The sequence below is a fragment of the Paraburkholderia sp. BR10923 genome (assembly GCF_040948765.1).
In the GTDB taxonomy this organism is placed as follows: domain Bacteria; phylum Pseudomonadota; class Gammaproteobacteria; order Burkholderiales; family Burkholderiaceae; genus Paraburkholderia; species Paraburkholderia youngii.
This window is the reverse complement of record NZ_JBFPKO010000017.1, coordinates 113863-169492: the sequence shown is the minus strand read 5'-3', so window position 1 is coordinate 169492 and position 55630 is coordinate 113863. Positions and strand designations below refer to the sequence as shown.

At 63.3% G+C, this 55630-nt stretch carries 51 protein-coding genes, 2 tRNA genes and 4 pseudogenes (2 of these 57 running past the window's edge); 32 read left to right on the top strand and 25 right to left on the bottom strand.

Annotated features, from left to right (window positions below):
- A protein-coding gene (locus AB3X94_RS27615) for a pseudouridine synthase (protein WP_368613244.1) crosses the window boundary here: on the bottom strand, nt 1–601 show its 5' portion. Its footprint begins 113 nt before the window's first position; only the first 601 of its 714 coding nucleotides appear in the window; it begins with the start codon at nt 599–601; its stop codon lies off the left edge, out of view.
- Between the two features lie 94 nt (nt 602–695).
- Here AB3X94_RS27615 and AB3X94_RS27610 point away from each other — a divergent pair, with 94 nt between their 5' ends.
- From AB3X94_RS27610 to AB3X94_RS27570, 9 genes are all read left to right on the top strand, one after another.
- Nucleotides 696–1961: an MFS transporter gene (locus tag AB3X94_RS27610; RefSeq protein WP_368613243.1), complete on the top strand. Its 1266-nt coding sequence runs from the start codon at nt 696–698 to the stop codon at nt 1959–1961.
- A 215-nt stretch (nt 1962–2176) separates the two neighbouring features.
- The gene (locus AB3X94_RS27605; protein ID WP_368613242.1) at nt 2177–3235 is read left to right on the top strand and encodes a MurR/RpiR family transcriptional regulator; all 1059 of its coding nucleotides are present in this window, start codon (nt 2177–2179) and stop codon (nt 3233–3235) included.
- On the top strand, nt 3232–4221 hold the full coding sequence (locus AB3X94_RS27600) for an isoaspartyl peptidase/L-asparaginase family protein (RefSeq protein ID WP_368613241.1): 990 nt from the start codon (nt 3232–3234) through the stop codon (nt 4219–4221). Before AB3X94_RS27605 ends, AB3X94_RS27600 begins: the two co-directional genes overlap by 4 nt.
- 31 nt (nt 4222–4252) lie before the next feature.
- Nucleotides 4253–6175, top strand: coding sequence for a dipeptide ABC transporter ATP-binding protein (locus tag AB3X94_RS27595; RefSeq protein WP_368613240.1), 1923 nt, complete (start codon nt 4253–4255; stop codon nt 6173–6175).
- A 137-nt stretch (nt 6176–6312) separates the two neighbouring features.
- The gene (gene gsiB / locus AB3X94_RS27590; RefSeq protein WP_368613239.1) at nt 6313–7875 is read left to right on the top strand and encodes a glutathione ABC transporter substrate-binding protein GsiB; all 1563 of its coding nucleotides are present in this window, start codon (nt 6313–6315) and stop codon (nt 7873–7875) included.
- Between the two features lie 81 nt (nt 7876–7956).
- Nucleotides 7957–8877: a glutathione ABC transporter permease GsiC gene (gene gsiC / locus AB3X94_RS27585; RefSeq protein WP_368613238.1), complete on the top strand. Its 921-nt coding sequence runs from the start codon at nt 7957–7959 to the stop codon at nt 8875–8877.
- A 7-nt stretch (nt 8878–8884) separates the two neighbouring features.
- Nucleotides 8885–9790, top strand: a complete 906-nt coding sequence (gene gsiD / locus AB3X94_RS27580) for a glutathione ABC transporter permease GsiD (RefSeq protein ID WP_176105269.1) — start codon at nt 8885–8887, stop codon at nt 9788–9790.
- Complete coding sequence (locus AB3X94_RS27575) at nt 9787–10902, top strand: P1 family peptidase (RefSeq protein WP_368613237.1); 1116 nt, start codon at nt 9787–9789, stop codon at nt 10900–10902. The genes gsiD and AB3X94_RS27575 overlap by 4 nt, the downstream gene beginning before the upstream one ends.
- The gene (locus tag AB3X94_RS27570) at nt 10899–11732 is read left to right on the top strand and encodes a M55 family metallopeptidase (RefSeq protein ID WP_368613236.1); all 834 of its coding nucleotides are present in this window, start codon (nt 10899–10901) and stop codon (nt 11730–11732) included. Before AB3X94_RS27575 ends, AB3X94_RS27570 begins: the two co-directional genes overlap by 4 nt.
- Before the next feature lie 40 nt (nt 11733–11772).
- Here AB3X94_RS27570 and AB3X94_RS27565 read toward each other — a convergent pair whose 3' ends face one another.
- Complete coding sequence (locus AB3X94_RS27565) at nt 11773–12606, bottom strand: alpha/beta fold hydrolase (protein ID WP_368613235.1); 834 nt, start codon at nt 12604–12606, stop codon at nt 11773–11775.
- A gap of 262 nt (nt 12607–12868) precedes the next feature.
- Between AB3X94_RS27565 and AB3X94_RS27560 the strand changes: the two genes are divergently transcribed.
- The 4 genes from AB3X94_RS27560 (at nt 12869) to AB3X94_RS27545 (ending at nt 18044) form a co-directional block, all read left to right on the top strand.
- The gene (locus AB3X94_RS27560) at nt 12869–14251 is read left to right on the top strand and encodes an amino acid permease (protein WP_368613234.1); all 1383 of its coding nucleotides are present in this window, start codon (nt 12869–12871) and stop codon (nt 14249–14251) included.
- Between the two features lie 121 nt (nt 14252–14372).
- Nucleotides 14373–15638 (top strand): glycosyltransferase family 87 protein, encoded by a 1266-nt coding sequence (locus AB3X94_RS27555; protein WP_368613233.1) that lies wholly within the window; start codon nt 14373–14375, stop codon nt 15636–15638.
- A gap of 259 nt (nt 15639–15897) precedes the next feature.
- On the top strand, nt 15898–17214 hold the full coding sequence (locus tag AB3X94_RS27550) for a hypothetical protein (RefSeq protein ID WP_368613232.1): 1317 nt from the start codon (nt 15898–15900) through the stop codon (nt 17212–17214).
- 14 nt (nt 17215–17228) lie between these two features.
- A complete protein-coding gene (locus AB3X94_RS27545; RefSeq protein WP_368613231.1) occupies nt 17229–18044 on the top strand; it encodes an ankyrin repeat domain-containing protein in 816 nt (271 codons plus the stop codon).
- A gap of 17 nt (nt 18045–18061) precedes the next feature.
- Here AB3X94_RS27545 and AB3X94_RS27540 read toward each other — a convergent pair.
- Nucleotides 18062–18217: pseudogene (locus AB3X94_RS27540) on the bottom strand (integrase); the annotation flags it as partial.
- A gap of 1118 nt (nt 18218–19335) precedes the next feature.
- On the opposite strand from AB3X94_RS27540, the gene AB3X94_RS27535 reads away from it, so the two are divergent.
- Nucleotides 19336–20037: a response regulator transcription factor gene (locus AB3X94_RS27535; protein WP_176105277.1), complete on the top strand. Its 702-nt coding sequence runs from the start codon at nt 19336–19338 to the stop codon at nt 20035–20037.
- Between the two features lie 21 nt (nt 20038–20058).
- Here AB3X94_RS27535 and AB3X94_RS27530 read toward each other — a convergent pair whose 3' ends face one another.
- Nucleotides 20059–24000, bottom strand: a complete 3942-nt coding sequence (locus AB3X94_RS27530) for an ATP-binding protein (protein ID WP_368613230.1) — start codon at nt 23998–24000, stop codon at nt 20059–20061.
- Between the two features lie 598 nt (nt 24001–24598).
- Between AB3X94_RS27530 and AB3X94_RS27525 the strand changes: the two genes are divergently transcribed.
- The 5 genes from AB3X94_RS27525 (at nt 24599) to AB3X94_RS27505 (ending at nt 27485) form a co-directional block, all read left to right on the top strand.
- Nucleotides 24599–24910, top strand: a complete 312-nt coding sequence (locus tag AB3X94_RS27525; RefSeq protein WP_176105279.1) for a DUF4148 domain-containing protein — start codon at nt 24599–24601, stop codon at nt 24908–24910.
- 559 nt (nt 24911–25469) lie between these two features.
- Nucleotides 25470–25676, top strand: coding sequence for a hypothetical protein (locus AB3X94_RS27520; RefSeq protein WP_176105280.1), 207 nt, complete (start codon nt 25470–25472; stop codon nt 25674–25676).
- Between the two features lie 21 nt (nt 25677–25697).
- Complete coding sequence (locus AB3X94_RS27515; RefSeq protein WP_176105281.1) at nt 25698–26108, top strand: DUF4148 domain-containing protein; 411 nt, start codon at nt 25698–25700, stop codon at nt 26106–26108.
- A 137-nt stretch (nt 26109–26245) separates the two neighbouring features.
- Nucleotides 26246–26716 (top strand): CidA/LrgA family protein, encoded by a 471-nt coding sequence (locus tag AB3X94_RS27510; RefSeq protein ID WP_246391776.1) that lies wholly within the window; start codon nt 26246–26248, stop codon nt 26714–26716.
- Nucleotides 26717–26747: 31 nt separating this feature from the next.
- Complete coding sequence (locus AB3X94_RS27505) at nt 26748–27485, top strand: LrgB family protein (RefSeq protein WP_176105283.1); 738 nt, start codon at nt 26748–26750, stop codon at nt 27483–27485.
- A gap of 93 nt (nt 27486–27578) precedes the next feature.
- Here AB3X94_RS27505 and AB3X94_RS27500 read toward each other — a convergent pair whose 3' ends face one another.
- From AB3X94_RS27500 to AB3X94_RS27490, 3 genes and pseudogenes are all read right to left on the bottom strand, one after another.
- Complete coding sequence (locus tag AB3X94_RS27500) at nt 27579–27794, bottom strand: hypothetical protein (RefSeq protein WP_008919201.1); 216 nt, start codon at nt 27792–27794, stop codon at nt 27579–27581.
- A 62-nt stretch (nt 27795–27856) separates the two neighbouring features.
- Nucleotides 27857–28183: a hypothetical protein gene (locus AB3X94_RS27495; protein WP_368613229.1), complete on the bottom strand. Its 327-nt coding sequence runs from the start codon at nt 28181–28183 to the stop codon at nt 27857–27859.
- Between the two features lie 902 nt (nt 28184–29085).
- Nucleotides 29086–29377: pseudogene (locus AB3X94_RS27490) on the bottom strand (hypothetical protein).
- Between the two features lie 596 nt (nt 29378–29973).
- Here AB3X94_RS27490 and AB3X94_RS27485 point away from each other — a divergent pair.
- On the top strand, nt 29974–30258 hold the full coding sequence (locus AB3X94_RS27485) for a hypothetical protein (RefSeq protein ID WP_176105284.1): 285 nt from the start codon (nt 29974–29976) through the stop codon (nt 30256–30258).
- 180 nt (nt 30259–30438) lie between these two features.
- On the opposite strand, the gene rpsU is transcribed toward AB3X94_RS27485, so the two are convergent.
- The 4 genes from rpsU to AB3X94_RS27465 all read right to left on the bottom strand — a co-directional run bounded on the left by rpsU (nt 30439) and on the right by AB3X94_RS27465 (nt 32250).
- Complete coding sequence (gene rpsU, locus AB3X94_RS27480; RefSeq protein WP_013090247.1) at nt 30439–30651, bottom strand: 30S ribosomal protein S21; 213 nt, start codon at nt 30649–30651, stop codon at nt 30439–30441.
- Nucleotides 30652–30760: 109 nt separating this feature from the next.
- Complete coding sequence (infA, locus tag AB3X94_RS27475) at nt 30761–31027, bottom strand: translation initiation factor IF-1 (RefSeq protein ID WP_368613228.1); 267 nt, start codon at nt 31025–31027, stop codon at nt 30761–30763.
- 514 nt (nt 31028–31541) lie between these two features.
- A complete protein-coding gene (locus tag AB3X94_RS27470; RefSeq protein WP_152853742.1) occupies nt 31542–31766 on the bottom strand; it encodes a hypothetical protein in 225 nt (74 codons plus the stop codon).
- Between the two features lie 280 nt (nt 31767–32046).
- The gene (locus AB3X94_RS27465) at nt 32047–32250 is read right to left on the bottom strand and encodes a cold-shock protein (protein WP_008919208.1); all 204 of its coding nucleotides are present in this window, start codon (nt 32248–32250) and stop codon (nt 32047–32049) included.
- Nucleotides 32251–32479: 229 nt separating this feature from the next.
- Between AB3X94_RS27465 and AB3X94_RS27460 the strand changes: the two are divergent.
- Nucleotides 32480–32692: pseudogene (locus AB3X94_RS27460) on the top strand (hypothetical protein); the annotation flags it as partial.
- A 575-nt stretch (nt 32693–33267) separates the two neighbouring features.
- Here AB3X94_RS27460 and AB3X94_RS27455 read toward each other — a convergent pair.
- The 3 genes and pseudogenes from AB3X94_RS27455 to hemN all read right to left on the bottom strand — a co-directional run bounded on the left by AB3X94_RS27455 (nt 33268) and on the right by hemN (nt 35721).
- Nucleotides 33268–33955: pseudogene (locus AB3X94_RS27455) on the bottom strand (tyrosine-type recombinase/integrase).
- 174 nt (nt 33956–34129) lie between these two features.
- Nucleotides 34130–34214, bottom strand: a tRNA-Leu gene (locus AB3X94_RS27450).
- A gap of 121 nt (nt 34215–34335) precedes the next feature.
- The gene (gene hemN / locus AB3X94_RS27445) at nt 34336–35721 is read right to left on the bottom strand and encodes an oxygen-independent coproporphyrinogen III oxidase (protein WP_368613227.1); all 1386 of its coding nucleotides are present in this window, start codon (nt 35719–35721) and stop codon (nt 34336–34338) included.
- Nucleotides 35722–35900: 179 nt separating this feature from the next.
- Between hemN and AB3X94_RS27440 the strand changes: the two genes are divergently transcribed.
- The 3 genes from AB3X94_RS27440 to AB3X94_RS27430 all read left to right on the top strand — a co-directional run bounded on the left by AB3X94_RS27440 (nt 35901) and on the right by AB3X94_RS27430 (nt 37807).
- A complete protein-coding gene (locus tag AB3X94_RS27440; RefSeq protein WP_368613226.1) occupies nt 35901–36203 on the top strand; it encodes a YkgJ family cysteine cluster protein in 303 nt (100 codons plus the stop codon).
- An 83-nt stretch (nt 36204–36286) separates the two neighbouring features.
- Nucleotides 36287–36880 carry a DUF1439 domain-containing protein gene (locus AB3X94_RS27435; protein ID WP_176105287.1) on the top strand — a complete coding sequence of 198 codons (594 nt, stop codon included), beginning with the start codon at nt 36287–36289 and terminating at the stop codon, nt 36878–36880.
- Nucleotides 36881–36970: 90 nt separating this feature from the next.
- Nucleotides 36971–37807 carry an undecaprenyl-diphosphate phosphatase gene (locus AB3X94_RS27430; protein WP_368613225.1) on the top strand — a complete coding sequence of 279 codons (837 nt, stop codon included), beginning with the start codon at nt 36971–36973 and terminating at the stop codon, nt 37805–37807.
- Between the two features lie 69 nt (nt 37808–37876).
- Here AB3X94_RS27430 and trmB read toward each other — a convergent pair whose 3' ends face one another.
- Together trmB and AB3X94_RS27420 are read right to left on the bottom strand one after the other, a co-directional pair.
- Complete coding sequence (gene trmB / locus AB3X94_RS27425; protein WP_176105289.1) at nt 37877–38683, bottom strand: tRNA (guanosine(46)-N7)-methyltransferase TrmB; 807 nt, start codon at nt 38681–38683, stop codon at nt 37877–37879.
- A 126-nt stretch (nt 38684–38809) separates the two neighbouring features.
- A tRNA-Gly gene (locus AB3X94_RS27420) sits at nt 38810–38883 on the bottom strand.
- Nucleotides 38884–39107: 224 nt separating this feature from the next.
- Here AB3X94_RS27420 and AB3X94_RS27415 point away from each other — a divergent pair.
- Nucleotides 39108–40832 carry a methyl-accepting chemotaxis protein gene (locus tag AB3X94_RS27415; protein ID WP_368613224.1) on the top strand — a complete coding sequence of 575 codons (1725 nt, stop codon included), beginning with the start codon at nt 39108–39110 and terminating at the stop codon, nt 40830–40832.
- Nucleotides 40833–40965: 133 nt separating this feature from the next.
- Here AB3X94_RS27415 and AB3X94_RS27410 read toward each other — a convergent pair whose 3' ends face one another.
- The 3 genes from AB3X94_RS27410 to AB3X94_RS27400 all read right to left on the bottom strand — a co-directional run bounded on the left by AB3X94_RS27410 (nt 40966) and on the right by AB3X94_RS27400 (nt 43039).
- Nucleotides 40966–41529 (bottom strand): YggT family protein, encoded by a 564-nt coding sequence (locus tag AB3X94_RS27410; RefSeq protein WP_176105291.1) that lies wholly within the window; start codon nt 41527–41529, stop codon nt 40966–40968.
- 157 nt (nt 41530–41686) lie between these two features.
- Entirely contained in the window at nt 41687–42007 is a 321-nt protein-coding gene (locus tag AB3X94_RS27405) for an EthD family reductase (RefSeq protein ID WP_176105292.1), read from the bottom strand.
- Nucleotides 42008–42103: 96 nt separating this feature from the next.
- Nucleotides 42104–43039, bottom strand: coding sequence for a Rossmann-like and DUF2520 domain-containing protein (locus AB3X94_RS27400; RefSeq protein ID WP_176105293.1), 936 nt, complete (start codon nt 43037–43039; stop codon nt 42104–42106).
- Between the two features lie 275 nt (nt 43040–43314).
- Between AB3X94_RS27400 and AB3X94_RS27395 the strand changes: the two genes are divergently transcribed.
- The 3 genes from AB3X94_RS27395 (at nt 43315) to AB3X94_RS27385 (ending at nt 45351) form a co-directional block, all read left to right on the top strand.
- Nucleotides 43315–43476, top strand: a complete 162-nt coding sequence (locus tag AB3X94_RS27395) for a hypothetical protein (RefSeq protein WP_013090236.1) — start codon at nt 43315–43317, stop codon at nt 43474–43476.
- Between the two features lie 388 nt (nt 43477–43864).
- The gene (locus AB3X94_RS27390; protein WP_176105294.1) at nt 43865–44179 is read left to right on the top strand and encodes a hypothetical protein; all 315 of its coding nucleotides are present in this window, start codon (nt 43865–43867) and stop codon (nt 44177–44179) included.
- Between the two features lie 206 nt (nt 44180–44385).
- Nucleotides 44386–45351, top strand: coding sequence for a threo-3-hydroxy-L-aspartate ammonia-lyase (locus AB3X94_RS27385; protein ID WP_176105295.1), 966 nt, complete (start codon nt 44386–44388; stop codon nt 45349–45351).
- A gap of 69 nt (nt 45352–45420) precedes the next feature.
- On the opposite strand, the gene AB3X94_RS27380 is transcribed toward AB3X94_RS27385, so the two are convergent.
- Nucleotides 45421–46098 (bottom strand): LysE family translocator, encoded by a 678-nt coding sequence (locus AB3X94_RS27380; protein WP_368613223.1) that lies wholly within the window; start codon nt 46096–46098, stop codon nt 45421–45423.
- A gap of 47 nt (nt 46099–46145) precedes the next feature.
- Nucleotides 46146–47720, bottom strand: a complete 1575-nt coding sequence (locus AB3X94_RS27375; RefSeq protein WP_368613222.1) for a UbiD family decarboxylase — start codon at nt 47718–47720, stop codon at nt 46146–46148.
- Between the two features lie 616 nt (nt 47721–48336).
- On the opposite strand from AB3X94_RS27375, the gene AB3X94_RS27370 reads away from it, so the two are divergent.
- On the top strand, nt 48337–49554 hold the full coding sequence (locus AB3X94_RS27370; protein WP_368613221.1) for a transglycosylase SLT domain-containing protein: 1218 nt from the start codon (nt 48337–48339) through the stop codon (nt 49552–49554).
- A 95-nt stretch (nt 49555–49649) separates the two neighbouring features.
- Here the strand turns inward: AB3X94_RS27370 and AB3X94_RS27365 are convergent, their stop codons facing one another.
- The 4 genes from AB3X94_RS27365 to ribBA form a co-directional block, all read right to left on the bottom strand.
- Nucleotides 49650–50846 carry a pyridoxal phosphate-dependent aminotransferase gene (locus AB3X94_RS27365; protein WP_176105299.1) on the bottom strand — a complete coding sequence of 399 codons (1197 nt, stop codon included), beginning with the start codon at nt 50844–50846 and terminating at the stop codon, nt 49650–49652.
- 133 nt (nt 50847–50979) lie between these two features.
- The gene (nusB, locus tag AB3X94_RS27360) at nt 50980–51414 is read right to left on the bottom strand and encodes a transcription antitermination factor NusB (RefSeq protein ID WP_176105300.1); all 435 of its coding nucleotides are present in this window, start codon (nt 51412–51414) and stop codon (nt 50980–50982) included.
- Nucleotides 51411–51923 carry a 6,7-dimethyl-8-ribityllumazine synthase gene (gene ribH / locus AB3X94_RS27355; protein WP_013090228.1) on the bottom strand — a complete coding sequence of 171 codons (513 nt, stop codon included), beginning with the start codon at nt 51921–51923 and terminating at the stop codon, nt 51411–51413. The genes nusB and ribH overlap by 4 nt, the downstream gene beginning before the upstream one ends.
- Nucleotides 51924–51971: 48 nt before the next feature.
- A complete protein-coding gene (gene ribBA / locus AB3X94_RS27350) occupies nt 51972–53105 on the bottom strand; it encodes a bifunctional 3,4-dihydroxy-2-butanone-4-phosphate synthase/GTP cyclohydrolase II (RefSeq protein ID WP_368590429.1) in 1134 nt (377 codons plus the stop codon).
- Nucleotides 53106–53372: 267 nt separating this feature from the next.
- On the opposite strand from ribBA, the gene AB3X94_RS27345 reads away from it, so the two are divergent.
- The 3 genes in view from AB3X94_RS27345 to AB3X94_RS27335 are tightly spaced (at most 28 nt apart) and all read left to right on the top strand, a layout consistent with a single transcriptional unit that may run on beyond the window.
- On the top strand, nt 53373–54494 hold the full coding sequence (locus AB3X94_RS27345) for an enolase C-terminal domain-like protein (RefSeq protein WP_368613220.1): 1122 nt from the start codon (nt 53373–53375) through the stop codon (nt 54492–54494).
- A gap of 28 nt (nt 54495–54522) precedes the next feature.
- Nucleotides 54523–55527 carry a hypothetical protein gene (locus AB3X94_RS27340; RefSeq protein ID WP_368613219.1) on the top strand — a complete coding sequence of 335 codons (1005 nt, stop codon included), beginning with the start codon at nt 54523–54525 and terminating at the stop codon, nt 55525–55527.
- Nucleotides 55524–55630, top strand: the 5' portion of a protein-coding gene (locus tag AB3X94_RS27335) for a gluconate 2-dehydrogenase subunit 3 family protein (protein ID WP_368613218.1). The gene runs 559 nt beyond the window's last position; 107 of the gene's 666 nt are visible here — the first part of the coding sequence; the start codon lies at nt 55524–55526; its stop codon lies off the right edge, out of view. The genes AB3X94_RS27340 and AB3X94_RS27335 overlap by 4 nt, the downstream gene beginning before the upstream one ends.

The window sequence follows — 55630 nt, the reverse complement described above, 5'->3', positions numbered from 1 at the left end:
AGCGGTTGCCCGAGGCCGCGATCATCCGCTTGACCTGGTGGTATTTGCCTTCGAGCACGGTGAGCGCGAGCGTGTGGGCGTCGCGCGCCTGTGCGTCGAGCGCGGCGCTCGGTTTGGTCTCGCCGTGCAGCAGTACGCCGTCGCGCAGCGCGGCGAGTTGCGCGTCGTCGAGCGGATGGCGCGTGGTCGCGACGTAGAGCTTCGGCACCTTGCGTTTCGGCGACGTGAACTGATGCACGAACTTGCCGTCGTCGGAGAGCAGCAGCAGGCCCGTGGTGTCCTGATCGAGGCGGCCGACGCACTGCACGCCGCGCTCCGAGAACTGCGGCGGCAGCAGGCTGAACACGCTCAGATGATGCTGCGGATCGCGCGAGCATTCGTAGCCGACCGGCTTGTTCAGCAGCAGATACGCGTGCTCGCGATACGGCCACTCGACGCCGTCGACGCTAAAGCGCAACGCGCCGCCGCTATCAACGGCGAAATCGGCGTCGGCATCGGTGCAGATGGCGCCGTCGATGCCGACGCGGCCGTCGCCGATCAGCGCGCGGCACTGGCGGCGCGAACCGAAACCTTGAGTAAAGAGGATGCTTTCGAGATTCATGGCGAGCGAAGAATAACACCGCAAGAACCGGAGCGCCCCGCAGGCCCCAAGCGCCGACGATGAATGCCTCACGTCACATCTCGGGAGTGCATCGATGTCCGCCACCACGTCTTCGTCGTCTTCGCCGTCCAACGCGCAACGGCTGCCCCGCGTCTTCCAGCGCCTCGCCTGGTCGAACCTGTGCGCGCAATCGGCCGAGCAGATCAGCCTCGCCGCCGCGCCGCTCGTCGCGGTGTTCGCGCTCGGCGCGAACGCGCGCGATACCGGTCTGCTGCAAACCGCGCAGACGCTGCCCTTCCTGTTGCTGTCGATGCCGCTCGGCGTCTGGGCCGACCGCCGCTCGCGCCGCGTGCTGATGACGCTCGCCGAGAGCGTGCGGGTCTGCGCGATGCTGTGCGTGCTGCTGCTGGTGCTCACACATGCGCTGAACCTGCCGCTGCTCGCCGCGCTCGGCTTCGTCGCGGCGACGGGCACGGTTGCCTACAACGTCGCGGCGCCTTCGCTGGTGCCGTCGATCGTGCCGCGCGAAGCCTATGCGAGCGCGAACGGCCGGCTCGAACTCGCGCGCAGCGTCGCGTACTCGGCGGGGCCGGCACTCGGCGGTGTGCTGGTCGGCTGGATCGGCGCGGGCTGGGCGTATGGCGCCGCGGCGGGATCGTCGGCGCTCGCGGTCGCGTTGCTGGCGGGATTGCGCGAGCCGCCGCGCGCGGCCGCGCCGCGGCGGCACTTCATGCTGGAGTTGCGCGACGGCACCCGCTTCGTGCTGCGAGATCCGCTGCTGCTGCCGATCCTGCTGACCGCCGTGTTCTTCAACCTCGGCTTCTTCATCCTGCAGGCGGTCTATGTGCCGTACGCGGTGCATCGGCTCGGGCTCGACGCGTCGGCGGTCGGCGTGACGCTCGGCGCGTACGGCGTCGGCATGGTGTGCGGTGCGCTCGCGGCGCCCGCGGTCGCGCGGCGTGTGGCGTTCGGCCGTCTGCTGATCATCGGGCCGTCGTGCGGGCTGCTCGCGTCGCTCGCGATGGTCGCGACGCTCGTCGCGCCATCCTTTTGGCTCGCTCTCGCGAGTTTCTTCCTGCTCGGCGTGGGACCGATTCTGTGGGTCGTCGCCTCGACCACGCTGCGACAGGCGATCACGCCCGAACGAATGATCGGCCGCGTGTCCGCGCTGATCAGCACGGCGACCTATGGCGCGCGGCCGGTGGGCGCGCTGCTGGGCGCTGCGCTCAGCGCGCGCTGGAGCATCGACGTGTGTCTGGTTGCGGCGGCGTTTGCGTTTCTCGTGCAGGCGTTGATCATCGTGATGTCGCCGGTGGCGCGGCTGACCGACATTCCCGAGCAGAGCGCGGCGGCGTGCTGAGCGCGGCGCCAAGCGCGCGCTGAAGCCTTCCAGGCGCCCCGATGAAAATTCATTTTCATCGGGGCGCAGCATATCGGGGATGCTGGATACCCTTGTCCGAAGGGCTTTGGTCGGTGAAAACCCTCAAAGTATGAAAATGAATTTTTTTCGGCGCGGGTTTCATGTAAATATGTTTTCATCGAATCCACCTAGCCCAACCGCGCCTGTCCGCTCGCATGATCCATCACCCGTCCGCTGTGTCGAACCCCGCCGAGCAGGCGATTGCCGCGCGCATCAGCGCCGCGATGCCGACGCTCACGCCGATCCATCAGCGCATGGGCGAGTACGTGCTCGCCAATCTGTTCCGCGCGGCGACGATGCGCATCGACGAACTCGCGAGCGTGGTCGGCGCGTCGGTGGCGAGCGCGAATCGTTTTGCGCGCGCGCTCGGCTTCGACGGTTATCCGCAGTTTCGCGAGGCGCTCGTGCGTGGCTTCGAGGCGACGCTCGCGCCGGTCGAGCGGTTGCGCAGCGCGCAGGAAACGCTCGCGGCCGGTGACGACCTGATCGACGCGTCGCTCGAGCAGGCCGCCGACAATCTGCACGCAACGCGTACCTCGATCGATCGCGCGACCGCCGATGCCGCCGTCGATGCGATCATCGCCGCGCGCCGCGTATTCGTGATCGGCTTCGGCGCCAGCGCGTTTCTCGCGAGCCTGATGGAGCACGGCCTGCTGCCGTATCACGAGAACGTGTATTCGCTTGCGCTGAGCGGCGGGCCGTCGCATGCGGCGCGGCACCTCGTGCGTTCCGGTGCAGGCGATCTCGTGATCGGCATCGCGTTTCCGCGCTATGTCGAAGACACGATCGAGCTTGCGCGCCGCGCGTCCGAACGCGGTGCGCGCGTGCTTGCGCTCACCGACGGTCCGCGCTCGCCGCTCGTGCGGTTCGCGGACCTGGCGCTGTATGTCCGCACCGACCGGCGTCTCGCGTCGAATGCCGATTCGGCCGTGCTCGCGGTCATCGAGGCGTTGTGCGACGCGGTCGCGTATCGCGCGCAACGCTCGGTCAAGGCGGCCGCCGAGGTCAGCGAGTTCGTGCTGCCGTGGCTGTTCGATCCGCAGTCCGGCGCGGCCGGCGCCGCGCCGGAACCGGCGCGCGCCGCGAGCAAAGCCGCGCGCGCAAAGGCCGACGACAGCCAGTCCAAGGGCATCGAAGCAACGGATACCGAAGCAAAAGCCATCCCGGCGGTCCGCACTCCCCGAACCAACCGCACTCCACAATCCAAACGATGAACTCCAACGCAGTCATTGCCATTCACGGCGGGGCAGGGACGATCCTGCGCACGTCGATGTCGGCCAGCGCCGAAACCGAATATCACGCGGCGCTCAACGCGGTGCTGAGCGCCGGCCAGCGCGTGCTCGCCGACGGCGGAAGCGCGCTCGACGCGGTCAGTGAAGCGGTGCGGCTGCTTGAAGACTGCGCGCTTTTCAACGCGGGTCACGGCGCGGTCTACACGGCGGCCGGCACGCACGAGCTCGACGCCGCGATCATGGACGGCCGCACGCTCGACGCGGGCGCGATCTGCTGCGTGAAGCGCGTGCGCAATCCGGTTCTCGCCGCGCGCCGCGTGCTCGAGCGCAGCGACCACGTGCTGTTCACCGGCGAAGGCGCGGAAGCGTTCGCGGCCGCGCAGGGGCTCGAGTTCGTCGATAACAGCTACTTCAATACCGACGCGCGCTATCGCCAATGGCAGCTCGCGCGCGAGCAGCAGCGTCCGATGCTCGATCACGACGCCGCGACGCTCGCGTCCGCGGCTTCGGGCAACGGCGACCCGATGCCGCACGAGCCGATCGATCCGAACCGCAAGTTCGGCACCGTCGGCGCGGTCGCGCTCGACCGTCACGGGCATCTCGCCGCCGCGACCTCGACGGGCGGCGTGACCAACAAGCAGGTGGGCCGTGTCGGCGACACGCCGCTGATCGGCGCCGGCTGCTACGCCGACGACGCGACCTGCGCGGTATCGACCACCGGCTCCGGCGAAATGTTCATGCGCATGGTCGCCGCCTACGACGTCGCCGCGCAGATGGCCTATCGCCAGGTGTCGCTCGAACAGGCCGCGCACGACGTCGTGATGAACCGCTTGCCGAAGATCGACGGACGCGGCGGACTCGTCGCCGTCGACGTGCATGGCAACGTCACGCTGCCGTTCAACACCGAAGGCATGTACCGCGGTTTCGCACGATTGGGCGAAGCGCCGGTGACGGCGATCTATCGCTGACCGCGTTCGAAATCAAAGCAAAGGAATCACCGTGCCGACTTCCTCGCATACCGCCAGCCCGCTCATCGAAACCCTGCCGCCGCAGCGCGTGCTCGCGGTCGAGGATCTGACGGTCGCGTTCCGCCGCGGCGACTCGACCTTCAACGCGGTCCGCAATCTGTCCTTTACGGTCGAGCGCGGCGAGACGCTCGCGATCGTCGGCGAATCGGGCTCCGGGAAGTCGGTCACGTCGCTGGCGCTGATGCGGCTGATCGAGCACGGCGGCGGGCGACTTGCCGGCGGCAGCATTGCGTTCCGGCGGCGCGACGGCAGTGTGCTCGATCTCGCGAAGACGTCTTCCGGCACGATGCGCACGGTGCGCGGCGCCGACATCGCGATGATCTTCCAGGAGCCGATGACCTCGCTCAATCCGGTCTTCACGGTCGGCGACCAGATCAGCGAGGCGATCGCGCTGCACCAGGGCAAGAGCCGCGAGGCCGCGCGCGCCGAAACCTTGCGTCTGCTCGAACTCGTGCGGATTCCGGAGGCGAGGCGCGTCGCCGCGCGCTACCCGCATCAGCTGTCGGGCGGCATGCGCCAGCGCGTGATGATCGCGATGGCATTGTCGTGCAAGCCCGCGCTCTTGATCGCCGACGAGCCGACCACCGCGCTCGACGTGACGATCCAGGCGCAAATCCTGCAACTGATCCGCGGCTTGCAGGACGAGATGAACATGGGCGTGATCTTCATCACGCACGACATGGGCGTGGTCGCCGAAGTGGCCGACCGGGTCCTCGTGATGTATCGCGGCGAGAAGGTGGAGGAAGGCGCATCGGACGCGCTGTTCGCCGCGCCGTCGCATCCGTACACGAAGGCGCTGCTCGCGGCGGTGCCTCGGCTCGGCTCGATGCACGGCACCGATCGGCCCGCGCGCTTCCCGATCCTGACCGTCGAGCAGGCCGGCGCGAACGGCGCCGATGCCGCGGTGCAGCCAGACGCCGCCGTCGCCGAAGAAGCGCAGCCGCCGGTGCGCGACGACACGCCGCCGATTCTGCGCGTGCGCGATCTGGTCACGCGCTTTCCGGTTCGCAGCGGCCTGTTCGGCCGCATGACGGGCCGCGTGCATGCGGTCGAAAAAGTCAGCTTCGATTTGCGGCCCGGCGAAACGCTCGCGCTGGTCGGCGAGTCGGGCTGCGGCAAGTCGACCACGGGCCGCTCGCTGCTGCGGCTCGTCGAAAGTCAGAGCGGCTCGATCGAATTCGCTGGCAAGGAAATCAGCTCGCTGAGCGGGCCCGCGTTGCAGGCGCTGCGCCGCGATATCCAGTTTATTTTCCAGGACCCGTTCGCGTCGTTGAATCCGCGCTTGACCATCGGCTTCTCGATCATGGAGCCGCTGCTCGTGCACGGCGTCGCGCAGGGTGCCGAAGCGCAGGCGCGCGTCGCGTGGCTGCTCGAGAAAGTCGGCTTGCCGGCCGAGGCCGCGCGTCGCTATCCGCATGAGTTTTCGGGCGGGCAGCGTCAGCGTATCGCGATTGCCCGCGCGCTCGCGTTGAATCCGAAAGTCGTGATCGCCGACGAATCGGTGTCCGCGCTCGACGTCTCGGTGCAGGCGCAGATCGTCAATCTGATGCTCGATCTGCAGCGCGAACTCGGCGTCGCATATCTGTTCATTTCGCACGACATGGCCGTGGTCGAGCGCGTCAGTCATCGCGTCGCGGTGATGTATCTCGGCCAGATCGTCGAGATCGGTCCGCGTCGCGCGGTGTTCGAGGCGCCGCAGCATCCGTACACGAAGAAGCTGATGAGCGCGGTGCCGGTCGCCGATCCCGCGCGCCGTCACGCGAAACGCCTGCTTGCCGCCGACGATATTCCGAGCCCGATCCGCGCGCTGCACGACGAGCCGGTGGTCGCGCCGCTCGTCGCGGTGGGACCGGATCACTTCGTCGCACAGCATCGCATCGGCGGCGCGTATTGAGGAAGCGCCGCATCGCGTTGAAGCAGAAAGAGCTGGAGCAAAACCGCAGCACCGGCAACCGCGGCACAAACCAACTGAAGCACGAGCCAACCATAAAGACCCCGTCACACCATTAACTCGCAGCCTGGAGCAATCTCATGAACCTGCTGTTCCCGTCCTCTCCGTTTCGTTTGCGCGCGCTCGTCAGCGGCGGCGCGGTGGTGTTCGCGATGCTTGCGGGCAATCTGGCGCACGCCGAAACCACGGCCGTGATGGCCGTTGCGTCGACCTTCACGACGCTCGATCCGTACGACGCGAACGACACGCTGTCGCAGGCGGTCGCGAAGTCGTTCTACCAGGGGCTGTTCGGCTTCGACAAGGACATGAAGCTCATCAACGTGCTGGCCGACAGCTATGAGGCGAGCCCCGACGCGCGCGTCTATACGATCAAGCTGCGCCACGGCGTGAAGTTCCAGGACGGCACCGACTTCAATGCGGCCGCCGTGAAGGCGAACTTCGATCGCGTGACCGATCCGGCCAACAAGCTGAAGCGCTACAACATGTTCAGCCGCATCGAGAAGACGGAAGTGGTCGATCCGTACACGGTGCGCGTCACACTGAAGGCGCCGTTCTCGGCATTCGTCAACGTGCTCGCGCATCCGTCGGCGGTGATGATCTCGCCGGATGCACTCAAGAAGTACGGCAAGGACATCGCGTTTCATCCGGTCGGCACGGGTCCGTTCGAACTCGTGAAGTGGGACCCGGCCGGCGACCTGACCGTGAAGAAGTTCGGCGGCTACTGGAAGAAGGGCTATCCGAAGATCGATGCGATCGACTGGAAGCCGGTCGTCGACAACAACACGCGCGCCGCGCTGATGCGCACCGGCGAGGCGGACTTCGCGTTCCAGGTGCCGTTCGAGCAGGCCGCGCAACTGCAGTCGAGCCCGAAGGTCGATCTGATCGCGGCGCCGTCGATCATCGAGCGCTACATCAGCATGAACATGAACCAGAAGCCGTTCGACAACCCGAAGGTGCGTGAAGCGCTGAACTACGCGGTCAACAAGGAAGCGCTGACGAAGGTCGCGTTCGCCGGTTACGCGACGCCGGCCGACGGCGTGGTGCCAGAGGGCGTCGACTATGCGGTCAAGCTCGGACCCTGGCCGTACGATCCGGCGAAGGCGCGCGCACTGCTGAAGGAAGCGGGCTATCCGAACGGTTTCGAAACGACGCTGTGGTCCGCGTATAACTACTCGACCGCGCAGAAGGTGATCCAGTTCGTGCAGCAGCAGCTTGCGCAGGTCGGCATCAAGGCGAGCGTCGAGGCGCTCGAAGCGGGTCAGCGCGTCGCCAAGGTCGAAAGCGCGCAGGACCCGGCGACCGCGCCGGTGCGCATGTACTACGCGGGCTGGTCGTCGTCGACCGGCGAGGCGGATTGGGCGATCAGCCCGCTGCTCGCAGGCTACTCGATGCCGCCGAAGATGGTCAACACGTCGTACTACAAGAGCGACGCGGTGGACAACGATCTGAAGCAGGCACTCGAAACCACCGACCGCACGCAGAAGGCCGCGCTGTACGCCGACGCGCAGAAGCGCATCTGGGCCGACGCGCCGTGGATCTTCCTAGTCAAGGAGAAGGTCGTGTATGCGCGCAGCAAGCGTCTGTCGGGCGCTTACGTCGCGCCGGACGGCTCGTTCAACTTCGACGAGATCGCGATCAAGTGATGAGCGGACGAGGCGGCACACGTTTCGTCGTGGCCCGCCTCGTTTGCCGCTCATTCGCCGCTCATTTGCCGGACTGGTTTCATGCTGAACTTCCTCGTCAAACGTCTGCTAGGCCTGCTGCCGACGCTCTTCATCGTCGCCGTGCTGGTGTTCCTGTTCGTGCATCTGCTGCCGGGCGATCCGGCGCGGCTCGCCGCCGGTCCCGAAGCGGACGAAGCGACCGTCGCGCTGGTGCGCGCCGACCTCGGCCTCAACAAGCCGATGCCGCAGCAGTTTGTCCGCTTCTTCTGGCGGATGGCGCACGGCGACTTCGGTGTTTCGACGCGCAGCAGGCGGCCGGTGAGCCAGGAGATCGCGGAACGCTTCTTCCCGACGCTGTGGCTGACGATCGCGAGCATGGTGTGGGCGGTCGTGATCGGCATGGCGATCGGCATCGCCTCGGCGGTGTGGCGCAATCGCTGGCCGGATCGGCTGGGCATGACGCTCGCGGTATCGGGCATTTCGTTTCCGGCGTTCGCGCTCGGCATGCTGCTGATGGAAATTTTCTCGGTGCAACTCGGCTGGCTGCCGATCGTCGGCGACGGTTCGTGGCGCAGCTACGTGCTGCCGTCACTGACGCTCGGCGCGGCGGTCGCGGCCGTGATGGCGCGCTTCACGCGGGCCTCGTTCGTCGAGGTGCTGCACGAGGACTTCGTGCGCACCGCGCGCGCGAAGGGCGTACCCGAGCGGCTCGTGATCGTCAAGCACTGCCTGCGCAACGCGCTGATTCCCGTCGTCACAATGATGGGCCTGCAGTTCGGCTTTCTGCTGGGCGGCTCGATCGTCGTCGAAGTGGTGTTCAATTGGCCGGGCCTCGGGCGCCTACTGATCGATGCGGTGTCGATGCGCGACTATCCGATCATCCAGGCCGAGGTGCTGTTGTTCTCGCTCGAATTCATCATCATCAACCTGATCGTCGACGTGATGTACGCGGTGATCAACCCGACCATTCGTTTCAAGTGAGGCCCGCATGAGCACCACTGCCACCGGGCCGAACGCGGCCAATCCCGCGCTCGCCGAACGCGCGATCCGCACGCCGTGGAGCGAGTTCTGGCGCAAGTTCCGCAAGCAGCATGTCGCGCTGGCCGCCGGCGTGTTCGTGCTGCTCTTGATCGTGATCGCGATCATCGCGCCGCATATCGTGCCGTACGACCCCGAGAATTTCTTCGACTACGACGCGCTGAACGCGGGGCCGTCGCCCGCGCACTGGTTCGGCGTCGATTCGCTGGGCCGCGATATTTTCAGCCGCATCCTCGTCGGTTCGCGCATTTCGCTCGAAGCGGGCTTTCTGTCCGTTGCGATCGGCGCGGTGATCGGCACGTTCTTCGGTCTGCTTGCCGGGTACTACGAGGGCTGGTGGGATCGCATCACGATGCGCGTGGCCGATGTGCTGTTCGCGTTCCCCGGCATTCTGCTCGCGATCGGCGTGGTCGCGATTCTCGGCAACGGCATGATCAACGTGATCAGCGCGGTGGCGATCTTCAGCATCCCGGCGTTCGCGCGGCTCGTGCGCGGCAATACGCTGATGCTCAAACAGCTCACCTATATCGAAGCGGCGCGCAGCATCGGCGCGTCGGACTGGACCATCATCGTGCGGCATATTCTGCCGGGCACGATTTCATCGGTCGTCGTGTATCTGACGATGCGCATCGGCACGTCGATCATCACGGCGGCGAGCCTGTCGTTCCTCGGCCTGGGCGCGCAGCCGCCGACGCCCGAGTGGGGCGCGATGCTCAACGAAGCGCGCGCCGATATGGTGACCGCGCCGCATATCGCGCTGTTTCCGAGCCTCGCTATTTTTCTGACCGTGCTCGCGTTCAACCTGCTCGGCGACGGTCTGCGCGATGCGCTCGATCCGAAGCTGGATCGGCCATGAGCACCAGTAACCATCACTCGGCTGAGCGTGCGCCGCATATCGGCACGTTGCCGGCCGGAGCGCTCGGCACGATCGCCGACGTGGACGGCGTCAGCGTCGGTCATTGCACGCTTGCCGAAGGCGCGTTGCAAACCGGCGTCACCGTGATCCGACCGCACCGCGGCGATCCGTTCGTCGACAAGGTGCCGGCCGCCGCGTCGGTGATCAACGGCTTCGGCAAGAGCGTCGGGCTCGTGCAGATCGACGAACTCGGCGCGCTGGAGACGCCGATCGCGCTGACCAATACGTTCGGCGTCGCTGCGGTCGCGCAGGCGCAGATCCGCGCGGCGATTCGCGCGAATCCGCGCATCGGCCGCGAATGGTCGACCGTCAATCCGCTCGTGTTCGAATGCAACGACGGCTACCTGAACGATATTCAGGCGCTCGCCGTGACCGAACAGCATTTCAACGAAGCGTTCGATGCAGCGAGTACCGATGTCGCGAGCGGTGCGGTCGGCGCGGGGCGCGGCATGTCGTGCTTCGATCTGAAGGGCGGCATCGGCACTGCGTCAAGGGTGGTCAGTGCGGCGGGCCGTGACTACTCCGTCGGTGCGCTCGTGCTGGCCAACTTCGGCCGTCTGCCGATGCTGACGATCGACGGCCCGCCGCTCGGCCGCGTGCTGGCCGAACGCGCGGCTGCGGCTGAGGCGGCAAATGCTGCTAATGCTGCTGCAAGCGCAACCTCCGACAAACCCGAGCAAGGCTCGATCATCATGATCGTCGCGACCGATGCGCCGCTCGACGCGCGCCAATTGAAACGCCTGTCGTTGCGCGCGGCGGCGGGTCTCGCGCGTACCGGCTCGGTGTACGGCCACGGCAGCGGCGATATCGCGCTGGCGTTTTCGACCGCGTACACGGTGCCGCACGGCGCGGACTTCGTCGCGCTGCCGCCGCTCGTCGCCGATCATTGTATAGACCCGCTGTTTCGCGCGTGCGCCGACAGCGTCGAACAGGCGATCGTCGATGCATTGTGGAGCGCCGAATCCGTCACCGGTCGCGACGGCCATCGGCGGCTGTCGCTGCGCGACAGCGTGCCCGATCTTGCCCAACTGCTGAGGAATTCCGCGCGATGAAAGTCCTGATCTCCACCGACATCGAAGGCATCGCCGGCGTGTTTCATGCCGAGCAGACGCGCGCGGGCAACGGCGAATACGAAGCCGCGCGACGCTGGATGACGCTCGAAGCCAACGCCGCCATCGAAGGCGCGTTCGCGGGCGGCGCGACCGACGTGTGGGTCAACGATTCGCACGGCGGCTTTCGCAACCTGCTGCCCGATCTGCTCGATCCGCGCGCGCAGGTCGTGCTCGGCAAGCCGCGCACGCTCGGCATGATGGCCGGGCTCGAATACGGCGCGGCTCTCGTCTTCATGATCGGCTATCACGCGAAGGCGCAAACGCGCGGCATTCTCGCGCACACGATCAACAGCTTCGCGTTCGCGCGCGTCGCGTTCAATGGCGTGGAGCTAGGCGAAGCGGGACTGTACGGCGCGCTCGCTGAAGAATATGGCGCGCGTGTCGCGGTTTTGTCGGGTGACGACGTGTTCGCCGAGGAAACCGCGCCGCGCTTTCCCAGCGCGCGTTTCGTCGTCACGAAGACCGCGACCGGTCAGGCAAGCGGCGTCACGCAGTCGCCCGCGAGCGTGCGCGAGGCGCTGCGGGCTGCCGCGCGCGACGCGGTCCGTCAGCATATCGAAGCGGGCCGCGCGCCTGCCGCGACGCGTGGGGAGCCGCGAGCAGTCGACTGCGAACTGCGCGTGCAAACGAGCGGGCTTGCCGATCTGTTCTGCCAATGGCCGACGCTCACGCGTGTCGATGGCGTGACGTTGCGTTTCAGTGCGGCGTCGGCCGAGCATGCGGTGCGGATGCTGAACTGTCTGTCGGCGATGTCGTTCATGTTGCGCTGAGCCGCGGCACGCCGGGCCGCTGACAGCTTATTGCGGTGGCCTACTGCTGCTGCTGCCGGCTCAACTCGCGCGCCGCATGATCGATCGCCTCGGCCACCGCCCCGGCGTGCGACACCGGCGCGAGGTGGCTCGACGCGACCGGCACCACCTTCGCGCCGATGCGCCCGGCGATCATTTTCTGCAAATCGGGCGACACCGCGCGGTCTTTCGTCGTCAGCACGTACCACGATGGTTTGTCTTTCCAGCCGACCTGATCGACCGGTTCGTCGAATGCGCTCGCGGCGATCGGTACCTGCGCGGCGGCAAGCACCCGGGTGACGGTCTCGGGCACGTCGGCGGCGAGGTCGGCGTGATAGCGCGCGCGGTCGAGCCACAAAAAACCGTTCGCGTCCTTGCTGATGCTCTGGCCGGCCGGCATCGGCCCGCCGGCCTTCATCACGTCCATCGCCGATTCGTGCAGTTGCGGCGCAAGCGCGGCAACATACACGAGCCCGGCGACGTTCGGCGCATTGGCGGCGACCTCGGTGATCACGACGCCGCCCCACGAATGCCCGACCAGCAGCACCGGGCCGTTCTCGCGTTCGAGCACACGGCGGGTCGCGGCAACGTCGTCGGCGAGCGACGTCAGCGGGTTCTGCACCGAGCTCACGTGATAACCCTTTTGCTGCAGCTTCGCGACCACGCCGTTCCAGCTCGAGCCGTCGACGAACGCGCCATGCACGAGCACGATGTTGCGCACCGGGCCGCCGAGCGCGGCGGCAGGCGGCGTGCTGGCGGTAGCGGGGGCGGCCGCCGTTTGCGCAAGCGCGGGCGTACCGACGCCCGCGAAACAGAGACACAACACAGCGGCGCAAAGCAGACGTTTGGGCAACATGTTGAAGCTCCGCAGCTTGAAAAGTGGACTCCGGCAACATACCCGTGTGCCATCCCCGTGACAATCACAATCCGCGCGCTTAAGTGCGGCGCACAACGAAGGCGGGCGGCTACGAACGTCAGGGGAATATCGGTCGGGTAAAATTATCGGTTTTGCCGGACCGGACGCGTGCTGTCCGGCCGTGCAATCGGCCACAGCGCTGCCTTCGACGGCGCTCTACACGCAGCGGCCACACGCAGCGATCTCCACACAGCAGGGCGTAATGAATAGTGCAAAGCAGCAAGAGGGCCTGAAGCGCGGGCTCAAGAATCGTCACATCCAGTTGATCGCGCTGGGTGGCGCGATCGGCACCGGCCTCTTTCTCGGCTCCGCCAGCGTGCTGCAGGCCGCGGGTCCGTCGATGATCCTTGGCTATGCGATCGGCGGCGTCATCGCGTTCATGATCATGCGCCAGCTCGGCGAGATGGTCGCGCAGGAGCCGGTCGCCGGCTCGTTCAGCCACTTCGCATACAAGTACTGGGGCGATTTCCCGGGCTTCCTGTCGGGCTGGAACTACTGGGTGCTCTATGTGCTCGTCAGCATGGCCGAGCTGACCGCGGTCGGCACCTACGTGCATTACTGGTGGCCGGGCGTGCCGACATGGCTGTCGGCGCTGGTGTGCTTCGCGATCATCAACGCGATCAATCTCGCCAACGTGAAGGCCTACGGCGAAACCGAGTTCTGGTTCGCGATCATCAAGGTCGCGGCGGTGATCGGCATGATCGTGTTCGGCGGCTATCTGCTGATCAGCGGTCACGGCGGCCCTCAGGCGACGGTCGCGAACCTGTGGAGTCACGGCGGCTTTTTCCCGCACGGCTTTCACGGCCTGTTCATGATGCTAGCGGTGATCATGTTCTCGTTCGGCGGGCTGGAGCTGATCGGCATTACGGCGGCCGAGGCGGCGGAGCCGCAGAAGAGCATTCCGAAGGCCGTGAACCAGGTGATCCTGCGGATCCTGATTTTCTATATCTGCTCACTCGCGGTGCTGCTGTCGCTGTATCCGTGGAACGAGGTGGCGGCGGGCGGCAGCCCGTTCGTGATGATCTTCTCGCAGATGGGCTCGTCGCTGACCGCCAACGTGCTGAACGTGGTCGTGCTGACCGCGGCGCTGTCGGTGTACAACAGCGGCGTCTACGCGAATAGCCGCATGCTGTACGGTCTCGCCGAGCAGGGCAACGCGCCGCGCGCGCTGCTGAAGGTCGACCGGCGCGGCGTGCCGTATCTGGCGATCGGTCTGTCCGCTCTCGCGACGTTCGCATGCGTGATCATCAACTACGTGATCCCGGCCGAAGCGCTCGGTCTGCTGATGTCGCTGGTGGTCGCGGCGCTGGTGCTGAACTGGGCGCTGATCAGCCTCACGCATCTGAAGTCGCGCAAGGCGATGGTGGCCGCGGGCGAGACGCTGGTGTTCCGCTCGTGCTGGTTTCCGCTCAGCAACTGGATCTGCCTCGCGTTCATGGCGCTGATCCTCGTGATTCTGGCGCTGACTCCGGGCTTGTCGGTCTCGGTTTGGCTGGTGCCGGCATGGCTCGTGCTGATGTGGGGCGGCTACGTGATCAAGCGGCGCCGCGAGGCGACTCGCGCTAGCGTGGGGATTGCGAGCTGATCTTCACGCGGCGAAGTTCCCCACATAGGTCGCTCCCGTGTGGGCGAGCGCACAGATCGATTTTTGCGAACCGGTAATCTCTGTCCGGTCGTCCGGCACGAAGCCGGCGCGGAGAGACACCATGTTCAACGCAGGCGCGGTACGGACCAGGTCGAACTTCGGCGCGGGTGCCGCGCTCCTTCTGCTGATTGCGGTAGCCTGCCTCGCGCTGCGCATCCTGCACGTCGTCGCGAAGTTTCGTGGCGACGTCCCCGACGCCTTCGGCGATTTCAATTTCTACCTGTACGCATTCAACGTCGTGCTGCACGACCCGGCGCGCCTGTACGATCACGACGCGCTGATCGCGTTCTTGCAGGGCATCGGCGCGCGCTCGACGGGCGACGACATCTTCTACGCCTACCCGCCGCAGTTCGCGCTGGTGTTTGCGCCGCTCGCGCTGCTGACGCCGCTCGCCGCGAAAATCGTCTGGGTGAGTGCGTCGATCGTGCTGTTCGCGCTGGCTTTGTATCTCGTCGTCACGATGGCGTACCGCGGCGCGGAGCGCAGCGTTAGCCTGCTGCTGGTGGCGGTCGCGCTGTTGAGCTTTCCGCTCGTCGAAGATACGTACGACGGCCAGTCCAACGAACTGCTGTTCTTCCTGCTGGTTGCGACCTTCGCGCTGATCGAGCGTGGCAAAGGCTATGCCGCTGGGCTCTTTCTGGGCTTCGCGATCGCGATCAAGCTCACGCCTCTCGCCGTCGCCGGTCTGCTGTTGCTGCGCCGCGAATGGCGGACGTTCGTGATGGCGAGCGTCGTTGCGATTGCCTTGACGCTGATTACCGGAGCGCGGCTCGGCTTCGACGTTCTGTGGCACTACTTCGTGTCGGACATGCCGCGCCTGAACGGCATGGCACTGGCGATGAGCGGTGGCGGCGCGCCGATGAACAACGCCGTGCGGGGCGCGTTGCAGACGCTATCGGCGATGCTCGGCATGCCGATGTCCGGTACGTTGCTGTCGATTGTCTCGCATGCGTTGGTGCTGGCTGTCTGCCTGCTGTCCGCGTATCTGGTGTTTCGCCGCCATCGGGACAGCCGCATCGACTACGCGCTCGCCTCGATGACGATGCTCGTGGCTTATCCGATCCTCGAGCCGATCCACATGGTGCTCGCGTTGATCCCGTTGCTGATTCTGCTGGGCACCGCATTCGAAGCGCGCGACGGGCACTTGTCGGCGCTCGGTCCGAGACTGGAGATGCTGCTGGTCGCGGTCGTCGTGGTCTTGCTGTTCTTTGCGGCTCGGTTTGTGTCGTACACGGTCGCGGCGCTCGTCATTTACGGACTCTGTGTTGCAAGATACTTTCCACCGTCAGAGGTGGGATGGCGAGAGCGGGCTTACCAGCCTGGATGAACGATCCTGGTGTGGCGCGGCTCCTCATAAGGGCTTTGCATGAAGGTGCAATGGGAATCAGAGAACTGCTCGCGGAGCAGGATGCAAAGTTCGTGAGCCTGCGGGCGCGGAGAGCCTCCATGTTCTTGCGGGGGCTTTTCTGTTTCTTCGGAAGGCGGACATTTTGGGCGGTCGCCCATGTACGGACTGCCTGTCGCACGGTAATTATCTGACTGCTGTCAACTCCGGCAGCGACTTCAGATAGACCAACGACACACCTATGTCCCTGTCCGTATTTGAGATGCACTCCGTGGAGTTGTTCTGCCAGCGGCCACCGGGTGCCTGTTACGTCATCTGTGACGAGCGGCACTATAAGGCGTGCCTTGGCAAGGCCGCAGACCGTCAGAGGGCCAGGGCGGAGACCCGGGAGTTTCTCGAGATTGCCGGACTGAATCACAGGAAGTGGGAGCAGGACCGGAAGCTTGTCAGGCGCATCCAGAAGAGTGGCTGGCTGTTTTTCCATAGCGCGCGGCACCGTAACCCTGACACCGATGGATGGTGGGTCATCGTTGCTCTTCTCGAAGAGGTTCGCCGGGGCAAACTGCTTGCCATTCGAGGTCCGCGTAATGGCCTGTTTCCGTCACCCTACAGCAGCACGCCGCTAAGGAATCCCGTAGCGAGGACCGGCAGTCATCCGGACGGCGAACCCATTCGGTCCGTCGAGTATGATCCGGCCACCTGGCAAGCCCAGTTAGCCGCTGCGCGCGCAGCCAGGGCGACACCGCCACACATCGAGATACCACAGGCACTGACCAAGGCGCAGCGGTGGCAGACGCGCAAGGCGCTGATTGCGACGGGCAATGCGGCCATGTCCGGGCGCGTGCGGGCGGCGGCTGAACGGCTCGCACGCAACAATGTCGCGGTGGAGAAGGCCAGACTCTCCGATCATGTCTACGAGCCGTCCGGGCCGGTGCCCGAAGGGTGGGCGAACCGCAGCGGGGATAGGGGATTTCTGCGGCAGTACGGCTTGAAGCCAATAGACCTGGAAATCGAAGGCGCGAACTTCAGGGCGCAGCTATACGAACCGGATGCGGCGGTCTTCGGTGCCGACATGAGTCCGACACTCGCGTTCAAGGGAACCGAAATGACGAGCCTGAGCGACTGGTCGAACAACTTCAACCAGAGCGTGGATATGACATCGCCTTACTATAGGCGGGCCGTAGATATTGGATGGAAGATGCGCCGCACACAGGCGCCAATTGATATTGCCGGACATTCGCTAGGTGGCGGTCTGTGTTCTGCCGCTTCTTTGGCCAGCGGCAAAGACTGCTGGAGCTTCAACGCCGCCGGTCTGCACCCGAAGACGGTCGAACACTACGGCGGCCAGGTCACGCCATCGAACATCAATGCCTACCATGTGAACGGCGACATTCTGACCGTGGTACAGACGTGGACGCCGCTGCCCGGTGCAGCCGGTACTCCCTATCTCCTTCCCGGCAGCGGCTCGCCCGTGTCGCGGCACTTCATCACGCAGGCAATTGACGGCATCGAGCAGCAGAAGGCGGAGGACATCTCCGTACTTGAAACACTGTCATAGCGAGGCTGAAAGCGATGAAAACACTCAGCCGAATCCTTATCCTGCCGGTGCTGTTACTGGCGCTATCCCCTGTGGTTCATGCAATGAAAAAATTTCCCGCCACTGATTTCTTTAGCGGCCCGCAACTCGAACTGGCGCAGGCCATCGAACGCGGCGACATGGAGCAGGTCCGGCGACTGGCACCGAAGACGGATCTGAACACGCCTGGGCGCAAGAACATGACGATGCTGTTTTTTGCGTTTCAGGAAGCATTGCAGCGCGACCCGCATCGGCTTGCGGTTGCGTCGGAGGTGGTGAGGGCCGGGGCTGATCCCTTGCAGGCCGTACCGGATTTTGGCAGCCCCCTCGGGGTCGTGCTCAACAGCTCCCACCTGGAATTCCTGCGTGCGATGCTGGACGGGGGCGTTGATCCCAATCTGGTCTACAAGGGAGATCCATTAATTTTCTTTGTTGCAGGAGAGTCGACATCTGGCTCACTCAAGCTGCTGGTGGAGCGTGGCGCGGATGTGAACCGACGCGATTCGTTGCGCAATTCAGTGCTGTATGAAGCGCTGGCAAATCGCGCACTAGATCAGATTGACTACCTGCTGGATCATGGGGCAAACCCCAACACCTACAACATTAACGGCGAGTCATTCCCATTAGGGATCTGGGACGACATTAATACCTTCGCGCCTGATTCACCGGCCTACAGGAAGCTGGTCGAAATCCGGGATCGCATCATCAGGATGGGCGTGAAATGGCCTCCCGAGACTCCGGAACAGATAAGAGCACGTTGGGGAGCCAATCCTCCGCGCCGGCTCGATGACAGCAAGCTTCCGCTGCCTTGAGGCAGAAACGGAAAGGGCTCTTCCAGTTCTTCATGCAGGATCGTGCGCGCCATCGCCCGGAAGCGGCGGCCGGTTATCTCCGTGCGCGCATCGTAGCCAAGTCGCCGAAGCGCGGCATTGGTAGCCGCTTCACTCATCGGGCGCTTGATATCGCATGCGCCTGGGAACCCGTAGCTTTCCGGCAAAACGGTGCTTGAAAATGCATTGCTCGCTGCTCGTTGGCGTGACGAGCAGCAGGCCGCCGCCGTACTGCTTCTGCAGTCTTTCGCCCGGTTTCGTGTTATGGATCTTGGCAACGTGCCAAACGACCCCCTGAAGGGGGTTGCAATCGCTGATGAACCCTTGGAGACCATAGCAAACAAAAACCCCGCTCAGCGCTGGCTGTCGGGGCTTCGTGGGGAACCGTTGAAACCGGTTGAAGAGTGTTTGGTGCAAGGCCGGAATCGAAAAATTCCTGCTATCGCCTTGCTGGGGCACGTTTGCGGAATTTTGCCTGTGCAGATACCACCAGAAATACCACCGGGCGTGGGTGCTCGCCAGAAAGAGCGAGCGAAAGCTTATCGGCGAACGAGGCATACTGGAGTCGGCCGAGTTCGACCCTAAGCCGTCTCCCAGCGCCCACGGTTTAAAAGTCGCTTGTCGAAGTCTGGCGGGACGTCCGCCCACGCCGTCCACAGCTGCTTTTGGACTTTTCTACCGCTCGAACCCGTTCGCTTTACCGTCAGCTCACTGTCAAGCGGATGTGTGGTCAACCGCGAAAAAACGCTCATGTGAAATGGCCCACGAGGCTTGAGGCACACGCTCAGACGAGGCGAAAAGCGTTGATCTTGGCGGTTAGCGGTACGTCGCGGCAGTCCCAACCACACCGGCCAGCCTCGGTTGCTCAGGCAGCATGACGCTCCCCAAGTCAGTACTGACACGCCAAAGGCAAGAATGGTGCAAAGCAACATCGCTGGCATAGTTTCGCGAGCCTATACTTCGCAAGACCGTTTCACCCTTGGGCGCTTTGCGATGATGTCATTCGCGATCGCGGACGCTGTAAAATCAGTAGCATTTTCCTTGCAGGGATGCACGTCCCAGGTCGAGCAGCGCAATACGACTTACCTGCGCCGATTTTCCCCCAAGGGAGAAGCGCGTGAAACTCCGCCGCGGCGCACGGCGCGAACATGGCACATCCTGCGGGGTAGAGACCGTTGCTCCGCAACGCTGGCTACGCTGTCAGAGTGGTGCTGAGGACAAACGTAGCGGCGATCGATTGCTTTTCTCGGATGTCCGAAGAGGAGAAGCGACCATGAAAATCCTGTGGGTCGATGACCACGAACTTCTTTGCGTCGCTCTTTCCGAATATTTACAAACACACGCTTCGGAGCTGAGCGCAACCCCAATCGATGTCACGCCCGTCTTTACGCTTGCCCGCGCGCTTGAAGAAGTCAACAAGACACCTTCCCCCGATCTGGTATTCCTGGATCTTAATCTGGATGATGAGAACCGTGGCGCCGCGACACTTGAGCATTTCCAGGCGGGAAATCCATCTAAAGTTCCCGTGGTCGTCTGCACAGGACTCACTCCCGGGAACGATCAGGAAGTTGAAATTTTGCGCATGTGCATGCGTGACTACGCCGCTCGGGGAATCCTGTTGAAAGGAGGCGCGCACAAAAAAATGTTCATTGGACTGAGCAGGATCCTGGGAGGTGAACTCTGGATTCCGGAAGAAGTCCTGCTCCGCTTTGCCCGCTCGACACAAGCGCCCTCAGCTAGCCGGAATGAGCACCATCTTGGGCTTTCTCCTCGAGAGTGGGACGTGGGGCGTTGCATTGCACGTGGCCTCTCGGGGAAACAGATCGCTAGAGAGCTTAACGTCACCGAAGGACATGTCAGACAGGTATCCTGTGTTATCTACGACAAACTTCGAGTCAGAAACCGCGTAGAAGCGGCACTTAGAGTCAATGCCGAGTTGGGCGGTGGAAGCGGGCCAGACAAGGGACCGTCATGAAGATCTCTGCTATACCGCGATTTATGTTGCGCTGCGAACACTAGGACCCGCCTTCGGCCGATTTTCCTGAGGCTTATGTTTTGCAAGTAAGGTCAATAAGGTCTGTTCGGAAACCGGTTTCGACAAAAGCTTCATGCCGCTGGCGGCGACTTTTTTGAGCACGGCTGACGAGGTGTCCCCCGACCACAGGATCGCCGGGATCGAAGCGTCGGTAGCCGCGCGGACCGCCAGAATCGCAGCAATACCGTCCTCGTTTTCCAGCCGGTAGTCTGAGAGGATGAAGTGAGGACCACTTGCCAGCGCTTCAATGCGCAACTGTTCGATGACGTCGGATGATGATTCCCCCGCCACGACGTAGCAGCCATGCTCGATCAGGCGCATCGATATTTCGATTCTCAGGTCGCTGTTGTCTTCGATGATCGCCACGACCATATCGGTCAGGTCCGCTTCGCCGTCTTCAACCGTTTGAACCTCGCCGAGCAACTCCGGCGGTATGCGTTCCACGAAGGGGACCGTCACGGAAAAACGCGATCCCCGCCCGGGTGCCGAGTTCACATCCAGTCTGTGACCAAGAAGGTTCGCGAGCCCCTGGACAATGGCCAGACCCAGTCCGAACCCTTTATCGCGATTCCTCTCGGGATTGTCGACCTGTACATAGCTTTTGAAGATATCCGCCTGTCTATCTTCAGGGATACCGATCCCGTTGTCCCAGACACTTATCCTTACGCAGGTGCCACGCCTCTGGCAACTCAACAGAACATGTCCGTTCTTTCCTCCCTGCCCGGAAGGCGTGTAACGGACCGCATTGGTCACCATATTCCGCACGATCCTGTCCAACGCATGCCGATCGGTGCGGACCAGATAGGGGCGACTATGGAGTCTTAACCTCAGCCCCTTCGCCTCAGCCAGCGGCTGCATATCCGCAACTATGCCGCGTAAAAGGGAAGTCAGCGCTACCTCCTGAATTTCCACACTCCAGGTGCCGGACTCGAGGCGGCAGATATCCAGTGCCCCGTTAATCATCCCTTCCATCGTATCCACCTGCCTTTGCGCCATCGAGACGTCATCGACCATCCTGGTTGCTTCAATGCTCCGCTCAATGAAACTTAACTTCAGGCCGAGCGTGGTGAGCGGCTGGCGCAAGTCATGACTTATCGCAGCGACAAGCAGGCTCTTCTCCTCCTTCGCAGTTTCAGCCCGCTCTCGCGCCTCATCGAGAATAATCTCTTTGACATATGCGTGTTTCTCATTGTAAAAAACAAAAAACGCGAGTAAACAATAGCCAACTAGTTGAGCCGTATAAAAGACCAGCATAAATGGCCGGTGAATAAACAGGGGGGGGCCAAGGCTAAATCCGAACGGGATAGCGCCGAGCACGAATGAACCCAAATTCGCGCGAAGACTGGGGGCGAGCAGCAGCAAGGTAAATGTATGGCTGATTAGCGTGTACTCAAGGAAGCCAGAACTGGCCAATTTGACGTAGCGAGCTTGCGGCGAGATGAAATCGGGTGGGGTTAGCCCAAAGCTACCCGCTGCCCACCAGAACGATGTCAGCGTGACCAATGCAGCCCATGCCCAATCTAGCTGCTCGACCGCGCTGACGCCGGCGTGCTTCGGGAGCGCCATGGTCCTTTTCAGTAAGTATGCTGCCATGGGAGTCGCCACCCCCCACAGTCCCAGGGGCCAGACGACGCGGAACCAAAGATAGCTATCCGACGTTTTGATCCACGAGCCATACACGCACAGCAGCGAGGCTCCGACCGAGACCAGCGCGGTCCAACATAGCGCTCGCCGAGACAGCGATTGCAATAACTCGCGTTTGACGTAGAGATTCTGCTCAGCACTGAGTGCTGCAACAGGTCCCACAAAAAGATTCACAAAATCAGCGAATCTGCGGCGCCCGGTTGAGTGGGCCTTTTCATCCACTAATCGTGATGTTCTGGGCCGGGGCGGCGTTTCGCTCGCGTCAGAATCACGTGGTGTTCGAGTACAGGAAGCCATAACAGGCCGGCAATCAGGTGCGGCTTCGCTCCGTTGTGCTGGCTTCGTGTTTGCCTGCCCTCTCTTTCTCCCGTCATCGGTCAATTTTTTTGGCTTATATTCTGCAAGTAAGGTCAATAAGGTCTGTTCGGAAACCGGTTTCGACAAAAGCTTCATGCCGCTGGCGGCGACTTTTTTGAGCACGGCTGACGAGGTGTCCCCCGACCACAGGATTGCCGGGATCGAAGCGTCGGTAGCCGCGCGGACCGCCAGAATCGCAGCAATACCGTCCTCGTTTTCCAGCCGGTAGTCTGAGAGGATGAAGTGAGGACCACTTGCCAGCGCTTCAATGCGCAACTGTTCGATGACGTCGGATGATGATTCCCCCGCCACGACGTAGCAGCCATGCTCGATCAGGCGCATCGATATTTCGATTCTCAGGTCGCTGTTGTCTTCGATGATCGCCACGACCATATCGGTCAGGTCCGCTTCGCCGTCTTCAACCGTTTGAACCTCGCCGAGCAACTCCGGCGGTATGCGTTCCACGAAGGGGACCATCACGGAAAAACGCGATCCCCGCCCGGGTGCCGAGTTCACATCCAGTCTGTGACCAAGAAGGTTCGCGAGCCCCTGGACAATGGCCAGACCCAGTCCGAACCCTTTATCGCGATTCCTTTCGGGATTGTCGACCTGTACATAGCTTTTGAAGATATCCGCCTGTCTACCTTCCGGGATACCGATCCCGTTGTCCCAGACACTTATCCTTACGCAGGTGCCACGCCTCTGGCAACTCAACAGAACATGTCCGTTCTTTCCTCCCTGCCCGGAAGGCGTGTAACGGACCGCATTGGTCACCATATTTCGCACGATCCTGTCCAACGCATGTCGATCGGTGCGGACCAGATAGGGGCGACTATGGAGTCTTAACCTCAGCCCCTTCGCCTCAGCCAGCGGCTGCATATCCGCAACTATGCCGCGTAAAAGGGAAGTCAGCGCTACCTCCTGAATTTCCACATTCCAGGTGCGGGACTCGAGGCGGCAAATATCCAGTGCCCCGTTAATCATTCCTTCCATCGCAGCCACTTGCCTTTGCGCAATTGAGACGTCTACGGCCAGGCTGGTCGATTTAACGCATCGCTCGATAAAACCTAACTTCAGGCCGAGCGTGGTGAGCGGCTGGCGCAAGTCATGGCTTATGGCAGCCATAAACTGGTTCTTTTCCAGCATTGCCGCTACCGCCTGAGCTCGCGCTTCCTCGAGAACAACCTCTTTTACACATATGAGTTGCTGATCGTTGCAGATGTACCAGGCGACGACGCAATAGCCAATTAGTTGAGCCGTATACCAGTCAAACATTCCCGGCCGGTGAATAAAAAACCCCGGTGCCATGTCAAATGCGAATGGGATCGTGCCGACCAGCAGTGCACCTAAAGCCGCACGAAAACTGGGTGCGAGCAGCAGCAACGTAATTGCCTGGCCGATCATAGTCAGTTCCATGAAGCCATACCTGGCAAATTTGAAGTGGTGGCTATGGACGATGACGCCGATCACGTAGGTGGGTGGTATTAGCCCAAAGCTGGCCGCAGCCCACCAGAACGATGTCAGCATGACCAATGCAGCCCATGCCCAATGCAGCTGCCCGACCGCGCTGACGCCGGCGTGCTTCGGGAGCATCACTGTTTTTTTCAGTAAGTATGCTGCGAAAGGAGCGGCCAGCCCCCAGAGTCCCATGATCCAGACGACACGGAACCATGGATAGATATCCGACGTTTTGGTCCAGGCTCCAACTACGAACCAGAACGGGCTGACGACCAACAAAAGCGCGATCCAATATACCGACCGGCGGGACAGCGATTGCAATAACTTGCGTTTGACGAGGAGATTCTGTTCAGCACTGAGTGCTGCAACGGCAACCGGTCCGACAAAGAATTTTCTGAATTCAGCGAACCTGCGGCGCACGATTTCCTGAATCGTTTCACTCACGCCCACTGGTGTACTGGCCCTGACATTTTCGCTCGCGTCGGAATCACTTGATGTTCGAGAACAGGACGCCATAAGGCCTCCGGGCTGGAATCAGGGGCAGCTACAGACTATTGTGCTAGCAGTCCGCCAGCAAGTCGATGACAAGTGTGCTGTTTTAGGCCGAACAAATGTTCGTGATCCACGCAGGTGGTTCCAACCGCCCGCAGTACCAGCAAGCACGGCTCGCCAGTTGCGATATTGGTCGCTTCATGTATGCCGCGTCGAACTACTTCCGTAACCGGGCACGCTCCGTACTCTGACAACGGCATCATGCCGAACAATCGTAAAACGACACCGAACATTTGTTCTCCAGCAAAGGAACATTTAATACCGAACATCAAACTATCGACGCAATTACAACTGACACGGTTTCACGGCGAAATAACGCAACATAATTTGCACAAGGAGGGCGTTAATGACTGCACAACTGGGCCGCCTTCTTCTCCTGTCGAGTTCCTATTGTGAGTACGTCTCCATAACCGGCCGGCGCGGAAAACGCAGTGCGTACGGGCGCCCGTATTGCCGCAGTGCCGGATAGACAACCATGAGGGGGTGCATCATGAAGTGGCTTATCCAGGCAGTTGCACTAGCGGGCGCGATCGCCGCGCCGATGGCGTCTTTCGCGCAATCGGATCAGCCGGTCACGCGTGACCAGGTCAAGGCAGAGTTGCTGCAGCTCGAACAGAATGGCTATAACCCTGCTGCCAAAAACGATGCCCAATATCCCGCGGATATTCAGGCTGCCGAAGCGCGCGTGGCCGCGCAGCGCGCAAATGGCCAGGATACGTCGGGATATGGGGCGCCGCTGGGCGGCTCGTCGCAATCCGGTTCTGGCCAACATCCGATGGTGGTTAATCCGGACGGTCAATGACGCGTGGTGAACGGCCTGCCGTGACGATACCGCCGCTGCGGGTCGTTTTCGTCCTTAGCGCCGCTCTGGGATTTGTCCTCGTGGCGCACGTTGTTCATTTTTTGCCATCGTCTGCCGTCTATCGTCTGTCGGCACCCGTATTGCCGCAGTGCCGGATAGACCACTATGAGGGGGCCATGATGAAGTCGCCTTACCACGCAGTTGCGAAAACTGTCGCGTACCTTTTGGTCGCATGCTCAGCATCGCTGGCTGCACCTGCTTTCGCAGGCGCGTACGTACCATGTCGCTCCGGCAGCGCAGCGACAGCAACGCAAAGCGGTAAAACGATGCCGTTGCACCACGCCAGCGTGGTTCACAAGAACAATGGCGGCGTCAACGGTGGCTTGCCGACCCCGTCGCAGTCCGGCAAACGCGTCCCCGGGGGCGACTCCATCGATCCCATGTATCGAGGAGGTTGATGCGCCCAAGCCAGCACTTCGAGAAAACTGGCACGCTGACCAGATGTTTCCGAAGCACGCTACGGCCGGGAATGGTGACCGTGCTTACGTGAGGAGGTCGCATGCGCAAGTTCAAACCCGTAGTTGCGCTCACACTCGTCGCAGTGCTGCTGGGAGTCGGTCTGGCGAATTACGTCAGTCTGGCACACGACTGGCCGCCAGACCCGCTTTTCGTCCGTAACGCCGAGCCGGGGCCTGTCCTGATAAAGGACGTTCTTGACTTTCTGGTCATCGTCGATGCGCACCCGCATCGCCGCAGTACCGGATAAACAACTGTGTGGAGGTGCATCATGAAGTCGTTTTGGCAGGCAGTAGGGCTTGCGGCCGCGATCGTCGCGCCGATCGCGTCTTTCGCACAATCGGAGCAGCCGGTCACGCGCGCGCAGGTCAAGGCGGAGATTCTGCAGCTTGAGCAGAATGGCTATAACCCGGCCAACGCGCTCGATGCCCAGTATCCCGCGGACATTCAGGCTGCCGAAGCGAAGATCGCTGCACAGGACAGCCAGCAGGCGGCCCACAGTGACCTTGGCGGCGCGACGACCAACGCCACTGCACAGGCAAGCCAGCAGGCGGGCAGCAATGAGGTTGGCGGCACGACCGTTGGCACCTCAGCTTCCGGCAGTGCCCAGCATGTGTCGAAGCCCTCGCCGTCTTCGTGCATTGGTCCCGCAAGTTACTGCAACCTTTTCTTCGGTAATTGACCGCTGATGGGCCGCCCGACACCGCGCCGACGATCCGGGTAACGTGCCTCTGGATCGTCGGGGCGTCATGGCTGTACATAGTACGACAGCTACCAGCTCGATTCGGCCCTGAACGGTCCGCAAAATGAGGACAGTCCATGGACATGAGCACAGAAACCGGCCCGGCGGCACCGACGCAGAGCGGCGTATCTGCTGCACCAAAGGCGTCGACGCCAGATAGTGGGGTCGCGCGATCGTTTGCAATCCTCCTTGGGTTTCAGTGTCTCGGCGAGTTGATCGCCTATGTCACGCGAGCTCCTGTTCCCGGACCCGTGCTTGGCATGGTGCTATTGCTTTGCCTGCTCTCGGCCAAACCCTCTGTCGTGCCTGCCGTCGAGCAGGTCTCTCGCGGACTGTTGAATCACCTTTCACTGTTTTTTGTACCCGCCGGTGTGGGCGTCATGGTCTTCGCGCCGCAGCTGAAAGGCCAACTGTCCGCACTCGCCCTTGCCATCGTTATCAGCACGATTCTTTCGATGGCGATTGCTGCGCTAGTGACAGGCATGTTGCTGACGAGGCTCGACAGAAAGCAATCACAACACAAGGCTGCGACGGCGCCACGCGCTTAGGCAGATTCTGCCGCCGCAAGGAGGAGGGGCCATGTCAATCGGTGAACTGCCCGTGTCTGTCAATGCGATCGTGGGCGCGTCGCCTGTGCCGGCGCTCACGGCAACCGTCGGCGTCTACATCGTTGCCTGCCGCCTTCACACTCTGGCGCGGAAGAATCCCCTGGCCAACCCGGTAGCGATCTCCGTGTTGCTCATGATCGCGATACTGTATTTGACAGGCACCTCCTACAGCGCATATTTCGCGGGCGCGAAACTGATTCACTTTCTACTGGGCCCGTCGGTCATTGCATTGGCTATTCCGCTACACCATCAGACGCCCAGGCTCAGACGCGCGCTTGTGCCGCTGCTTGGCGGGCTGATTGCGGGCTCGGCCACGGCTGTTGCCTCTGCGATTGCGATATGTGTCTGGCTACATTGTCCGTTTGTGACGGTCGCGTCGGTCGCTCCGAAGTCGGTCACTACGGCCGTAGCAATGCTGATCTCAGCAAAAATCGGTGGTTTGCCCTCGCTCACCGCGGCGATCGTCATCCTGACCGGCATTACCGGTGCGACGCTGAGCAACGTGGTCCTGGATACCGTTGGTGTGCGGCGTGACGACGTGCGCGGCTTTGCAATGGGTGTTGCTTCCCACGGCATAGGTACTGCCAGGGCGTTTCAGATCAGCGAAGAAGCAGGCGCCTACTCGGGACTGGGCATGGCGATGAACGGCACTATGTCGGCGTTTATCCTCCCAGTGCTCCTGCCCATCCTGAGCGGTTGGTTGATTTGACGAACTCGCTAAGCGATCAACCGATGAAGCAGTTGAAAAGGCCCGCTGTGGCGAGCTGACGACTGCGATACATTCATCGAATGGTAGCGTCTGTCAGCCGAAGCGCGCCTCCAGCCAGTCCTGCGCCCAGTTCTTCGCATAGGCTATCGCGTCCTCGCGTGCGTCAAAGCCGGCCAGATCGCCGCTCGAGTGAATCTCGTACCCGGTGCCGTCCGCACGGCTGCCGCTGATGCGCGCGTGAGCCATGTACTCCCCGTCGGCCCTACGCGGTGTCGGGTCGACAACGATCAAAGTGGAATTGAAGCGCATAGGGGTTCCTTCAGGGTTGTCGCCCGATTGCGCTGTCGCATAGGGGCGTCGAAAAGCGAGACTCAGATGCTAAGCCTGGCCATGATCTGTCCGGCCTCGTAATCCGACTCGCAGCTTGTCATGCCGTGTTCACGCAGCAACGCACGAATCGACACGAACATCAGAAACGCGTCTGAATTGACCTCGTGACGACAGTCACGGATGACGCTATCCAGTTCCGCCTCCGCGCCGGGCGGCAGAAACTGGTCGACGATGCCCGAGCCATTGCACCGGATCCATTTCAGCAGGTCATTCCTTTGCATATCAAACTCCAATGTGTGCAATGGCGCGCTGTCCACGACAAGCGGGTGAAGGTCCAGCCCGCGGTAGAGACGGGACCGCGTTGTCATGAGGCACCTTGAAGGCCGCATCACCGTACGGCGCAGGAGAGGAAGCGTAGAGATGTGAGCCGTTGCATCGGCAGCGCTTCACACGTTCGGCCACGTCGAGTGGTCATGGGTGAAAGCGGGAAAGTCCCGTTCCGCGGAGGGAAGCAACTATCAGGATGCCGGGAACGGCTGCAGGTCGAGCGCAGATCTCATGCTACGCCGATTGATAGATTTGTACAGAAGAACCCATGCTTTGGGCGCCGTCGGAAAAGCACGGGGGAACGTGCAAGTCAGGTCGGTACTTATGACCGTAGTGCCGGTGGACTGTGGTAGTCCGATGATCCGCATCCGACTGCTTCTCTTCTCGGGCTCGTCAGGTAGCGACGCACAATGCGCCATTTCGACATGCGAGTCAGGAAGTCTCCACCTCAACTGTTCAACCACCGCGAAACGACGCATCTGGCCCACGCGTACGCACCCACGACCACGCCATTGTCGAGCGCTCCGATTGATGGATCGATACGCGCAGGGAGGCGACCGACGGGTGCACGTGCCAGCGGACGAGCTTCCCGTCGACAAGAACTACGCGCTGGCCCAGTCAGGGGGCGGCGGCCAATCCGACCTGACATTCATTCAGGCATGCGAACTGATGCGCACACCCGCATGTCCGTGTGCATGGAGTGCTAATTGAGCGGAGCCCGCGTCAGGCTCTCGCGAACGCTCGCGACAGAAGGATTGCCTCGCGGCGCAGGAAATGTCGGTCAGCGTTCCGGACGCGCGGCCGACGGCCAGCACGTGGCATGCAGAAGATTGCTCTCAGCCACTGGCCACCTTTCTGATGCAACGACAGTTAGATCGGCGACCAGGCAAAGAGCGACCCGTCGCCTGGGCACATCAGTTAGGGCCGCGCTTCAGCAGCGTTTTCATATGTCGATGACCGAAGCGCCACTCACCTTTCCGTCGACGATGTCCTTTCCCTGCTGCCGGGCGGCTCGCCTTGCCGTACCGAAGTCGGAGAACGCATGCGGCTGGTTGAGCCTGAAGACCCGGCTTGCGGCGGGGGTTGCTGTCACCGCCGGACGACATATCCGCACCGCAATGTCATAACCTTCGGCGTAACGGGAATGTCCGTCAAAGCGACCGACTGAAAGTGCGGGGAAATACGAAGGGATGAAGTTCGTACCCCTTGTAGAGAAGAAACGGGTGTGTCGGCATGGTGCTCACTCCCTAGGGGAGGACCCACTATACCGTGGAACGGACAGCGTCGGGCGGCCGAGACTGTTACCAGAATTGCATTGACCGAAGGTACTGTGGCGCGTATGTTGAAACTCAAGGTTTTCAAAGCAGGCGACTGTCCGCACCGTTATCACGTTGATTTCGACGACCTGACGACAGCTATCAGCCTCGCTCCACGTTCACGCGTACGTAGCAGTTTCTTCAGGGCGCCACCGCAGCGACGGTCGGGGGCCACACGCAATGAGGCAGGCCCCGGATACCGGCTTCGTCACACAAATGACGGAGGCTGTCCGCCATGGGCTAGCGAATGCGAGGTGAGGCATGGCAGTGACCATGCTTCGTGGACTCGGGGCAGCGCGGCGCTATCGAGCAAACGAAAACGGAATGCCGCCTGAGCGAGCCCTTGCCGATATGAGACTCGAAGCTCGTGTACCGGATATCCAGCCGACAAACTTCCTTCCGGTCACTTCGCCGCCGTCGGTGCGGCTCGTCTGGCGGTTGGTATATCGCCTTCAGTCAGATCTGTAGAACGATAAAAAAACCGGCTGCGTGCTGCGGTCCAAAGGAGTTACTTGATGACAACCACTCGCCACTATCGAGGTTTCGATATTTCCCTGCTCGTGTATCCGCATTGCACGACTCAACCGGGATATGGTCACAATTACGAGGAAGGATTCGATGCTTCGATTCGCATCAGCGACCCGGATGCCGTGACGGGCAGCCCCCGAAGCCGCTTATTCCGTGTGCCCGGCAAGCGGCCTTTCGAGAGTGCCGGCGACGCAAGGCGCGCGTCGGTGGCCTACGCCGAAATGCTGATTGACGGTGACGGATCTGAACGCACTATCTGGGAAGCGGCCTGAGTGCTCCAGCCACAGCAATTCGGTGCGGCACGATAACCGTGAGCAACCGTAGCACGCGGCCGTGTTCACATTGACCCGCCTTTTGAGGGGGGCCCGTGCCAGTGGCCCTGCCTGCCAGGGAGATGCCACGCACAGTCCGCATAGACGGCCGCTTCAGCATGGCCGCCCGGCAGTTCCCGGTCAGTACCGCTTTTTCGGCGGCAACGACCGTTTGATCTGCTTGCGCAGGCGTGCCACTGCAGCAGCCTTTTTGCGTTTGCGTTCTGCGGTAGGTTTTTCATAGGCTGTCCGGACACGAAGTTCCGGAATCAGGCCTGTGCGCTCGATCGCGCGACGGAAACGGCGCAATGCAACTTCCACGGGCTCGTCGGGTTTCAGAATTACGGTAGTCAATTTTTTTTCCTTGGTTGAGATCCGCAAGCAATTGCGAATGGTGATGCGGATGTGCACGCAGCGTCGTGGCACAGGGACGGGACACAGCCGACAGTCGCATATCGCGCTATCAACGACGACGAAATGCGGCTCTTTGCGTTGCGCCGCCGCTCCGTTCATCCTTATGCCGAAAATTGATTCGGCCTTTCGTCAGGTCGTACACCGAGAGTTCAAGCGTTACCCGATCGCCTGCAAGGATGCGAATATGATTCTTGCGAATCCGACCGGACGCGTACGCCCCTACCACCACGCCATTGTCGAGCGTGACTCGGTAGCGGCTGTCTGATAGCACTTCGTCGACGATACCGTCGAGTTCCAGCAGTTCTTCTTTGGCCATTCAAAGGCTCCTGATCAATTGGCGTGACATGGGCTCAGATGCCGCATTGAGGAAGAGGCCGCGAGCGTTGTTGGATATACGCTCGCGCGGAAGTGGAAGGCATGAAATCGCTGGGCAGCCCTTGCGTCCTGGAAGTCATAGGCACCGCGTGGCCCGGCCGAGAATTAGGTACGCGAGGCCGACCGGTCAGACACTGCGGCGCGCAATGCCGGCCGGATGCGAGTCGGGGCGTGCAGTCCAGCGACCGCTGCTATCGCTTGCCTCACTGGACTATCAATTAAAGGAAGTGTCGCGACCAACCAACCCGCGTGTTTTAGGTGCTGTGCGAAGCGCACTAGCCCCGCATTGTAGCCGAAGACGCCATGTGCCCTGCCACTACCGGCGGGGCCAGAAGTGTTGTCAGCCATGCGTGCCGGTGATGCACAGTTCGGGATCCTGCGTGATGTTTGGGCGGGTTTTGTTGCACCCCCTGGTGACTCAGATGCGCTGGGTGTTTTGAACCGTGGCGTCGTCTTTAACCGCGCGTATCGATCCAGTTGAGTGCCCATTGGGTTGAGTGCTGCAAGGCCTGCTCTTCACTTTTGAAGTAGTCGAGCGAATAGAACCGGTAGCGGCCTTCGGCTCGCGCGCTATCGATGCGTTCGAGCAGCAAGTTAGATGAGAAGCTACCGTCGGACAAACGATGCGCCGAGGATTGGACAGCATAGCCGTTGTAATGTTGAATTCGTCTGTTTTGCATTTTAATTTTAATGATATTTGAGTGCGCACATGCCGTGCGAAAAGTGCACGGGCGCGCTGATTCAAAGCCATTCGAGCCGACTTCTGAAGCAGTCGAACAGCGAAAAATTGCGTCGAAGCCTGAGGGGAGATTGAGGCGCAAGAAGGCGTATGACGCTCTTGGCAAACTGCTCAACAAGCAGATGCCAATCAGGCGCGATTGCTCCAGCCGAGGGAGACGAAGCTCCGCGAGGGTGTCGCTGCAACCCGGCGTCCGTTGCGGGAGGCCGGGCTCTTGAACTTTACAGCGGCTTGATATTAGCCGCTTGCAGCCCCTTCGGGCCTTGCTTCGTTTCGAAGCTCACCTTCTGATTTTCAGCCAGCGTCTTGAAACCGTCGCCCCTGATTTCGGAGAAGTGAGCAAACAGGTCGTCGCCGCCCTTGTCTGGGGTGATGAAGCCAAAGCCTTTGCTGTCGTTGAACCACTTAACGGTGCCGGTATCCATACAGAATCCTTGAGAAAAAAATGCGAAAGTTTGCTCCATTAAAGAGCGCGTGAAGCTTCAAGGAGGGAGAGGACAACGAATACCGCGGAGGAGCGAGGAATTGATGAACAGCAATCGAACTTCTTGAACTTCGGAGTGAACAGTACCCGCCGGATGGACCAGCGTCAATACTTATCTTGTAACTGTTTCACCAAGCGGCCCGTTTTGCAGGCGAAGCGATGCGGCCACCAGCTACAAGGACCGTAAGGCGGTTGCCACCGCGCTGCGCCCGATTTACGCCGCAGCCAGCGAACAGGCCGCACAGCAGGCGCTGGGAGACTTCGCTCACGGGCTGCGGGGAACAAACGACGAGGCGGCAATCAAGCTGCTGTGGCTGCCGCTTCGTGATGTGATGGCCAAGTCCGTGCGAGCCGCATTCGACTGGCCATCCGCCATGAACTAAATTGCTATTCTTTTGGCGAGCGCTTCACGCACGCACGCGGATCACTCCGAAAACCGTCTCGCACACTAAATTGCGGACAGGTTCGGCCGAAAGCGCAAACCCGTCGAGATCGACTCGCGTTTGCATCCGGCGACGAAAGCGACTGTCTCTCCCGGTACTATCGACGTTATTAGGCCAAGGAGGCAGGTATGGATTTAACGGCCAGTGCGCTTCGCTACGCGCTCCAGGAGACGACGAAACGACGACCGCACACTCGCCGGATACGCGGCTCGCAGCAGTCACCAGACAAAGCAAACCCGCTTGTCACCCGTTCAGACCCGCGGAGGTCCGGTCAGCAGTCCGGTACGCGGTCGCGAACTAAGACAGACCCCGGCGACATCACACCCGGATCGATGATCGTTCAGGACGCGTTCAGTTTCCCCATTAGACCGGATACGGTCAATCTTTGAACGCGAGAGCAATAGAGAGGGTTCCCGTAAATCAGATTGCTTCGACCATTTGAAAGTTGACTCAGCGGAGCGAGGTCATCACCAATGCGCACCTATTGGCACGCCTGAAATGTCACTGGGCGCTCGTTAAGTCGCCGCTTTCCCGCTTCCAATACGAATGACCTTCGCGCCCGACCGCAGCCGATCCAGATAGTCGGCCCATTTCTGCTTCGTGCGGTTATAGGCTGTGCCGAGGCTGTCCGCTACCGTGTGAGCGAGTTGATGTTCGATCACTTCCGGCTTCTGTTCGAGTTCCTCGTGCAGATTCGTGCGTGCCATCGCGCGAAAGCCGTGCCCGGTGATCTCCGTGCGTGTGTCGTAGCCCAATCTACGAAGTGCCGCATTGATCGTAGCTTCGCTCATCGGCCGCTTGCGATCGCGCGCGCCAGGGAACACATAGCGGCCGGCATCGGTGAGCGCGTGCAGTTCTCTCTTGCGTTCATCCATCCAGCCGCGCGCGACTGCCTCGAAAGAGTTAGCCGCTGCAAGCCTGGCGGCTCGTTTTTCAAGGCGCTTGACGTTACTTGGGTCCAATCCCGCCGCCAACTTTTCGCGGGCATCGTCTCGTTTCTTCCGCGCCGCTGCGAGCGACACGTCCGGATAGACGCCGAGCGCGAGCGTTTTATCCTCTCCCGGCGAACCGATAGTTCATCCGCCAGTATTTCGCGCCGGACTTGTCGAGCTGGAGATACATGCGACCGCTGTCCGCGAGACGATTGCCGGTTCCCTCGGCGTTGTAGCGTGCGTTCCTAACCTGCACATCGGTCAGCGATATGGTGGTAGCTCCCTCTGGAAAGACCCAGAAACGAGCCAGATATCACAAAAAAATACCACCAGATACCACCGGCCGTCGACGAATCGAAACCGATCGCTGGGGAATAAAAAACCCCGCAAGGCCTTGATCTTGCGGGGTTTTTCGGAATTTATCGGCTCTCGCCGGAACAGCTTGTGGTGCCCAGGGCCGGAATCGAACCGGCACGCCTTGCGGCGGGGGATTTTGAGTCCCCTGCGTCTACCAATTTCACCACCTGGGCAGATACTGCAGCGCGCATCAGAAGTTCAGCGCGCGAGGAAGACGCAGATTATGGCCGAAAATCGGTCGACGGGCAAGCCGATTGCCTTCACCCGCCACAGTGCGTTCGCAACGAGCGGTCCTCAGACCGTGCGCGAGAACCGTGTGAGCGTCTGCTCGCCGAGATAGCGGTCGAATACCATCGCGAGATTGCGTACGAGCATGCGACCAGCCATCCGCACTTCGAGCTTGCGCGTGCCGAGCGAGATCAGCCCGTGGTCCTCGAATGCACGCAGACGCGCGAGCTCCGGCGCGAACGCGTCGGCGAAGTGGATGCCGTACGCCGCCTCGAATTCGTCGAAACGCAGTTCGAGGTTGCACATCAGTTGCGTGATCACGTCGCGCCGCAGACGGTCGTCGGCGGACAGGCGGATGCCGCGCGCGATCGCGAGCCGGCTTGCGTCGATCGCGTCGGTGTAGGCGGGCAGCTGTCGCGCGTTCTGCGCGTACACGTCGCCGACCTTGCCGATCGACGAGGCGCCGAAGCCGATCAGATCGCACTCGGCCCGCGTGCTATAGCCCTGGAAATTGCGATGCAGCGTGCGCTGTGCCTGCGCGCGCGCGAGTTCGTCGGTGGGCAGCGCGAAGTGATCCATGCCGATGTACACATAACCCGCCTGCGTCAGGCGCTCGACCACCCGTTGCAGCAGCGCGAGCCGCGCCTCGCTCGACGGCAGCGTCGCGGCATCCATCTGCCGCTGCATCTTGAAGAGCTGCGGCATGTGCGCATACGCGAACACCGACAGCCGGTCCGGCGCGAGTTCGAGCATCGTGTCGAGCGTGCGGCTGAAGCTCGCGACCGTTTGATGCGGCAGGCCGTAAATCAGATCGACGCCGATCGAATGAAAACCGTGCGCGCGCGCCGCTTGCATCACCGACGCGGTCATCTCGAACGGCTGGATGCGATTGATCGCCTGCTGCACGCGCGGATCGAAGTCCTGCACGCCGAGGCTCAGCCGGTTGAAGCCGAGATGGCGCAGCAGCGCGATCGTGTCGGGCGACGCCTCGCGCGGATCGACCTCGATCGAATATTCGGCTTGATCGTCGGGCAGCAGATTGAAGTGCTCGCGCGTTGCGGCCATCAATTCCGTCATCTCGTCATGCGACAAAAACGTCGGCGTGCCGCCGCCCCAATGCAGTTGCGACACGGGCCGCTGGGTATCGAAACACGCAGCCTGCAAGCCGATTTCGCGTTTGAGCCGCTCGAGGTACGGCCGCGCGTGCGCGCGGTTTTTCGTCACGACCTTGTTGCAGCCGCAGTAGAAGCACACGGTGTCGCAAAACGGAATATGGAAGTACAGCGATAGATCGGTCGAAGCGGCACCCGGATCGGCGGCGGCGCGGCGGTAGTCGGCGGTGTCGAACGATTCGCGGAACTGCGGCGCGGTCGGATAGGACGTATACCGGGGACCATTCGCGCTGTAGCGCGCGAGCAGGTCGGGGCGGAACAGGGTGTCGGCTAGGGACATGAGCGGTATCGGACGGTGGGCGGCTCTCGCGGCGTATCGCGTGTGCAAGGCCATTCGGGAGTTTTCAGTTTGAATGCGCGCCTGCGGGCTCCGTTTGTGTAAAAAGGTCGCACAGACAGGCAGTGGCACAATGCGGGTCTGGCAACGCGTTGCCAAGGTTCGAGTTCAGGAAAGATGACGTGGATCAAAGGTTGAAGAGCGCACGAGTGGACGATCACGCGTGCCGTCCCGATTGCGGCGCGTGCTGTATCGCGCCGTCGATTTCGAGTCCGATTCCGGGCATGCCCAATGGCAAGCCGGCGGGCGTTCGCTGCGTGCAACTCGGCGACGATCTGCGCTGCGCGATCTTCGGCCGGCCGAAGCGGCCCGCATGCTGCTCGGGTCTGCAGCCGCAACAGGAGATGTGTGGCGCGAATCGCAGTGAAGCGCTCGCGTGGCTCAAGCAACTCGAGGTGCAAACACAACCGGCATCGCATCCATGATGCGCGGCACGCGATAAGCGCCATCACCCACCTCAAAGCCAACGCCAGCCGATGTCCGCAAGGGCTTCCACAGGAGATTTCGCATGACTCGACCCGCAGCGCCGGCCCGGCGCCGCTTTCTGCGCGCCGCGCTGACCGGCTGCAGCGTGCTCGGCATCACCGTGTCGCTTGCGGCTTGCGCGAGCCCGACGTTTCCGTTCATGCCGTCGCAATACACGTTCTCGCAGAAGCAGGTGCAGGAGGCCGTGCAGCGCAAATTCCCGTATCAGCGCACGGTGTCGCAGGTGTTCGACGTCGCGCTGAGCAATCCGGTGGTGGGCATGCTGCCCGATGCGAACCGCGTGCAGGTGAAGCTCGACGCGCGTTTCGCCAGCCCGTTCCTGCAAGAGCCGGTCGACGGGGTGTTCACGCTGTCGAGCGAACTTGCCTACGACGCGGCGAGCCGTTCGGTGATCCTCAAGTCGCCGAGTGTCGATAACGTCAGCGTGAACGGCCAGGCGCAGATGTACACGCAGCAGATCAACGCGGCCGCGGCGCTGCTCGCGACCCAATTGCTGACCAACTATCCGATCTACACGTTCAAGCCCGAGCAACTGCAATTTGCCGGCGTCCATTACGAACCCGGTACAATCACCATCCTTACAAACGGCATACGCGTGCAGATCGTCGAAAGATGACGCGCACGCGCGGCCACGAGGGCCGCGCGTGCCAGTCATGACCGTGCCGGCCCATTTCGTTGCGACAACCAACTGCGATAAGGGGCACGGATGGACTGGCTACTGGCTTGCAAAGCGCTGATTCTCGGCGTGATCGAGGGTTTGACGGAGTTCCTGCCGGTGTCGAGCACCGGGCATCTGATCGTCGTCGGCAGTCTTATCGATTTCTCCGACGAGCACGCGAAGACCTTCGATGTCGTGATCCAGCTCGGCGCGATTCTCGCGGTGTGCTGGGAGTTTCGCCGTCGCATCGGCAACGTGATCGTGGGTCTGCCGAACCGGCCCGAAGCCCGCCGCTTCGCGCTGAACGTCATCATCGCGACGATTCCGGCGGTCGTGCTGGGCCTGCTGTTCGAAAAGTCGATCAAGGAGGCGCTGTTCGCGCCGGTGCCGGTGGCGTTCGCGCTGGTTGCGGGCGGCGTCGTGATCCTGTGGGCGGAGGCGCGTCAACGTGCGCGCGGCGACGCGGCGGTGCGAGTGCGCAGCATCGACGATCTGAGCCCGCTCGATGCATTGAAAGTCGGCCTCGCGCAGTGCTTCGCGCTGATTCCGGGGACCTCGCGCTCGGGCTCGACGATCATCGGCGGCATGCTGTTCGGCATCGAGCGCCGCGCCGCGATCGAGTTTTCCTTCTTTCTCGCGATCCCGATCATCTTCGGCGCGACCGCCTACGAGCTGTACAAGGACTGGAATCTGCTTACCACCGACGCGCTCGGCAGCTTCGCGCTCGGCTTCGCGGCTGCGTTCGTCAGTGCGTTCATTTGCATTCGCTGGCTGCTGCGCTACGTCGCGTCGCACGACTTCACGGTGTTCGCGTGGTATCGGATCGGCTTCGGTCTGCTGATCCTGCTGATCGGTTATAGCGGCGGGTTGAGCTGGGCCGATTGAGGCTGGCCGTGCGATGAAAAAAGGTCCGCGAATGCGGACCTTTTTTCGTTGGCTTGCCGTTTCGTCGCGTTACGCGGCGGCGCGCTTGCGGAATACCAGGTCCCACACGCCGTGGCCGAGCCGCAGGCCGCGCCGCTCGAACTTCGTCACCGGACGATAGTCGGGCCGCGGTGCGTAGGTGTCGGCGGTGTTTTCGAGCAGCGGATTGGCACCGAGCACTTCGAGCATCTGTTCGGCGTAGTTCTGCCAGTCGGTCGCGCAATGCAGATACGCACCCGGCTTCAGACGCGACACGAGCAGCGCGACGAACTTCGGCTGGATCAGCCGGCGTTTGTGGTGGCGCGCCTTGTGCCACGGATCGGGGAAGAAGATGTGCACGCCGTCCAGGCTGTCGGGCGCGATCATGTGTTCGAGCACTTCGACCGCGTCGTGCTGGATGATGCGGATGTTCGTCAGCGACTGCTCGCCGATCAGCTTCAGCAGCGCGCCGACGCCGGGCTCGTGGACTTCGACGCCGAGGAAGTCGTCGCCGGGACGCTGTGCGGCGATCTCCGCGGTGGTGGCGCCCATGCCGAAGCCGATCTCCAGCACGCGCGGCGCTTCGCGGCCGAACACGCCGGTCCAGTCGGGCTGCTGCGGCGCGTAGGGCACGACGAAGCGCGGGCCGAACTCATCGAGCGCGCGGCGCTGGCCGGTCGACACGCGACCCGCGCGCGTGACGAAGCTGCGGATGCGGCGGTGATGAAGCGTGTCTGCCGGTGTCGCACCGGGCGTGCCGTCGAAGTCGTTCGTCTCGTCGCGGGTGGACTGGTCTGCTGCGCTCGTGGGAGTCGGGGAGTCGTTCGGGAGACCGGAGTCGTTTGGATCGTGGATCATCGTCGATGCTGCTGCAAGGGTGAGGGCTGCGCGGCTTGCGCGCTGTGCCGGGCCGTTGCCACTACAAAAAAGCCGCCTTCAGGGAGGCGGCTCTTGCTAGCTTCCGCTGAATAGTCAGCAGGAAAGTGGAGCGGGCGATGGGAATCGAACCCACGGCTCTAGCTTGGGAAGCTAGGGTATTACCATTATACGACGCCCGCGGAACTCGCGATTTTACAGGCTTTTGGGCGGTTTGGGCAGGGGTATGGTTCGCGCGCACGAACAGCCCGCCCGCCTGTTCGCGTTGACGGCCAGAACAGCGCGCGTCTTCAGATGGCGTCTGCGCCTGCCGTTAACCCGTGTGCTGCCCAACACCGTGCGCTTGCACACCCGCAAGCCGGCACGCCCCCGGCGCTCCCCATCCTGTTCAAGAGACTTTCCCAAGATGCAGTGGTTTTCCAATCTGAAACTGAGCCACAAGCTTGTCGGCTCGTTGATGCTGTGCGCGTTGGTGACGGCCATCGTCGGCACGGTCGGTGTTCTGAAGGTGCGCGAAGTCGCGACGATGCAAACCGAAATGTACGACCGCGAATTCGTGCCGGTGCGCGACGACGGCACCGCCGCGTGGCAGGCGGCCTCGCACTTCCGCCGCCTCTATTCGTACATCCTGAATCCGGAGCCGGCGGGTCGCGCCGATACGGTGCGCCTGAATCACGGCGGTGAAGCGGCGATCCTGGCCGCGTTCGACTACGAGCGCAAGCACGCGACCACCGACGCGCAAAAGCAATTGCTGAGCGACTTCGACGCCGCCTATCCGGCCTATATGAGCTCGGTCTCGAAGGTGATGGCGCTGGCCGACCAGGGCGATCAGACCGGCGCGCTCGCCGAGCTCAAATCGACCACCGACCCGCTGCACGTCAAGCTGCGCACATTGATGATCAAGCTGTCGGACGTCCGGGATGAGTTGGCCAGACAGCGCGTCGCGAACGGCGTCGACATGGTTCGCTCGGTGACTTGGTGGATCGCGAGCTGCGCGCTCGTCGGCGTCGCGATTGCGATCGGCTTGGGGCTGCTGGTGACGCGGGCGGTCGTGCGGCAGATCGGCGGCGAACCGGCCGAAGTCGCGAAGGTCGTCGAGCAGATCGCGGGCGGCGACTTGAGCCAGCGCCTGAACACCGGCGCGGCCGATGAGCGCAGCATCCTGCGCGCGGTCGCGCACATGCAGGAGCGTCTCGCGTCGACGATCGGCTCGATCCGCGAAAGCGCCGAGTCGGTCAGCATCGCTTCGCAGCAGATCGCGAGCGGCAACATCGATCTGTCCGCGCGCACCGAAGAGCAGGCCGCTTCGCTCGAACAGACCGCGGCGAGCATGTCGGAGTTGACGCAGACCGTCGGCCGCAACAGCGACAACGCACGAAACGCGAGCGCGCTCGCGACTCAGGCCGCACAGGTCGTCAACACCGGCAACACGGCGGTCGAGGGCATGGTGCGCACGATCGGCGAGATCAGCGGCAGCTCGACGAAGATCTCGGAGATTACCGGCGTGATCGAAGGCATCGCGTTCCAGACGAATATTCTCGCGTTGAACGCGGCGGTCGAGGCGGCGCGCGCGGGCGAGCAGGGGCGCGGTTTCGCGGTGGTCGCGAGCGAGGTGCGTAACCTCGCGCAGCGCTCGGCCAGCGCGGCGAAGGAGATCAAGGAGATGATCACGACGTCGGTTGCGATAATCGAGGGCGGCACGCAGCAGGCGGCCGAAGTCAGCACGACGATGGCGGATATCAAGGACGCGATTCATCGCGTGTCGAATATCGTCGGCGAGATCGCGACGGCCTCCGAAGAGCAGAACCGCAGCATTCACCAGGTCGGCCAGGCCGTCACGCAGATGGACGAGACCACGCAGCAGAACGCGGCCCTCGTCGAACAGGCCGCGGCGGCTGCGCAATCGCTCGAAGCGCAGGCGCGCAAGATGAAGCAGACGGTGTCGGTGTTCCGGACGGCGGAGAGCCGGGCCTTTGCGGCGGCCTTGCCAAAGCCGGCGCCGGCGCCCACTCGAGCGTCGGCGCGCCTGCGTGTCGACCAGCCGGCGTTGCCTCAGGCCGCGGCGGCCTTGCCTGCGCGCGAGCGCGTGGCGGCGACCCCGGCAGCGCAGAGTGACTGGAGTACGTTCTGATCCACGGCTCGCGACCGAGCCTGGCGATCCGGAAATTGACCGCCTGAGGCGGTCGAAGCCGCCACGGCGATCAGCAGACACGAAAACGCCGCCGCATGCAGTCGCAAGCGGCGGCGTCTCGAGCGCGATCAGCTCAGATCACAAAATAAGTCAGCTGAACCGCCGCGCGCGTGACGACCATCTGCAGCACCTGCACGATCACGAACAGCAGGATCGGCGACAGATCGATACCGCCGAATTTCGGCAGCACGCGGCGCAGCGGATTCAGAAATGGCGCCGTCAGCTGATACAGAATCGGCATCGCCGGCGAGCGCGGATTGAGCCACGACAGCAGCGCCATCAGGATCGTCATCCAGATGACCAGATTGAGCGCCCACTTGATCGCGGTCAGCACCGCGACGATCAGCAGCGTCGGCACGAGCGTCAGCGGATCGGCGCCGGTCATCACGATCATCAGGACGACGTAGATAATCGCGGCGATCAGCGTCGCGGCCACGCTCGCCCAGTCGATCCTGCGCGTGCTCGGCAGAATGTGCCGCAGCGGCAGCACGATCCAGTTGGTCGCCTGCAGCACGGCGTTCGAGACCGGGTTGTACGGCGGCAGGCGCACGACCTGCAGCCACGCGCGTAACAGCAGCGCGGCGCCGAACAGCGTGAAAATGGTATTGAGCAGAAAACGGGCGATATCGCCAAACATCTCGTGTCCTTATGCTTCTGATAACGGCCACCGGCGGGCCGCGGGCTGCCGGCGTCGCAAGATCGGTGCGCGCCGGCGGTTTTCTGAATTTACCTGGTTAGCCAACCGGAGGTTCGACGCCATTGCGCACCGCCTGCCGGTGGTTGTCTGTCCGGCATCACACGGAAGTCCGGACCTCGCTGATCAGGATCGTGCCATTGCCGCCGTCCGTGTAGTTCGGGATATCCGCCAATAGTTGCTCGGACGCGGGCTTGAACACTTCATAGAAATCGTCCGCGCTGTCGAACAGGAAGTGACCCGCGGCCACGTAAGGAGGCGGCGTGCCGGGCGGCCCGGCGTTCAGGCCCGCGTCGACCGACCAGCCTTTCAGCGCCGGCCCGAACAGCTTCGCCGCGAGCGGCATATGGGTCGCGCAGTAGTAGTCCATGTCGAAGCGGCCATTTTCCCGGTACGGGTAGAGGATGCTGACCTTGATCATTGTGCGTTCTCGTCTGTTGATCCCGAGGCGCGGCGCGGGTCGTCGCGTGGTTCGCATCTGCTTCGCCCGGGGCGCCGGACGTCACATTATCACGGCTTACTTGACGCTTGCACCTGCTGCCGCCTGATTCAGCGAGCGGCCCAGCGATTCTTCCACAGCTTCGGAGATCGCTTCAATCGTCGCGGGCGGCGCGGCACGCCGTCGGGCGAGGTTGACCGCGCGGCGCGTCAGCAGACCGTAGAGCGCGGCATGGTCGCCGTCGAAGCTTTCGAGCAGCGCCAGCTGCTTCTCGACGACACCCGCGTCGCCGCGCGATACCGGCCCCGCGAGCGCGTTCGGCAGGCCCTTGTCGCGCGCCGTTTCGATCGTGCCGGCGAGCATCGGCAGAAGCGCGCGCAGCGCATCGTCCTCGGCGAAGCCGAGCGTGCGCCACAACGCGACGCATTCGGCGAGGCTGCAAAGCGCAAAGCTCGCCGCGTAGTGCGCGGCGGCGTGATACAGCATGCGGCCGCCCGGCGGAATCGACAGCGGATGGCAGCGCAGCGCGAGCGCGAGCGCGGTCAGTGTCTCCTTCAGTTCGCCGTCGGCTTCGATCGTCACCGAACAGCCGTCGATCCGCTCGAGATCCGCGAGCTCGCCGCTAAATAGATACAGCGGATGAAAGCCGCCGATCGCCGCACCCTGATCGCGCGCCGGCGCCAGCAATTCGACCGGCGACGCGCCGCTGCAGTGCACGAGCGCCTTGCCGGGGTGGCTTGCCGCATCGCCGCCAAAGCGGAGTGTGTGCGCTGTCGTACCGATGCTATCGTCGGGAACGGCTAAAAAAACGATATCGGCAGCGTCGACGACTTGTTGCGGGTCGTCAGAGGCCATGCAGTGTGCGATCTGGGCGGCGAGCCGGCGCGCGGAATCGGCCGAGCGGCTCGCCACCGCGGTGACCGGGTAGCCGGCGCGCGCGAACGCGAGCGCGAGACAGCGCGCAAGCCGCCCCGCGCCGATGAAGCCGACGCGCGGCAAGGAAGACTGGGACATGGTCACCTGCTCCAGACGGATCGTGTGAATGGGAAAGCAGCAGTATCTCGCATCCGCAAAGCGCGGGCGCGATCCTGCCCCTTGCGCGGCTCGACAGCTGTCGTCGGATGAGTTTGCGGGCGATATGGCGCCACCGGTTGGTCATCGGGCGGCGCGACGCCCACGGGTGTGAAAACTGCTCACAATCGTAGTGACAGGAACAGTGGTCGATGAGCCGGTTTTGACGGTCGTATTTTCGTACTTCGTTCGTAGTCAGAAAATCGGGAGGGGTAGCGATGAGTATTTTTTCTTACCGAAAACACTTGCGGTTCCTGACGCACGCCCAGCGCCGTCGCTGGTGGGATCAGAAAAAGCGCCTGACGCCGCGCGTGCGGATCAGCGGCGCGTATGTGCCGCCCAATGTGTCCCGCGAATTCGTGTACGTGAAGGTCGGCTAGTCGCGCGGTCTTCGCAGGTGAGAAAGTGCCCGGCTCGAGCCATTGAGCCGGGCATTTTTTTATTGGGAAATTCCTCCCGGCTGTCAGGATTGAAGCGAATTTGTAATTAAAGTTTACCGATGCGCGAACTCTAGCCCCTCGCGTTCGATCAGACCTATCACCCGCGGCCCGTCGCTCGCGTGCAACCCCTTGATTCACGGCTCCTTTGGCTGTCGCCGCGACGGCGCGTGGGCGCGCACGTGCGGCGCCCGGCAAAACGCTTCGGCTTGCCCTTGCAATTTGCAACAAATGCGAACAGTTCGGCCGGGGCTTTTTAGATACATTGATTCCACAGCATGCGCGGCATGCGCAGTCGGCGACCTTGGCAGGCCGCGCTAGGAGAATAGAAGTGAAAAAGATCGTTCCATTCGTCGTTGCAGCCGCACTCGGCTTGGGACTTGCCGGGGCTGCGGAGGCAGGTGTTTCCGTTGGTATCGGCCTTGGGGTGCCGATCGCGCCGGCCTATCCGGTGTACGCGGCGCCGCCGCCCGTCTATTACGCGCCGCCGCCTCCGCCGGTGTATGCGCCGCCGGTTGTCGTCGCCCCCGCTCCAGTAGTGGTCGGAGGCTATTACGGCTATGGCCATCCTTATTATCGTGGCTACTACCACGGCTACCGTGGCTACTATCGCGGCTGGTACGGGCACCCGTACTATCGTCATTAAGAAGCGCGGGCGCGTGTGACGCGCGCGGGAACCTCGACGGCGTAACACCGGCTTGTGCCGGGTTACGCCGCTTCCATTTGTATCGCTGGTTTTGCTTTCCGCCGTGTTTCCTCGCAGGTGTCGCGCGCTCGCGCGAGCACTGTTCCAAAGCGTGGATGAAGCTGGGAGAATGGCTGCTTCGCCATCGCTCCAGGAGAGTTTCGCCGATGCAAGCGCTTCCCGCTCCCACCTTCGATGACGTCCTCGACGCCGCCACGCGTCTCGAAGGCGTCGCGCACCGTACCCCCGTTCTGACGTCGAGCACGTTCGACGAGCGCACCGGCGCGTCGGTGTTCTTCAAGTGCGAAAACTTCCAGCGCATGGGCGCGTTCAAGTTCCGCGGCGCGTACAACGCGATTTCGCATTTCGACGCAGAGCAGCGCAAGGCCGGAGTGCTGACCTATTCGTCGGGCAATCACGCGCAGGCCATCGCGTTGTCGGCGCGCCTCGCCGGCATTCGCGCGACGATCGTGATGCCCCACGACGCGCCCGAGGCCAAGGTCGCCGCGACCAAAGGCTACGGCGGCGAAGTGATCACGTACGATCGCTACAAGGAAAATCGCGAGGAGATCGGCCGGCGCCTGGCCGAGGAGCGTGGCATGACGCTGATTCCGCCGTACGATCATCCGCACGTGATTGCCGGGCAGGGTACCGCGGTCAAAGAACTGATCGACGAAACCGGCCCGCTCGACTTGTTGTTCGTGTGCCTTGGAGGCGGTGGGTTGATCAGCGGCAGCGCGTTGTCGGCGGCCGCGCTGAGCCCTGCTTGCACGGTGATCGGCATCGAGCCCGAAGCGGGCAACGACGGCCAGCAGTCGCTCGCGCGCGGCGAGATCGTGCATATCGATACCCCGCGCACGATCGCCGATGGCGCGGCCTCGACGCATCTGGGCCATTACACGTTCGCGGTCATCCGTCGGCTGGTCGCGCGAATTGAAACGGTCAGCGATGCGCAACTGATCGAGACGATGCGCTTTTTCGCGCAGCGCATGAAGATCGTCGTCGAACCGACCGGTTGCCTCGCGGCGGCGGCGGTGCTGAATGGCATCGTGCCGGTGAAGGGCAAGCGCGTCGGCGTGGTGGTGAGCGGCGGCAACGTCGATTTGCCGAAGCTCGCGCAGTACCTCGCATGAGCGACTCACGTCGAGCCGCATGAAGAAACGGCTCGCCGATGCGAGCCGCTTTCTTATGCGTGAACCGTTTCAGCTTGCTACTTGTGCAGTGCTTTGTACGATCAGGTCGCGATACCCGTTGACGATCACGCTGTACGAGAAATAGGCGAACAGCAGCGCCGAGAGAACGTGACACGCCCGCAGCAGACCGGCGCCCGCGCGCTTGCGTCCGTGGCTGCCGAGCCCGCAGATAAAAAGGGTCCAGCACAGGCCGCCGAGAAAGAAGCCGCCGAGGAAGATCAGCGCGGTCGTCGGGCTCGTTGCGCCGGCTTTCGCGATCAGCGCGCCGCCGACCGCCGCGAACCACAGGATCGCCGAAGGCGACGACACCGCGAGCAGCACGCCGCGCAGGAAGCCGCGCCATGGCGACTGATGCGCAGTAGCGTCGCCTTCGCCGGCAACAGCGGGTGCCGTGGCCGGGAACATCGCTTCACGCGCCATCTTCCAGGTGAGAAACAGCAGGATCGCCGCGCCGCCGATCCACACGACCCAGCGCACCGATTCGAAGTGCAGCAGCGCAGCCATGCCCACGAGCGCGAGCGCCGCGTAAATGAGATCGCCGACGCACGAGCCGAGGCCGAGCCAGAAGCCCGGCCGGAAGCCGTGCGACAGCGTCAGCGAAATGATCGCGACGTTGACGAGACCAATATCGAGGCATAGCGACAAGGACAGAAAAAAGCCGTCCGACATCATTGAAAAAGCGTGCATCCGCGCGAGCGCTCCATCCGTTATTAGTTGTGTTGTTTGGCGCGCGTTTACAGACCGAGGCCCAACTCGTTCCACAAGCTGTCGATACGCTGCTTGACCGCCTCGTCCATCACGATCGGGCGGCCCCATTCGCGGTCGGTTTCGCCCGGCCACTTGTTGGTCGCGTCGAGCCCCATCTTCGAGCCGAGGCCGGCTACCGGCGACGCGAAATCGAGATAGTCGATCGGCGTGCGGTCGACTAGCACCGTGTCGCGCGTCGGGTCCACTCGCGTGGTGATCGCCCAGATCACTTCGTTCCAGTCGCGGATATTGACGTCCTCATCGACGACGACGATGAACTTCGTATACATGAACTGCCGCAGGAAGCTCCACACCCCGAACATCACGCGCTTCGCATGGCCGGGGTAGCTCTTCTTCATCTGCACGATCGCCATGCGGTAGCTGCAGCCTTCGGGCGGCAAATAAAAGTCGGTGATCTCGGTGAACTGCTTCTGCAGCAGCGGCACGAAAACTTCGTTCAGCGCGACGCCGAGGACCGCGGGCTCGTCGGGCGGTTTGCCGGTGTAGGTGGAGTGATAGATCGCGTCGCGGCGCATCGTGATCCGCTCGACCGTGAAGACCGGGAACCACTCCTGTTCGTTGTAGTAGCCGGTGTGATCGCCATACGGGCCTTCGAGCGCGTGTTCGTACATGGCCGACGCACCCTTCGACGGACGCGGCGGCGCGCCGGCCGGAGCGGACGAGGGCGCGCCTTCCTGCGGATAGATGAAGCCTTCGAGCACGATCTCGGCGCGCGCGGGCACTTGCAGACCGTCGACGCCCGGCGTGATGCATTTCGCGAGCTCGGTGCGCCCGCCGCGCAGCAGGCCGGCGAACTGGTATTCGGACAGCGTGTCGGGCACCGGCGTGACCGCGCCGAGGGTCGTCGCCGGGTCCGCGCCGAGCACGACGGCCACTGGATACGGCTTGCCGGGATTTTTCAGCGCGAACTCGCGGAAATCGAGCGCGCCGCCGCGATGCGCGAGCCAGCGCATGATCAGTTTGTTGCGGCCAATCAGTTGCTGTCGATAGATACCCAGGTTTTGTCGGCTCTTGTTCGGCCCTTTCGTGACGGTCAGACCCCAGGTGATCAGCGGCCCGGCGTCACCGGGCCAGCACGTCTGGATGGGCAATTTTCCGAGGTCGACGTCGTGGCCTTCCCAGACGATTTCCTGGCAGGGCGGCGCGCTGACCGTCTTCGGCGCCATGTCCCACACGGCCTTCGCTAGCGAGAGCAGCTTGCCGGCGTCCTTGAACCCTTTCGGCGGTTCGGGTTCCTTCAGCGCGGAGAGGAGCCGGCCGACGTCGCGCAGCGATTCGAGCGCCGCCTGGTCGCCCGCGCCCGCTTCGGCATCGATGCCCATGCCGAGCGCGACGCGGCGCGGCGTGCCGAACAGATTGCCGAGCACCGGGAACGCGTGCCGCTCGGTGTTCTCGAACAGCAGAGCCGGACCGCCCGCGCGCAACACGCGGTCGCACAGTTCGGTCATTTCGAGATTCGGCGACACGTTTTGCGAAATTCGGCGCAATTCACCGATCGCCTCGAGGCGGCCAGTGAAATCGCGCAAGTCTTTGTATTTCATCTGTGACGGTTCAGGGCCGCATGCGCGGCGCATAGGACTGGTGGCGCAGCAGGACCGACAGCGGTACCCTATGCGGCGCAAAAAACGATTGTCGATTTTACCTGCGTTAGCCACCGCACGTAGATCAACCAAATGATCTATCCCGAACAGTCAGGGTCGGGTCGCCTAAAACGCACATAGAACAGGGCTTCCGGCGGACTGAACACTGTTTATAATTACAAATAGTTATAGATATTGCATTCTATAGTGTTGACGATCTATAAAACCGTGCATAGAATCCGTCGACATTGGTTGCAGGGCGTTAACCTTTTTACCGTCGCCCCCGGTCCTCAGACGCAACGCGTCACCGTTTTACTTCCCTGCAGGGTAGAACGGCATTATTGAAGTCCCTCACCAGCGTCCACCAACGCTGGTTTTTCGCGTGGGAGCCAAGCCCGTACACATTGAGTTATGTGGGCTGTTTTTGAGATGGCTCCCCGAAACGGTATTTGTTGCCGTTTTCCCGACGTCGCTGCTGCCCAACCAGAGAGCACGCGATGTCTTGACTCTGCGAGCGCGCTGTACCGCCTGATTTGACCCGGCGGAGTTCGCGGATCATGCAAGATGGGAGATCTGAATGAACGCCTGGTTATCGTGGCGTCCTGATGAGCGTATTGCGCAGGTTGTGCGCGGTGCGCTGCGCCGCGGGACGCGACTGAGTCATCACCTGTTCAGCATTGTCGGCGGGATCGCCGTGGTGCTGGCTCTCGCACTGTGGCTGATGCCGACCTGGCGCGGCGCGCTGGCTGCGCGTCTGATGCCGGTCATTTCCGCCGCCGTGCAAGCGGGTCCCGCCCGCCTGCTGCAAGGCAACCCGCTGCCGGCCATCGGACCGACCAGAAACGCCGGTGCATCCTCCGACGAATCGCTGTCGGCCAATTCACCGAGCGCGCCGAACACGCCGAGCCCCGCCGATGGGTCGAGCGACGGCAGCATGACCCTGACCTCGGCGACCACCAGCTTCGACGGCGCGTTCGACAACGCTGCCGCGCAGGGCACCAGCACCGTCGCGCTCAACGGCCTCGATCCGCGCACGATGCAGGGCGTCAGCGCGCTCGCGCGTCTGATTCCGCAGCAACGCGTGTCCGCCGATGCGCGGGACGACCGCGTGCTCGTGTCGAGCCACGAGCAGGACCTGGTCGCGTCGTACCTTGCGCGGCGCTATCGTGTCGCTCAGGAGCCCGTCAGCGAGCTCGTGAAGGCCGCGTTCGACACCGGCCGCGAAGTCGGCCTCGATCCGCTGCTGCTGCTCTCAGTGATGGCGATCGAATCGGGCTTCAATCCCTACGCCGAGAGCGGCGTCGGCGCACAGGGCCTGATGCAGGTGATGTCGAAGGTGCATTCGGACAAATTTCAGTATTTCGGCGGCCAGAGCGCTGCGCTCGAACCGCTCGCGAACATCAAGGTCGGCGCGCTCGTGCTGAAGGATTGCATCGCGCGCGGCGGCTCGCTGCCGGGCGGCCTGCGTCTGTACGTCGGCTCGAGCACGCCGGACGACGGTGGCTACGGCGCGAAGGTGATGGCCGAGCGCGGTCGCCTGCGCGATGTCGCGCGCGGCCGCAAGGTGCCGATCAATGCGCCGCAGGCTCCGGTGCTGAGCGCGTCGACGACGCCGGCGCCAGCCGCCTCGACGAGCGGCGGCAACGGCAAGCGCATCCAGGTGACATTGCAGGGCGGCCACGCGCTGAGCTCGGCGACTCCGGCGGCGCACTCGCAGCCGGCCGATCAGCAGGACGACGCCAGCGCCAATTCGGCAACGCGCCATGTGGCGTCGGCGTCGGAGCTGGGGGCTTGAGTTAGACATTTGCTAGCCGCATGCAAAAAAGGACACCCCAAGGTGTCCTTTTTTGCGTCTGGCAGGCCGGTAGCCGCCGGCTCAGTGCCTCAACATCAATGCCGCCCGAACAGCTTCGCCAGCCGCTCGACAGCCTCTTCGAGCTTCGGATACGCGGTCGCATACGACAGCCGGATGTAGTCCCTCGGCGCGTGCGTGCCGAAGTCCATGCCCGGCACCAGCACAACGCCGGCATCGTGCAGCATCGCCTTCGTGAGCGCCGCGCTGTCGCCGGCCGCGGGATGCGCGACACCGCGGCAGTCGGCGTACACGTAGAACGCGCCGTCGGGCATTACGGGCACCGAGAAGCCGAGCGATTCGAGCGCCGGCGCGATGAAGTCGCGGCGGCGCTTGAATTCGAGGCGCCGCGCTTCGTAGATCGCGATCGTCTCCGGCTCGAAGCAGGCGAGCGCCGCGTGCTGCGCGAGCGCCGACGCGCAGATGAACAGGTTTTGCGCGAGCTTTTCGAACGCGCTGACCATCGCGGGCGGCACGACGAGCCAGCCGAGTCGCCAGCCGGTCATGTTGAAGTACTTCGAGAAGCTGTTGACGGTGACCACGTCGTCGCCGAACGACAGCGCCGACACGGGCTTCGCGTCGTAGCTGAGGCCCTGGTAGATCTCGTCGACGATCGTGAAGCCGCCGCGCGCGCGCACGGCCTTGACGATCCGCTCGAGTTCGGCCGGCTCGATCGACGTGCCGGTCGGATTCGACGGCGACGCGAGCAGCACGCCGCGGGTGCGCTCGCCCCACAGGCGTTCGACGTCGGCGGCGGTCAGCTGGAAGCGCTCGGCCGGCCCGCTCGGCACCATGACAGGCCTGCCTTCGGCGGCGATCACGAAATGGCGGTTGCACGGATAGCACGGGTCGGGCATCAGCACTTCGTCGTCGCGATCGACGAGCGCCGCGCACGCGAGCAGCAGCGCTGCCGACGCGCCCGCCGTGACCACGATCCGCGCCGGATCGACGTCGATGCCGTAGAACTCGGCGTAATGCGCGGAAATCGCGTCGCGCAGCTCGTGCACGCCGAGCGCGTTCGTGTATTGCGTGACGCCGCGGCGCAGCGCGCTCGCGGCCGCCTCGATGACCGGTTCGGGCGCGGTGAAATCCGGCTCGCCGATGCCCATGTGAATGATGTCGCGCCCGGCTCGTTCGAGCATCGCGGCCTCTTTGGCCAGTTCCATCACGTAGAAAGGCTGGATGGCATCGACGCGCGCGGCAAGCCGCACGAGAGGTTCGGTCACGGAGTTCATACGGTCGGATCCAATTCAGAAGCAGGGAACGGCGCCCACTCATCGAATGATGCGCTCATCGATGCGCGCGGCGGCGTCCTTGCGGGCGCGGCGTGGGGGGCCGATGCACGGCATGGCCCCGCCCGCGCAGCGCTCAGCTCTTACGAGCCGCCTGCGTTTCGGCGGCGCGCAGTTGCGCCGAGAGCTTGTCGAGCACGCCGTTCACGTACTTGTAGCCATCCGAGCCGCCGAACGTCTTGGTCAGCTCGACCGCTTCGTTGATGACCACGCGATACGGAATGTCGACGTGATTCTTCAGTTCGAACGCGGCGACCAACAGCACCGCGCGTTCGACCGGCGACAGCTGATCGATCGGACGATCGAGGCACGGCGCGATCGCGGCGGACAATTCCTCGGAGTCGCGCATCACGCCATGCAGGATTGCGTCCAGATGCTCGTGGTCGGCCTTGTCGTAACCTTGCGCGCCGCGCAGTTGGGCGTCGATCTCACCGCCGGGCGAGCCCGACAGCAGCCACTGGTAAAGCCCCTGCGTGGCCAGTTCGCGGGAGCGTCGGCGTGCGCTCTTCATGCCTCTTCCTCGTCGTCTTCGTCTTCATCTTCGTCGTCATCGCCGCCGAGCTGTTCGAGCGCAACCGCGAGGTTCGCCATCTCGACAGCCACGCGCGCGGCGTCGCGACCCTTCTCGGTCATGCGCGCGACGGCCTGCTCGTCGTTCTCGGTGGTCAGCACCGCGTTCGCGACCGGAATGCCGAAGTCGAGGCCGATGCGCGTGATGCCCGCGCCGCTTTCGTTCGACACGAGTTCGAAGTGGTACGTCTCACCGCGGATCACCGCGCCGAGCGCGATCAGCGCGTCGAATTGCGCGCTTTCAGCGAGCTTTTGCAGCGCAAGCGGGATTTCCAGCGCGCCCGGCACCGTGACGAGCAGCACGTCTTCGCCGGTCACGCCGAGGCGTTCGAGTTCTTCGATGCAGGAGTCGGCGAGGCCGTTGCAGACGGGTTCGTTAAAGCGCGCCTGGACGATGCCGATGCGCAGTCCGTCGCCGTCGAGATTCGGTTGATATTGTCCGATTTCCATGTGAATTCCGTAGTGTTTGAGTGGGCGCGAGGCGCGTGAGTGGCCGGATCAGACTTGCGGGGCTTGCGTTTTGCTGCCGGGCATCGGAATGAAGCCCGTGACTTCGAGACCATAACCCGACATGCTGCCGAGCTTACGAGGGTTCGACAGCACCTGCATCTTGCCGACGCCGAGTTCGCGCAGAATCTGTGCGCCGACGCCGTAGGTCTTGAAGTCGACCGGGCGGCGCTTCAGGGCGTCCGCTTTTTCCTTCGAGTCGAACGCCTTGAAGACGTCGATCAGATGGTCTTTCGAGTCGCCGCAGTTCAGCAGCACGACCACGCCGATATCGCGTTCCGCGATTTCTTTCATCGCCGCATCCAGCGTCCACGAGTGCGTGGATTCGCCGACTTCGAGCAGATCCAGCACCGACAGCGGCTCGTGCACGCGCACCGGCGTGTCGCGATCGGGCGATGGCGTGCCGCGCACCAGCGCGATATGCGGCTGGCCGCTCGGCTGGTCGAGATACATGACCGCGCGAAACGCGCCGTGCGCGGTTTGCATCGTGCGTTCGCTAATCCGCTCGACGATCGATTCCGTGCGGCTGCGATAGTGGATCAGATCGGCGATCGTGCCGGTCTTCAGGCCATGCTCCTTGCCGAACTCGAGCAAGTCCGGCAGACGCGCCATCGTGCCGTCGTCCTTGATCACTTCGCAGATCACCGCGGCGGGCGTGAGGCCCGCGAGCCTCGTGAAGTCGCAGCCGGCCTCGGTATGGCCGGCGCGCACCAGCACGCCGCCCGGCTGGGCCATGATCGGGAAGATATGGCCGGGCTGCACGATGTGTTCGGCCTTTGCGTCCGGCGCCACCGCGGCTGCGATCGTGCGGGCGCGGTCGGCTGCCGAGATGCCGGTCGTCACGCCTTCGGCCGCTTCGATGCTGACGGTGAACGCGGTGCCGTACTGCGTGCCGTTGCGGTAGGTCATCAGCGGCAGATTCAGCTGTTTGCAGCGGTCCTGGGTCAGCGTCAGGCAGATCAGGCCGCGGCCGTAGCGAGCCATGAAATTGATCGCTTCCGGAGTGACAAACTCGGCGGCGATCACGAGGTCGCCCTCGTTTTCGCGGTCTTCTTCGTCGACGAGGATCACCATCCGGCCGGCTTTCAGTTCGGCGATGATCTCTTGGGTGGAGGCGAGCGTCATGTTGGCGAGTTTTTCGGGAAAGCGCGTATTTTACGCCACGCGCGGGTCCAAGTCGCCTCCGCCAGACGACATAGGCGGTTTGGCCGATTGACGAAGAGCGGGGCGTGGTTGCCATCGCGGCCCGCTTTACGGACTGCAATAGTGCGGAACGGTACTTGCGCCGCAGCAGGCAGCTTCGTCTCACTACCATCCGGAGACTGCAATGTCGAGGACCGTCGGCGATTGCATCACTGTAAGGCGTCACGCGCACGTCCAAGGAGCGCGGCCATGAGGCGCGGCGTCACGAGCGGGGGCTCGTCGCAGGCGCCCGTCACCGCGCTGCGCGCGAGCGCGTACCGGATTCCGACCGACGCGCCGGAAGCCGACGGCACGTTCGCGTGGGAGGCGACCACGCTGGTCGTCGTCGAGGTCGACGCGGGCGGCGACACCGGCATCGGCTACACGTACAGCGACGCCTGCATCGTCGCGCTGATCCAGGGCGCGCTCGCCGCCTGCGTGCTGAGTCACGACGGCCTGGACGTCGGCGCGCATTGGCAACGGCTACAACGCCAGGTGCGCAATCTCGGCCGCGCGGGACTGGCCGCCACCGCCATTTCCGCGATCGACTGCGCACTGTGGGACCTGAAGGCGAAGCTGCTCGGCGTGCCGCTCGTCGGGGTACTCGGCGCGCTGCGCCCGACCGTGCCGGTCTACGGCAGCGGCGGCTTCACCACGTACACGAACCAGCGCTTGCAGCAGCAGTTCGCTGGCTGGGTCGCGCAGGACGGCTGCCGGTGGGTCAAGATGAAAATCGGCAGCGAGCCGGACAAGGACCCCGCGCGCGTCGCGGCGGCGCGCGAGGCGATCGGCGGCGCGGGCCTGTTCGTCGACGCGAACGGCGCGTTCACGCCGCAGCGGGCGCTGTACTACGCGCAACGCTTCGCCGAGCACCAGGTGAGCTGGTTCGAGGAGCCCGTGTCGTCGGACGACGAAGCGGGCCTGCGCACCGTGCGCGAGCACGCGCCGGCCGGCATGGAGATCGCCGCCGGCGAATACGGCTACACGCTCGACGATTTCCGCCACCTGCTCGCGACCGGTGCCGTCGACGTGCTGCAGGCCGACGCGAGCCGGTGCGGGGGCATCACCGGCTTTCTGCAGGCCGCCGCGCTGTGCGACGCGTATCACGTGCCGCTGTCCGCCCACTGCGCGCCGGCGCTGCATCTGCACGTCGCGTGCGCGGCGCCGCGCTTGCGCCACCAGGAGTGGTTCCACGACCACGCCCGGATCGAAGCGATGCTGTTCGACGGCGCGCCGCGTTTGCGCGATGGCCAGATGGAGCCGGACCTGTCGCGGCCCGGTTGCGGGCTCGAGTTCAAGCATGGCGACGCCGCGCGCTACCTCATCAAATAAAGCAAGCCAGAACAAGGAAGCGATATCGATGAGCTCCTCAAGCGTACCCGGATTGCTGTACACGGCGGCGGCCATTGCTGCCGTCGCGACGTTGGCCGCGCGCGGCGCGCGAGAACCCGAGCCGCATCCCGAACCACGCGGGAGCGGCCTGCGACACCGCGAGCGTCGAGCCTCCGTGACGTTCCCGGCGCGTGTGCACACGAGAAAACCCACTGACGAGGTCCAGGCACACGTCGAAGCGGCTCGCACCTTCAACCATAGCTCCGCGCTGCTCGCGCTGTCGGTGCTCGCCGACAGCGCGATGGAGCACTATCGCGGCTCGTTCGACAATCCCGCGATGTTCGCGCCGCTCGTCAGTGCGAGCCTGTCGCTCGCCGCGGGGCTGCATGGCGGCGCGGATCGTCGCGGCCAAACGCATCGCGCACGCCATGCGGTCTATCTGGGCGCGGCGGCGACCGGCATCGCCGGCACGGGGTTCCATGTCTACAACGTGATGAAGCGCCCGGGCGGCTGGAGCTGGAACAACCTGTTTCACGCGGCACCGCTCGGCGCGCCGATCGCGTTGCTGCTGTCGGGCGCGCTCGGTGCCGTCGCCGAACGGCTGCGCGACCAGCCCGCCGCCGACCCTCGACTGCTCGGCATGCCGGCCGGTCAGGCGCTCGGTCTGCTGGTCGCGGCCGGTCTCGTCGGCACCGTGGGGGAGGCCGCACTGCTGCATTTTCGCGGCGCGTTCCAGCATCGCGCGATGTACGCGCCGGTCAGCATTCCGCCCGTCACCGCGGCGCTGCTCGCGCATGCCGCGCTGGCCGCTCCGCGCGAGCGCTGGTACACGCGGCTGTGGTTGCGCATCACGACCGCGCTCGGCTTTATCGGCGCGGGTTTTCACGCGCGCGGGATCGCGCGTCGCCAGGGCGGCTGGCGCAACTGGAGCCAGAACCTGTTCGACGGGCCGCCGCTGCCCGCGCCGCCGAGCTTTTCCGCGCTGGCGCTCGCCGGGCTCGCCGCGCTGCGTCTGCGGGAGACTGAAAAATGACCCACCAACCACGCTCGACCCGAGCCACCCGCTATCCCGGCTACGACGTGCTCGACAAACGCGCGACGCCGTCGTGGGACGCTCACACCCGCGCAGTGATCGC

Excerpts from the sequence above, each read along its gene's own strand:
- AB3X94_RS27610 (WP_368613243.1), top strand. The coding sequence starts at position 696 with ATGTCCGCCACCACGTCTTCGTCGTCTTCGCCGTCCAACGCGCAACGG.
- AB3X94_RS27605 (WP_368613242.1), top strand. The coding sequence starts at position 2,177 with ATGATCCATCACCCGTCCGCTGTGTCGAACCCCGCCGAGCAGGCGATT.
- AB3X94_RS27600 (WP_368613241.1), top strand. The coding sequence starts at position 3,232 with ATGAACTCCAACGCAGTCATTGCCATTCACGGCGGGGCAGGGACGATC.
- gsiB (WP_368613239.1), top strand. The coding sequence starts at position 6,313 with ATGAACCTGCTGTTCCCGTCCTCTCCGTTTCGTTTGCGCGCGCTCGTC.
- gsiC (WP_368613238.1), top strand. The coding sequence starts at position 7,957 with ATGCTGAACTTCCTCGTCAAACGTCTGCTAGGCCTGCTGCCGACGCTC.
- gsiD (WP_176105269.1), top strand. The coding sequence starts at position 8,885 with ATGAGCACCACTGCCACCGGGCCGAACGCGGCCAATCCCGCGCTCGCC.
- AB3X94_RS27575 (WP_368613237.1), top strand. The coding sequence starts at position 9,787 with ATGAGCACCAGTAACCATCACTCGGCTGAGCGTGCGCCGCATATCGGC.
- AB3X94_RS27570 (WP_368613236.1), top strand. The coding sequence starts at position 10,899 with ATGAAAGTCCTGATCTCCACCGACATCGAAGGCATCGCCGGCGTGTTT.
- AB3X94_RS27565 (WP_368613235.1), bottom strand. The coding sequence starts at position 12,606 with ATGTTGCCCAAACGTCTGCTTTGCGCCGCTGTGTTGTGTCTCTGTTTC.
- AB3X94_RS27560 (WP_368613234.1), top strand. The coding sequence starts at position 12,869 with ATGAATAGTGCAAAGCAGCAAGAGGGCCTGAAGCGCGGGCTCAAGAAT.
- AB3X94_RS27555 (WP_368613233.1), top strand. The coding sequence starts at position 14,373 with ATGTTCAACGCAGGCGCGGTACGGACCAGGTCGAACTTCGGCGCGGGT.
- AB3X94_RS27550 (WP_368613232.1), top strand. The coding sequence starts at position 15,898 with ATGTCCCTGTCCGTATTTGAGATGCACTCCGTGGAGTTGTTCTGCCAG.
- AB3X94_RS27545 (WP_368613231.1), top strand. The coding sequence starts at position 17,229 with ATGAAAACACTCAGCCGAATCCTTATCCTGCCGGTGCTGTTACTGGCG.
- AB3X94_RS27535 (WP_176105277.1), top strand. The coding sequence starts at position 19,336 with ATGAAAATCCTGTGGGTCGATGACCACGAACTTCTTTGCGTCGCTCTT.
- AB3X94_RS27525 (WP_176105279.1), top strand. The coding sequence starts at position 24,599 with ATGAAGTGGCTTATCCAGGCAGTTGCACTAGCGGGCGCGATCGCCGCG.
- AB3X94_RS27520 (WP_176105280.1), top strand. The coding sequence starts at position 25,470 with ATGCGCAAGTTCAAACCCGTAGTTGCGCTCACACTCGTCGCAGTGCTG.
- AB3X94_RS27515 (WP_176105281.1), top strand. The coding sequence starts at position 25,698 with ATGAAGTCGTTTTGGCAGGCAGTAGGGCTTGCGGCCGCGATCGTCGCG.
- AB3X94_RS27510 (WP_246391776.1), top strand. The coding sequence starts at position 26,246 with ATGGACATGAGCACAGAAACCGGCCCGGCGGCACCGACGCAGAGCGGC.
- AB3X94_RS27505 (WP_176105283.1), top strand. The coding sequence starts at position 26,748 with ATGTCAATCGGTGAACTGCCCGTGTCTGTCAATGCGATCGTGGGCGCG.
- AB3X94_RS27500 (WP_008919201.1), bottom strand. The coding sequence starts at position 27,794 with ATGCGCTTCAATTCCACTTTGATCGTTGTCGACCCGACACCGCGTAGG.
- AB3X94_RS27495 (WP_368613229.1), bottom strand. The coding sequence starts at position 28,183 with ATGACAACGCGGTCCCGTCTCTACCGCGGGCTGGACCTTCACCCGCTT.
- AB3X94_RS27485 (WP_176105284.1), top strand. The coding sequence starts at position 29,974 with ATGACAACCACTCGCCACTATCGAGGTTTCGATATTTCCCTGCTCGTG.
- infA (WP_368613228.1), bottom strand. The coding sequence starts at position 31,027 with ATGGCCAAAGAAGAACTGCTGGAACTCGACGGTATCGTCGACGAAGTG.
- AB3X94_RS27470 (WP_152853742.1), bottom strand. The coding sequence starts at position 31,766 with ATGCAAAACAGACGAATTCAACATTACAACGGCTATGCTGTCCAATCC.
- AB3X94_RS27465 (WP_008919208.1), bottom strand. The coding sequence starts at position 32,250 with ATGGATACCGGCACCGTTAAGTGGTTCAACGACAGCAAAGGCTTTGGC.
- hemN (WP_368613227.1), bottom strand. The coding sequence starts at position 35,721 with ATGTCCCTAGCCGACACCCTGTTCCGCCCCGACCTGCTCGCGCGCTAC.
- AB3X94_RS27435 (WP_176105287.1), top strand. The coding sequence starts at position 36,287 with ATGACTCGACCCGCAGCGCCGGCCCGGCGCCGCTTTCTGCGCGCCGCG.
- AB3X94_RS27430 (WP_368613225.1), top strand. The coding sequence starts at position 36,971 with ATGGACTGGCTACTGGCTTGCAAAGCGCTGATTCTCGGCGTGATCGAG.
- trmB (WP_176105289.1), bottom strand. The coding sequence starts at position 38,683 with ATGATCCACGATCCAAACGACTCCGGTCTCCCGAACGACTCCCCGACT.
- AB3X94_RS27415 (WP_368613224.1), top strand. The coding sequence starts at position 39,108 with ATGCAGTGGTTTTCCAATCTGAAACTGAGCCACAAGCTTGTCGGCTCG.
- AB3X94_RS27410 (WP_176105291.1), bottom strand. The coding sequence starts at position 41,529 with ATGTTTGGCGATATCGCCCGTTTTCTGCTCAATACCATTTTCACGCTG.
- AB3X94_RS27405 (WP_176105292.1), bottom strand. The coding sequence starts at position 42,007 with ATGATCAAGGTCAGCATCCTCTACCCGTACCGGGAAAATGGCCGCTTC.
- AB3X94_RS27400 (WP_176105293.1), bottom strand. The coding sequence starts at position 43,039 with ATGTCCCAGTCTTCCTTGCCGCGCGTCGGCTTCATCGGCGCGGGGCGG.
- AB3X94_RS27395 (WP_013090236.1), top strand. The coding sequence starts at position 43,315 with ATGAGTATTTTTTCTTACCGAAAACACTTGCGGTTCCTGACGCACGCC.
- AB3X94_RS27385 (WP_176105295.1), top strand. The coding sequence starts at position 44,386 with ATGCAAGCGCTTCCCGCTCCCACCTTCGATGACGTCCTCGACGCCGCC.
- AB3X94_RS27380 (WP_368613223.1), bottom strand. The coding sequence starts at position 46,098 with ATGCACGCTTTTTCAATGATGTCGGACGGCTTTTTTCTGTCCTTGTCG.
- AB3X94_RS27375 (WP_368613222.1), bottom strand. The coding sequence starts at position 47,720 with ATGAAATACAAAGACTTGCGCGATTTCACTGGCCGCCTCGAGGCGATC.
- AB3X94_RS27370 (WP_368613221.1), top strand. The coding sequence starts at position 48,337 with ATGAACGCCTGGTTATCGTGGCGTCCTGATGAGCGTATTGCGCAGGTT.
- AB3X94_RS27365 (WP_176105299.1), bottom strand. The coding sequence starts at position 50,846 with ATGAACTCCGTGACCGAACCTCTCGTGCGGCTTGCCGCGCGCGTCGAT.
- nusB (WP_176105300.1), bottom strand. The coding sequence starts at position 51,414 with ATGAAGAGCGCACGCCGACGCTCCCGCGAACTGGCCACGCAGGGGCTT.
- ribH (WP_013090228.1), bottom strand. The coding sequence starts at position 51,923 with ATGGAAATCGGACAATATCAACCGAATCTCGACGGCGACGGACTGCGC.
- ribBA (WP_368590429.1), bottom strand. The coding sequence starts at position 53,105 with ATGACGCTCGCCTCCACCCAAGAGATCATCGCCGAACTGAAAGCCGGC.
- AB3X94_RS27345 (WP_368613220.1), top strand. The coding sequence starts at position 53,373 with ATGAGGCGCGGCGTCACGAGCGGGGGCTCGTCGCAGGCGCCCGTCACC.
- AB3X94_RS27340 (WP_368613219.1), top strand. The coding sequence starts at position 54,523 with ATGAGCTCCTCAAGCGTACCCGGATTGCTGTACACGGCGGCGGCCATT.